Below are 57,671 nucleotides of genomic sequence, written 5' to 3'. Positions count from 1 at the left end.
TAGCGACGTAATGAAAAAAGGTATTGAAAAAGCTCCCCACCGCTCGCTTTTCAAAGCGCTGGGTTATCTCGATCAGGAATTGGAGTTGCCCCTGATTGGCGTGGTAAACTCATTCAATGAGATTGTGCCCGGGCATATGCATCTGAATGATCTCACGGAAGCGGTGAAAGCCGGCGTGCGCATGGCCGGGGGAACGCCCATTGAATTCCCGTCCATAGCTGTCTGCGACGGTATAGCTATGAACCACACCGGGATGAAATACTCTCTGGCCAGCAGGGAATTGATCGCGGACAGCATTGAAGTAATGGCTGAGGCTCACCCGTTTGACGGGCTGGTGCTGATCCCGAACTGCGATAAAATAATACCGGGCATGCTGATGGCCGCGGCCAGGCTGAATATTCCGGCCATCGTGGTCAGCGGCGGCCCGATGCTGGCCGGCCTGTATCAAGGGCAGAATATATCTCTGAGCAATCTTTTTGAAGCGGTAGGCAAGGTATACGCCGGCAGCATGACTGAGGACGAACTGCACGAAGTGGAAGAAGCGGCCTGTCCCGGCTGTGGTTCATGTTCCGGCATGTTCACGGCAAATTCAATGAACTGTTTGACTGAAGCCCTGGGCATGGCCCTGCCGGGCAACGGTACTGTTCTGGCCGTGTCCGCCGCCCGGCGCCGCCTGGCCAAAATGACCGGCAGGCAAATTGTGAAACTGGTCAAAGAAGGTATTCGCCCATCCGACATTATGACCAAAGATGCTTTCAACAACGGACTGGCGGTAGACATGGCCCTGGGATGTTCCACCAATACGGTGCTTCATCTCCCGGCCATCGCGTCCGAAGCGGGTGTGGAAATGAATCTCGATTATGTCAACATGGTCAGTGAGCGGACGCCGAACTTGTGCAAATTGAGTCCGATGGGTCCATTCTTTATTCAGGATCTGGACGAAGCGGGGGGAATTCCGGCGGTGATGGCCGAACTGTCCAAAAAAGGGCTGATTAACCTGGAGGCCCGGACGGTCTCCGGCACTGTGGGTGATAGAATCAGCGGCCGGGAGGTATCGCGCCGGGATGTCATCCGCAGTGTGGATGACCCGCACAGCCCCAGCGGCGGCATCGCCATCCTGCGCGGCAACCTCGCTCCCGACGGGGCGGTGGTGAAGAAGGCCGGGGTGGCGCCGGAAATGCTTAAACACAGCGGCCCGGCCCGCGTCTTTGATTCCGAGGACGAGGCTACCAAGGCTATTACAGCGCGAAAAATAAGCAAGGGCGACGTAATCGTCATTCGTTATGAAGGTCCCAGGGGCGGGCCGGGGATGCGGGAAATGCTTACCCCGACCGCTACTGTCGCCGGCTTGGGAATGGATAAAGACGTGGCTTTATTGACCGACGGCCGCTTTTCGGGAGCGACCCGGGGCGCTTCAATCGGCCATATCTCACCGGAAGCGGCCGAGGGCGGCCCGATGGCTATTCTCAAAGACGGAGATATAATTGAAATCGATATTCCGAATAACTCCCTGAACGTAGCACTGAGCGAAGTGGAAATCTCCGCCCGGCTGAAAGATTGGCAGCCGCCGGAACCAAGGGTTAAAAAGGGCTACCTGGCACGTTACGCCCGCCATGTAACCTCAGCCAGCACAGGGGCGATCATCAGGGAAGAATAATGGAGGTGTGCGGTGTGAATTATTCCGGGGCGGAAATCCTGATCAAAAGTTTAGAGGCTGAAAATGTGGACACAATTTTCGGCTACCCCGGAGGCCAGGTCTTACCGATCTATGACGCCTTGTACGATGCTGATATCCGGCACATCCTGTGCAGGCACGAACAGGGGGCGGCTCACGCCGCGGATGGTTACGCCCGCGCTACCGGCAGGCCGGGGGTTTGCCTGGCGACTTCGGGTCCCGGCGCGACCAATCTGGTTACGGGTATTGCCAACGCCCACATGGATTCAGTGCCTCTGGTGGCTATTACCGGCCAGGTTCCCTGGAGTTTGCTGGGAAGGGATTCCTTCCAGGAGGCGGACATAACCGGTATTACCCTGCCGATAACAAAGCACAGCTATCTGGTCAGGGACCCGTCCGAACTGGCTCGTATTGTCAAGGAGGCGTTTTATATAGCTACTACCGGCAGGCCTGGCCCGGTGCTGATCGATATTCCCAAGGACGTTTCCAGTACGTCGAGCGAATATATAGTGCCGGAAGAACTGCACCTGCCCGGCTATAAACCCGTGAGTGAAGCTGACCCGCGGCAGGTGTTGGAAGCGGCTAAAGCAATCGCTAAATCCGAGCGGCCGGTGATATATGCCGGTGGCGGTGTTGTTATTTCCGGAGCGCAGGATGAACTGGTCCGTTTCGCGGAACTGCTGATGGCGCCGGTAGCCACTACGCTGATGGGGTTGGGGGGCTTTCCGGGAAACCATCCGCTGTCTCTCGGCATGCTCGGCATGCACGGGACTAAATACGCTAATTTCGCTGTTTGTGAATGCGACCTCCTGATTGCCGTGGGGGCGCGGTTCGACGACCGGGTTACCGGTAAACTGGAGACCTTCGCTAATGAGGCTAAAGTGATTCATATTGACATAGATCCAGCAGAAATTGGGAAAAATGTGAGAGTGGACATTCCCGTCAACGGAGACGTTAAAATAGTATTAAAACAGCTGATGGATATACTCCAGCCAAGATTGGGAGAGGCCTGGCGGGAGAAAATCCAGACGTGGAAAAAAGAGTACCCGATTGATTTTTGTGACAACGGGGAACTGAAACCCCAGGCTGTCATTCAGGAAATTTACCGTCAAACCGGTGGCGATGCCCGTATTACCACCGAGGTGGGCCAGCATCAGATGTGGACGGCGCAGTATTATACTTTTTCCAAACCGCGTTCTTTTATCTCCTCCGGCGGTTTGGGCACAATGGGCTATGGAATGCCCGCGGCTATCGGCGTCCAGGCCGGTTGCCCGGATGACACGGTTTTTGATATTGCCGGAGACGGCAGTATTCAAATGAACATTCAGGAATTATGCACGGCAGTGAACTATGAGCTGCCAATTAATGTGGCAGTTATGGATAACGGCTTTTTAGGGATGGTCAGACAATGGCAGGAGCTTTTTTATAACCGCCGTTATTCCCATACGAAGTTGTTTAACCCTGATTTTGTTAAACTGGCTGAGGCTTATGGCGCGGAAGGGTTCAGGGTGACCAAACGGTCTGAGATAACACCTGTTTTGGAGCAGGCGATCCGTTCCAGTAAGCCGGTAATGATTGATTTCATGGTGGAGAGTGAAGAAAACGTCATGCCTATGGTTCCACCAGGTGAATCATTGAGCAAAATGCTTGGTTAGAGGGGGGTAAACGTGACACATACACTTGCGGTACTGGTGGAAAACACACCTGGGATCCTGGCGAGGGTAGCCGGCCTCTTCAGCCGGCGGGGTTTTAACATTGACAGCCTGGCCGTTGGCAGATCCGAGGACCCCGGTATTTCCAGGATGACCATCGTGGTTGAAGGTGATGACAGTATTTTAGAGCAAGTCACCAAGCAACTGCATAAACTTATTGATGTCATAAAGATTACTGACGTTACCAGGGACGATTTTGTCGACCGGGAACTGGTTATGATTAAGGTTAATACCGAAACGTCCACCCGGGCTGAAATAATGCAATTGGTGGATATTTTCCGCGCCAGGATCGTAGATGTGGGCCCTAAATCGCTAACCATCGAAGTGACGGGATACGAAAGTAAAATCAATGCTTTTGAAAACTCGTTGCGTCCTTTTGGGATCTTGGAAATGGTCCGCACGGGAAAAGTAGCCATGCTGCGGGGCTTCAAATCCATTACAATAAATGAACGCCAGAAAAGGGAGGATACAAATTAAATGGTAAAAGTGTATTATGATCAAGATGCGGATCTGAATTTGTTGAAAGGCAAGAAGATTGCCATTCTGGGGTATGGCAGCCAGGGTCACGCGCAGGCGCAGAACCTTAGGGAGAGCGGGATGGACGTTGTAATTGGTCTCCCCGTGTCAGAAATCGCCAGCCGCCAGCAGGCTGAAGCGGACGGTTTCACGATCCTGCTGCCGGGAGAGGCGGCCGCCCAGGCTGACTTTATCCAGGTGCTGGCGCCCGATGAAATTCAGGCCAGACTTTACCGGGAGGATATTGCACCTAATCTGTCCGCCGGCAATATATTGATGTTTTCCCACGGATTTAACATTCATTACGGCCAGATTGTTCCCCCGGCGGATATAGACGTCATTATGGTAGCCCCGAAAAGCCCGGGCCATATGGTGCGCCGCTTGTACCAGGACGGCAAAGGCGTGCCCGCGTTGGTAGCCGTCTTTCAGGACTACTCAGGCAAAGCTAAGGAAATAGGACTGGCTTATGCGAAAGGTATTGGCTGCACCCGGGCGGGCGTTTTTGAAACCAGCTTTAAGGAAGAAACTGAAACTGACCTCTTCGGTGAGCAGGCTGTGCTGTGCGGCGGCGTTACCGAGCTGATTAAAGCCGGTTTCGACACCCTGGTTGAGGCGGGCTACGCGCCTGAAATGGCTTATTTTGAATGCTGTCATGAATTGAAATTAATCGTTGACCTGATTAACGAGGGCGGGCTCGGATTCATGCGGTATTCAATCAGCAACACCGCCGAATACGGCGACTATATGACCGGGACGCGCATTATTAATGAAGACACCCGCCAGGAAATGAAGAAAGTTCTGGAAGAGATCCAAAACGGCGAGTTTGCCAAACGGTGGATTTTGGAAAACCAGGCCAACCGCCCGGTGTTTAACGCCATGGCGAAAAGGGAAAAAGAGCTTCTGATCGAAAAAATAGGGGCGGATCTCCGCGCAATGATGCCCTGGCTGAAAAAGTAGGGATGATTTGTCAGTACTCAGGAGTCAGAAGTCAGGAGTCAGAATAAAAGAACCAGCAAAAGACGCACTTATTCGTTGCTTAGAAAGGAAAGGGGACACACCTCCCTAACGGGCCTATCTTTGGGGCCGGAGGAATGTCCCCGATTAGGTGGGCCGATGACTACTGACTACTGACTACTGGTAGTAAGGGGGAATGTGCTTGGAGATTACTGTTGCAGAAGCCCTTGTCCGCTGTTTGGAACAAGAAAACGTAAATTTGATTTTCGGATACCCGGGTGGCGCTATCCTTCCCGTTTACGATGCCTTATATAATTCTACCATTAAACACGTGTTGACCCGCCACGAACAGGGCGCGGTCCACGCGGCCGACGGTTATGCCAGAGTGACCGGGAAGGTCGGCGTGTGCCTGGCGACGTCGGGACCCGGCGCGACCAACTTGGTGACCGGCATTGCCAACGCTTACATGGATTCTGTTCCGATGGTCGTGATTACCGGCCAGGTGCCTGTCAGTCAGATTGGCACCGACGCCTTTCAGGAAGTTGATATTACCGGCATCACCTTACCGGTTACCAAACACAACTTTTTAATAAAGGATCCGAAACAGCTGCCTCAGGTTGTCAGAAAGGCATTTCATATTGCGGCGACAGGCCGGCCTGGTCCGGTGTTGATCGATTTGCCCAAAGACGTGGCTCAGGCCAAGATAAAGTTTGCTTATCCTAAAAACATTCATCTGCCTGGCTACAAGCCCACCTACAAAGGGCATCCGGCCATGATAAACCAGGCCAGTAAAGTTATTATGGAATCCAAACGCCCGGTGATCTATGCCGGCGGGGGGGTCAGAATCTCTAACGCCGCCCCGGAATTGAAGGAATTGGCCGAGACTATTTCCGCGCCGGTGACGCATACATTAATGGGATTGGGCTGTTTCCCAGGCGACCATCCTCTTTTCCTGGGGATGTTGGGCATGCATGGTACCCGCTACGCCAACCAGGCTGTCACTGAGTGCGATTGTCTAATTACCGTGGGCGCCCGGTTTGACGACCGTGTTGTGGCTAATATTGAAGGTTTCGCTCCTGACGCCAAGATTATTCACATCGACATTGATCCGGCGGAAATTAGCAAAAATGTGCAAGCGAGCCTGCCAATCGTAGGAGATGTCAAGCAGGTTCTGGAAAAACTTCTGCAGTTGCTAAAGAAAAGGAAAAATGCTGAATGGACGGCGCGGGTGCAGGCATTGAAAAAGGAATACCCGCTTGATTACAGTATGGACGGAGCGTTAAAACCGCAGTTTGTCATTGAAAAACTGTGTGAATCAACAGGCGGCGACGCAGTTGTGGTTACCGATGTCGGGCAGCATCAGATGTGGACCGCCCAGTATTACAAATTTAAGGAGCCGCGCAGTTTTATCTCTTCCGGCGGTTTGGGCACGATGGGGTTTGGCCTGCCGGCGGCAATCGGGGCGCAAATGGGCGCTTCCGGCCAAAAAGTTATACTAATCACCGGTGACGGCAGTATTCAGATGACGCTGCAAGAGTTAGGCACTGCGATGGAGCAGGAACTGCCTTTGAAGATTTTTGTCATGAACAACAGGCAACTCGGTATGGTTCGCCAGCAACAGGAGTATTACTGCGAAAAGCGTTATATAGCGGTAGACTTCCGGTTTGACTTGGACTTTGCGGCGCTTGCCAGGGTTTACGGCATGGCGGGGTATACTGTTGAAACTGCGGAGCAACTGGTTGACATACTGCCTGAAGTGCTGGCTTCTCCCGGACCGGTTATGGTAAACTGTCTGATTGGTGGTAAAGAAAACGTACTACCCATGGTATTGGCGGGATCAAATATTAATGAAGCGATAGATTAACAGGATAATAATTTGGAGGAAATCATGAGCCAGCGTGTTTATCTTTTCGACACCACTTTGCGGGACGGAGAGCAGTCGCCCGGCGCAAGCCTGAATGTGGATGAGAAAATACAGATAGCCAGGCAACTTGCCAAACTTGGAGTAGATATTATTGAAGCAGGCTTTCCAATATCTTCGCCCGGCGACTTTGAGGCTGTCCGTACCATCGCCCGGGAGGTCAAGGGCGTGGCAGTGGCCGGGCTGGCCAGAACTCACTTTGAAGATATTGACCGGGCCTGGGAAGCGGTGCGTCACGCCGAGCAGGCGCGCATCCACACTTTTATTTCTACATCTGACATTCATCTGGAGCACCAGTTGCGGATGACCAGGGAGCAGGTGCTGGAAGCGGCGGTCGCGGCGGTTAAACGTGCCAAGTCTTACACGGCCGACGTTGAATTTTCCACGATGGACGCTTCACGATCTGATTTGGATTATTTATGCCAGGTTCTGGCGGCTGCCATCAAAGCGGGAGCCACTGTGGTGAACATACCGGATACGGTGGGTTACGCTGTTCCTGAGGAATGGGGAAAATTTATCGATACCATCTGCCATAAGGTTGAAGGCATCGAAAAAGTGATTGTCAGCGTGCACTGCCATAACGACCTCGGTCTGGCTGTGGCAAACTCGCTTGCCGCGGTGATGAACGGCGCACGCCAGGTGGAGGGTACCATTAATGGAATCGGAGAACGGGCAGGCAACGCCGCTCTTGAGGAATTAGTGATGACCCTTCGTACCCGCAAGGACCTGTTCAGCCTGTACACCGGTGTCCACACCGAGGAAATTTACCGCACCAGCAGGTTGGTGAGCAATCTGACCGGGATGAAAGTCCAGGCAAATAAGGCGGTAGTAGGCAAAAACGCTTTCGCTCACGAGTCGGGTATTCACCAGGACGGTGTTATTAAAGAGCGCACCACCTATGAAATTATGAGCCCGGCGATGGTTGGTATCAGTAAAAGCAATCTGGTGCTGGGAAAACTGTCCGGGCGCCACGCCTTCCGTCAGAGGCTGGAAGAGCTCGGTTACAACCTTTCCAGCGAGGAACTGAAGAACGCCTTTGCCCGTTTCAAAAAACTGGCCGACAAAAAGAGAGATATTACCGACGATGACCTGGAAGCCATTATAGAGGAAGAAATACGCAAAGCGCCGCATACCTACACGCTTAATTACCTGCATATTTCCAGCGGTACCACCGTGGTGCCCACCGCTACCGTAGTATTGCAACGGGACGGCCAGCGGTTGGAAGAGGCTGCTTGCGGCAACGGCCCGGTAGACGCGATTTGTAAAGCGGTGGATAAAATCACCGGTATGAGCTGCACAATGGTCAACTGGGGGATTAACGCCATCACCTCCGGCAAGGACGCGTTGGGAGATGTGACCTTAAAAATCACCATGGACGGGCAAAAGGTTTACGTCGGCCGTGGCATCAGCACCGATATTCTTGACGCCAGCGCCAAGGCTTACGTCAATGCGGTAAACAAACTGGTCTGGGATAACCGGCCGGTTGAAAAAATAGATATAGAGTAACTATTTTAGGGTCAGGAGTCAGAATTCAGGATTCAGGAGTCAGAATAAAAGATTGGTTAATAGTTCTTTAATATTCTGAATTCTGAATTCTGACTACTGACTACTGAATAAATGCAAGCGGGGTGAATCTATATGCCGATGACCATTACCGAAAAAATTCTGGCGGCGCATGCCGGCAAGGAGCAAGTAACACCCGGGGAACTAATCAACGCCCGCGTGGATTTTGTGCTGGCCAACGATATTACAGCGCCGGTGGCCATTAAAGAATTTGAAAAAATAGGGGTTAAAGACGTGTTTGACCGGGAGCGGATTACCCTGGTTCCCGACCACTTCACTCCGAATAAGGACATCAAGTCGGCGGAACAAGCCATGCTTTTAAAGCAATTTTCCCGGAAGCACGACTTAGTTAATTATTTCGAGGTGGGCCGCATGGGCATCGAGCACTGCCTCTTGCCGGAACAGGGCCTGGTGGGACCAGGCGATTTGATCATCGGGGCGGACTCGCACACCTGCACCTACGGAGCGCTGGGCGCTTTTTCCACCGGCGTGGGCAGTACCGACCTGGCTGCCGCCATGGCGCTCGGGGAAACCTGGCTTAAGGTGCCCGAGACCATCAAATTTGAATTTGCCGGAAAACTCAAACCCTGGGTCGGCGGCAAGGACCTGATCCTTCATGCCATCGGAGATATCGGGGTTGACGGGGCGCTTTACCAGGCTATGGAGTTCACCGGGGAGGCTATTGAAAACCTGTCCATGGACGGTCGTTTAACCATGTGCAATATGGCTATTGAAGCCGGGGGCAAAAACGGCATCATCGCGCCCGATGAGATTACCCGGGCCTATGTTGAAGGCCGCTGCAAGCGTCCGTACCAATTTTATCAGAGCGATCCGGACGCCAAGTACGAGAAAATTTATCATTACGACGCATCCTTAATCGAGCCGCAGGTGGCCTTCCCGCACCTGCCGGAGAACAGCCGGCCGGTGAGTGAAGCGGGCAACGTGGAAATCGATCAGGTGGTTATCGGTTCCTGCACCAACGGGCGAATGGAAGACCTGAGGGAAGCGGCCAGATTGCTGAAAGGTAAGAAAGTCCATAAAAACGTGCGGCTGATTATCTTCCCCGGCACCCAGGAGATTTACCTGCAGGCCATGAGGGAAGGGCTGTTTGAAATATTCGTGGAGGCGGGCGGCGCGGTAAGCACTCCTACCTGCGGGCCTTGCCTGGGCGGCCATATGGGTATCCTGGCCAAGGGAGAGCGCGCTATTGCGACTACCAACCGGAATTTTGTCGGCCGGATGGGTGACCCGGAAAGTGAAGTCTATCTAGCCAACCCGGCGGTGGCCGCCACGTCGGCGATATTGGGCCGTATTGCCGGACCCGGGGAGGTGGAGTAAATGGAATTACAGGGAAAAACCTGGAAGTTTGGTTCGGATGTCGACACCGATGCTATCATTCCAGCCAGATACTTGAACACTTCGGACCCAGCCGAACTGGCCAGACACTGTATGGAGGACGCCGACCCGGCGTTTCCCGATAAAGTAAAGCCCGGCGATATGATTATCGCAGGCAAGAACTTCGGCTGCGGGAGTTCGCGTGAGCATGCTCCCATCGCAATTAAAGCAGCCGGTGTGTCCTGTGTGATCGCAAAAACCTTTGCCCGGATTTTTTACCGCAACGCTTTTAATATCGGCCTGCCTATCTTTGAGGCGCCTGAAGCCGCCGAGGATATCAAAGAAGGCGATGAATTAACGGTTGACGCTAGTTCCGGTGTTATAATCAATAAGACCACGGGCAAGACTTACCAGGCCACGCCGGTGCCGCCTTTTATGCAGCAGATCATCGCGGCGGGTGGGTTGATTAATTATGTGTCGGAAAGGATGAAACAATAGTGTACAAAATAGGTGTGCTGCCTGGCGATGGAATTGGTCCCGAGATTACCGTCCAGGCTGTCAGGGTGCTCGAAGCGGTGGGCCGCCGCTATGGACGCGATTTTAAGTTTACCGAAGGGTTGATCGGTGGTGCCGCTTATGACGCGGTAGGTCATCCGCTGCCGCCCGAAACACTGGATTTATGCCACAACAGCGACGCTATTCTCTTGGGGGCTGTCGGCGGGTCCAAATGGGATGACTTGCCCTCGCACTTGCGTCCGGAGGTGGGGGCGCTTTTGCCTTTGCGCAAAGAGTTGGGCCTTTACGCCAACCTGCGCCCGACCAGGGTGTTTCCCGCCCTGATTAACGCTTCCACTTTAAAGCCGGAAGTTGTTTCCGGCCTGGATATCTTGGTGGTCAGAGAACTGACAGGCGGCCTGTATTTCGGCAAGAAATCGAAAGAGCCGCTGGCCGGCGGCGGTTACCGGGTGATTGACACACTGGAATATACTACCCCGGAAATTGAGCGGATCGCCCACTTGGCTTTCCAAATGGCCAGAAAGCGGCGTAATAAGGTAACCTCCGTCGACAAGGCCAATGTATTGGAAAGCTCCCGCTACTGGCGGGAAGTCGTGACAGCCATCGGAACAGAATATCCCGATGTGGAACTGGATCATTATTACGTTGACAACTGCGCCATGCAGCTGGTTAAGAATCCTAGACAGTTTGACGTCCTGGTTACCGAGAATATGTTCGGGGATATCCTGAGCGACCAGGCTTCGATGCTTTCCGGTTCTCTGGGGATGCTGGCCTCGGCGAGCATCGGTGGTGAAATTGGCCTTTACGAGCCAAGCCACGGCTCCGCGCCCAAATATACCGGCATGCAGCGCGCCAATCCCATTGCCACCATTTTGTCCGGCGCCATGCTCCTGCGCTTTTCATTAAACCTGGAGGAAGAGGCCGACTGCATCGAGCGCGCTATCACCAAAGTGCTGGACCTGGGTTACCGGACGGCAGACTTGATGGAAGAAGGCAAAGAACTGGTGAATACCATCCAGATGGGAGACCGTATCATTGAGCAGATTGAGTCCGGAGTTTAAATGAGGTGACGTAATGCATCCTGTGCAAATTTACGATACCACGCTCCGCGATGGAGCCCAATCGGGAGGGATTTCTTTTTCCTGTGAGGACAAAATTAAAATAGCCCAATACCTGGATAAAATGGGTTTTCACTATATAGAAGGAGGCTGGCCCGGCTCAAACCCCAAAGATCTTGATTTTTTTCACAGGATTCGTGGGTATACTATGAAACACGCCAAAATAGCCGCCTTCGGCTCAACCCGCAGGCCGTCGGTAGCGGTGGAAGATGACCCGAGTGTCAAGTCAATTCTTGACGCGCAAGTTCCGGTGGCGGCAATTGTCGGGAAGAGCTGGGACTTTCATGTGCGCCGGGCGTTGGGCACCACACTTGAGGAGAACCTGTCGATGATCCGTGAAACCGTGGCCTACCTGAAAAGCTGCGGCATGGAAGTAGTCTATGACGCCGAGCATTTTTTTGACGGATATAAAGCCAACGCCGCATACGCCCTGGATACTGTCAAAGCTGCCGAGGAAGGCGGGGCTTCGACAGTGGTGCTGTGCGACACGAACGGGGGCAGTTTGCCCGCGGAGATTGCGGAGCTGGTGCAGGTGGTCCGGAGCCGCTTGAGTGTTCCTATCGGCATTCACGCGCATAATGACGGTGAAATGGCGGTGGCCAATTCCCTGATGGCGGTGCAGGCCGGAGCGGTACAGGTGCAGGGGACGGTCAACGGTTACGGTGAAAGGTGCGGTAACGCCAACCTGTGTTCAATAATTCCCAACCTTACGCTAAAGTGCGGCGTTGAAACCATCCCGCGCAAGAAGCTGGCCCGCCTGACCGAGATGTCCCATTTTGTCAGTGAAGTGGCCAATGTCAGCCCCGATCCGCACAGGCCGTATGTCGGGGTGAGCGCTTTCGCCCACAAGGGCGGCGTGCATGTCAGCGCGCTTCTGAAAGATTACAAAACCTACGAGCATATTGAGCCCGAGTTGGTGGGCAATCAGCGCCGGGTGCTGGTTTCCGAGCTTTCCGGCATGTCCAATTTGCTGTATAAATACAAAGAGCTGAATCTCCAGGTGGACCAGCAAGATCCGGAAGGAAGGCGTATTTTAGAGGAAATAAAACAAATGGAAAACCAGGGCTTTCAGTTCGAGGGAGCGGAAGGATCATTTGTCATCCTCCTGCGCAAAGCTTTTAACGGGTATCATGAGCCGTTTTCCCTGGAGGCCTTGCGTCTGATTACTGAAATTAAGGAAAATAACCCGGCATATTCCGAAGCGATTATTAAAATGAAAATGGGCGACCGGGTGGTGCACACCGCCGCGGAAGGCAACGGCCCGGTGAATGCCCTGGACAATGCCCTGCGCAAGGCTCTCGAAGAAGTTTACCCGGAAATCAGGTCAATGCATCTTTCCGACTACAAGGTCCGTGTACTTGATGAAAAGGACGGAACCGGAGCAACGGTGCGGGTCCACATTGAAACCAGCAACGGCAAACGTTCCTGGGGCACGGTGGGTGTTTCCCAGAACATTATTGAAGCCAGCTGGCAGGCGCTGGTCGACAGTGTCGCTTACGGCCTGCTCGAAGACGATAACCATGACACTCCGGCTTAACAAGCCGGAGATGTGTTTTTCACGATAGTAAGGAAGGCGGTAATACCGGTGGAACAGTATTGGCTTCCAAGCCTTGATTATCTCAAGACAATACTCAAATTTAACTTGAGTAGTGTTATTGATATATTGATCGTGGCTTTTGTGGTATACAAGCTGATGCTTTTGATCAAGGGGACCAGGGCAGTCCAGTTAATCAAAGGACTGGCTGTCTTGCTGGTCGCCACCGCGCTTTCCAATATGCTGAACCTTTATACCATGAATTGGCTTTTGAGGCAGGCCATGACCGCGCTGGTGGTGGCCTTGCCGGTGGTGTTCCAGCCCGAACTGAGAAGAGCGCTGGAAAAGCTTGGCCGCGGAAAGTTCTTGAGTTATACTCAGCTGACCCCGCTCGCGCCGGTTGAAGTCGGGCAGGTCAAGGTGATTGCCGAAATTACCAGATCCGTGATGATCCTGTCGAAAAACAAAATCGGGGCGCTGATAGTCATTGAAAGAGAAACCGGCCTCGGAGAGCATATCGACAATGGCTTGAAAATCGACGGGATTGTATCGGCGGAATTTCTGGTAAATATTTTTATTCCGAAAACCCCCCTCCACGACGGAGCGGTGATCATCAGGGGCGACAGAGTTGCCGCCGCGGCCTGCTTTTTGCCCCTCAGCGAAAGCCCTTACCTTACCAGCGGTTTAGGCACCAGGCACCGGGCCGGGATTGGCATCAGCGAGCATTCCGACGCGGTCGCCGTGATAGTTTCTGAAGAAACCGGCACTATATCTATAGCGGTGGAAGGTGCGCTCAACAGGAATTTAGATGAATCAGGCCTGCAGGAAAAGCTCACGGAGTATTTAAACAACCGGCAGGGTAATTCATTATCGTCGCTCTGGCACAGGAGGTAGCGATGGTGCGCATAGACTGGCAACGTAATTCAATAAAATTCCTTTCTGTTTTTCTTGCTATTATTCTATGGATATATGTCAGCAATGAGCAAAACCCCACTACGGACAAGGAGATCAATGTGAACCTGGAAAATAGCGGTCTTGCTCAGAATTATTTAATTACCGGCGGGATGCCTGAAAGTGTTAGAGTGAAGGTGCACGGGAACAAGACCCAATTGGCCAATATAGCTCCGGGAGACTTTCGGGCCCTGGTCAGCATACCTGAAGGAGAAACCGGCGAAGTCACTGTACCTGTCCAGGTGAGCTCCCCACCGGGTCTCCGGGTGGTGCAAGTCTATCCGAATGAGGTCAACGTGACAATCGACTCATTAGTAGAAAAAGTGATCCCGGTTGCCGTCAACCTGCGCGGGAAACCCCCGCAAGGATATGTCGCTCAGACACCGCTGTGCCAGCCCAGTACGGTAATCGCCAGGGGGCCAAGCAAAGCTGTAACTGAGGTAAGTCAAGCCACCGCCGTAGTAGATGTCCAGTCCGCCACGCAGGATATAGAGCTGAGCCTCACGGTTACCACAGGCAATCTGAGCGTTTCTTTGAATCCTTCAATGGTGCGGGTGATAGTTCCAATCACCAGTTCAGCCATACCCAAGACTGTACCCGTGCAGCCCCAGTTGACCGGTACTCCGGCCACCGGCTTCGCAGTGGCGCGGGTTGTATCTGATCCGGCTGTTGTGCAGGTATTGGGACCGCCGGAGGCAACCGGAGCTGTAACTCAAATAAAAACGGAGCCCGTGGACATTCGCGGCATTGATAAAAACCTTGTCAAAGAAGTTGCTTTGATACCTGTATCCGGCGTTGCCAATATTTATCCCAACCGGGTGAAAGTACAGGTGGAAGTTAATAAGATAGAAGCGCAGCAGCAACCGCCGCCAAGCGATGGCGGAACCACGCCGCAAAAGCCATAAACTACCTTTGCAGGCGATTAACCGGGCATTTCCGGATAACATAGAATATATTAATCAAGGAGTCAGGAGTCAGAAGTCAGGAGTCAGGAGTCAGAATAAAAAAACAGTTTATCGTCCCAATATATTCTGAATTCTGACTACTGAATTCTGATTACCTGATAAATTATTAGATACATGGAAATTGACATTCCCGTGGCGCATAGTTATAATAGTTTGTGATTTTTTACTTGCGAGAGGAGACCATTTCATGGGGAAAATGTTTGGGACTGACGGGGTAAGAGGTGTGGCTAACCACAAACTTTCCCCGGAACTGGCTTTTAAGCTTGGCCGGGCAGGGGCGCATATTTTAGCCCGTGACGGCGCCGGCAACCGCATGGTGATTGGTAAGGATACCCGCATCTCCGGTGATATGCTGGAAGCCGCCCTGGTCGCGGGCATTTGCTCCGCCGGTGTTGATGTGATCAAACTGGGAGTAATGCCGACTCCCGCCATAGCCTATCTGACCCGTGATTTAAAGGCAGCGGGCGGAGTAGTTATCTCCGCTTCGCATAATCCGGTTGAAGACAACGGGATCAAGTTTTTCAGCGCCAGCGGCTATAAACTTCCGGATGAGACTGAGGAGGCCATTGAAGCCCTGGTCGAGGAGGAGTGTGCCGACGTTCCTTACCCTACGGGCGGCGATGTCGGCCGGTCGTATCAAATGGACGACGCTGTCGATCGTTACGTTAAATATGTTAAAGACAACTTCAGTACCAGGCTAAAAGGGTTAAGAATCGTGGTGGACTGTGCCAACGGAGCGGCTTTTCAGGTGGCTCCCCGGGTTTTCAGCGAATTAGGCGCGGCAGTCTTGCCTATTTTCAATAAGCCGGACGGGATCAACATAAATGACGGGTGCGGTTCGACTCACCCGGAAGCCTTGATGGGCGCCGTTGTGTCAACGGGAGCCGACCTCGGACTCGCGCATGACGGTGACGCCGACCGGGTGCTGGCGGTGGACGCCAAGGGCAGGCTGGTTGACGGTGACCAGATCATGGTTATGTGTGCCCGCCATTTGAAGGAAAAAGGCTTGCTGGCGGAGAATACTGTTGTCGTTACAGTCATGAGCAACCTCGGGCTGCACCTGGCGCTCCGGGAATCCGGAATCAGGGTGGTGGAGACCAATGTAGGCGACCGCTATGTCCTGGAAGAGCTGCTGCGCACCGGCGCGCGCTTTGGGGGAGAGCAGTCCGGCCATATCATATCTTTAGACCATAATACGACAGGCGACGGAATTCTCACCGCTTTGCAGCTCTTGACAGTGATGAAAGAGAGCGGCCGGCCGCTGGATGAACTGGCGTCCCAAATGGAGCGGTTTCCCCAGTTGCTCGAAAACGTGCGGGTTGAGGATAAGTCACTGGTGATGAACAGCGAAGTTCTGGCCGGGGCTGTCAAGGAACTTGAACAGGAACTTGGCGGGAAAGGACGTATCCTGGTCCGGCCTTCCGGCACTGAACCATTGGTGCGGGTGATGGCAGAGGGAAAGGATATGGAGCAGTTGAAAGATATTGTGGGCAGGTTGGCAAACTTGATCACGAAATTAAAATAACTGGTTAATGGGGTGATTATCAAAGAATCTAATGTATGATTTATGGATACAATTAAATCGCAAGCGCCAGAACCCTGCTCGAATTTTAAAAATTGTTTGAAATTCGAGTCTTGGATGATTAGATTACAGGTGACTTTTCAGGGTTGACGAGGAGGGGGTTAATCGAGATTTTCGGCGGGTTCCCCCCGGTCCGGCCGGACCGTCAAAGGCATTACAAAACCACCGGGCAACCGTTGGGACAAAAATGCCGGCGGCCGAAAGCGGCAAAACCGATCAAGGGAGAAGTATTGTCTTTAATAAACCGTAATTTAGTGCCGTGGCTTAAGTGCGCCCGGCTTTTTTATTTGAGAGAAAAATATCAGGAGGAATAAAAAATGTGTGGTATCGTCGGATATATCGGTTCGAAAGAGGCCGTTTCCGTTTTAGTCGGCGGTTTGGAAAAGTTAGAATACCGGGGCTATGATTCCGCCGGGGTGGCAATTCCCGGAGAAGACGGCATTGAAGTCATAAAAAAAGAGGGCAGGCTGACCGTTCTGAAGGATAGACTAAATGGACAAAGCTACAGCGCCAATGTAGGGATCGGACACACCCGCTGGGCGACACACGGGAAGCCTTCCGATGAAAACGCCCACCCCCATACCGACTGTACCGGAAAGTTCGCCGTCGTGCACAACGGTATTATTGAAAACTACCTGAACCTTAAGGATTGGCTGCAGTGGCAGGGGCATACCTTTGCCTCCCAAACTGACACCGAAGTGCTTCCCCACTTGATTGAGCATTTTTATGACGGCGACCTGGTGGAAGCAGTTTTGAAAGCGGTGTCAAAACTGGAGGGTTCTTACGCCATGGTAGTGGTTTCATCGCATGAACCAAATAAACTGGTGGCAGTGCGGCAGGACAGTCCCCTGGTTATAGGGTTGGGCGACGGGGAATATTTTCTGGCCTCCGACATACCCGCCTTCTTGAATTATACCCGCCACACATATGTTCTTAACGACGGAGAAGTGGCCGTACTGGAGACCGGGCAGATCAATATCATGGACAAAAACTGCAACCCAGTAAATAAAGATGTTTTTGAAGTGAATTGGGAAGCTAAGCAAGCCGAAAAGAGCGGCTACGACCACTTCATGCTAAAAGAAATTTTTGAGCAGCCCAAAGCAATCAGGGATACCATCCGCGGCCGCATCACGGCGGACAACTCAGAAGTGGTTCTGGAAGAGGTCAAAATGACCCCGGAAGAAATCAAGGGCTTGAAAAAAATCTTCATTTCCGCCTGCGGCACCGCCTACCATGCCGGTATAGTGGGCAAATACGTTATCGAAAAACTGGCGCGTATCCCCGTGGAGGTTGATATTGCCTCAGAATTTCGCTACCGCCACCCCATTATTGAGCCCGGCACACTGGTAATCATCATCAGCCAGTCCGGTGAAACCGCCGACACACTGGCCGCGCTGCGGGAGGCCAGACGGCAGGGAGCGCGGGTGGTCGCCGTAACCAACGTGGTAGGCAGTTCAGTATCCAGGGAAGCCGACGATGTTATCTATACCTGGGCCGGCCCCGAAATTGCCGTGGCGTCAACCAAGGCCTATACGACACAACTGCTGTCCATGTTCCTCCTGGCTGTGCGCCTGGCGACCGTGCGTGGCGAAATGAAGCCGGAAGAGGCTAAAGAGATAATAAATGAAATGAAGATGTTGGACACCAAAGCCCAGGCCATTCTGGACAACTCGGTGGAGATGCGGGAATATGCCAGGGAATTGGCGCGCAGCAAGTGCGTTTTCTTCTTGGGCAGGGGGCTGGACTACGCCGTGGCGATGGAAGGGTCCCTGAAGCTGAAGGAGATTTCATATATTCATGCCGAGGCCTATGCCGCCGGCGAACTGAAACACGGAACCCTGGCTCTGATTGAGGAGGATGTGCCGGTCGTGGCCTTAACCACCCAGGACGATCTTTTCGATAAGATGGTCAGCAACATCCAGGAAGTCAACGCCCGCGGCGCCGCTGTGCTGGCCCTCGCCACCGACGGTCGCACAGAAGTGGAGAAGGTGGCCGGCCGAACTTCTTACATCCCCAAGACCCACCCGGTCCTGGCCCCGGTTCTGGCCGTGATCCCCCTGCAGTTGCTGGCTTATCATACTGCGGTAGAGCGGGGATGCGACGTTGATAAGCCAAGGAACTTGGCAAAGAGTGTGACAGTGGAATAGAATATCAGAATATAGTTCAGATTTGATCAAATAAAACAAAGTTGTACACTAAAAAGTAATGTTGGAAACTAAAAAATAATGTTGTGCAACAAGAAAATAAAGTTGTAGACTTCTGTAGCGCTTTGGTTTATAATGGGAATAAATAAGAGAACAGGTGTTCCCAGATGGCAAAGCGTAATAGGGCTACTACAGCCGCTAAAATTGAAAAGATGATCAAGGAAGGACGCGGTCAAGGTTATGGCTGCGACTACCTTCCCTGGCGCACCATTCGTGATGTACCTTCTCAAGGATTATCCACTCGTGTTGCAGGTTGGAAAACCGGGAGAGTACATCATTTTTTATCTCAAGGAGAACTCGATTATTTTTATGTCCTGGACTGGTCGGATGTGGTAATGGATATTCGTGAACAATACCCGCTTCCCCTCGAAGCTACACAGGAGATCGCAGAAAGATTGGGAATTAAGCATCCTACAGATCCCAAGACTAAGGAAGCTTTTGTTATGACCTCGGACTTCCTGATTGACGTACAGGTGAACCATCGTGTGGAACTAAAGGTACGGGCATTAAGGTCAGCTAATGAGCTTAGTTCCAAGCGAAAGATTGAAAAGCTGGAAATAGAGCAGACATATTGGAAGGAGCGAGGAGTCGATTGGGGTATTGTCACGGAAAACGAAATCCCGGAAGCCCTAGTAAAGAATGTGAAGTGGGTTCATTCTGCAAAGGATTTGTCGAATTCTCCAGCGATCACTCCGAAAATTCTTGCCCAAATTGAGCCGGTACTTTTTAATCATGTCATGAAGCCCAAGATGCCTCTTGCACATGGGGCTCTTGAAGTGGATGCTATATTAGGATTGGAATCTGGAAGTAGTCTGTGGGTTGTTCGGCATTTCATTGCCAATCGGGTGTGGATGGTGGAAATGAATAAGCCTATTGATACCGGTAAGCCGATGGTTGTTATCCGCTCAAAACAACCTGTTAACCAAGTAGGTGAACATGTATGACAACAACAATAGCTATAAATACGATTATTGAGTGGTTGGATGGTGGCGAAGGGAGCAATCGACTTGAACGGGTGCTCTGGATTGATGCAAAGGGAAAGAAAGTCGTTGTCTTTGCCCTTTTAAATCCGAAGGCTCTCCCGGAATGGAAGGATGTTGTGGAAATTGAAAAAGCCTTTGCCGACGGGATAGCGATTAAGCGAATAAGTGACCCGTATACTGCCCTGGCTCTGCCTGATTCGAAGATTTTGCAGAAACACCGTGAACGGCGGGATCGTGCATGGGAAATAATTAAAGATCTTGTGGCGGATGAACCGGGTATTTATAAATCGGAAGGACGGGGGCGTCTATTACATCACATATCCGGACAATATGGTGTCCAAACGAAAACAGTTTATAAATATTTGCGTAAATACTGGGCCGGGGGTAAGACAAAAAATGCCTTATTACCTGCATATGATCGGTGCGGCGCTCCTGGTAAAGAGCGAAAAGCGACGGAAGGCAAGAAAAGGGGACGGCCTCCTAAGATCGCTAAATTGGATAATAAAAAAGCCGGCATTAATGTCGATGATGATGTTAGGAGAATATTTCGGATAGCCATTCAAATGTACTATAATAACAAAAATAAAGCCCCTTTAAAACGGGCCTATGATTTAATGATTGAAAAACACTTTAATAATGGATACCGTGAGGAAGGAAACATCAAGATTCCTATTCTGCCCGTTGTTTCGGAACTACCAACCTTTGGACAGTTTCGTTATTGGTATGCCAAAGAATTAGACTTGCGCCAATCGATTACTGCCAGGGAAGGTAAACGTGGGTTTGCTTTACGGCATCGGGCCGTTTTAGGGAATTCGACACGGATGGCAATAGGTCCGGGCTCTATCTATCAAATTGACGCTACAATAGCCGATGTATATCTGGTAAGCAGCTTTGATCGCTCACAGATTATTGGAAGACCCGTAATTTATGTGGTTATTGATGTTTTTAGCCGGATGATTGCAGGATTATATATTGGTCTGGAGGGACCCAGCTGGATTGGAGCAATGATGGCTTTGGCCAATGCAGCCACGGACAAGGTTACCTTTTGTGCAGAGTACGGTATTGAATTATCCGGCCAAGACTGGCCTTGCCATTACCTCCCGGAGACCATTCTGGCAGACCGAGGAGAAATGGAAGGGGTCAATGCTGATAATTTGGTAGATTCTCTGAACATTACTGTAGCCAATACACCCCCATACAGAGCCGACTGGAAGGGAATCGTCGAGCAGACATTTCGCCTGGCCAACCTGAAGGCAATTCATTGGCTTCCAGGGGCCATAAAGGAACGTTATCGCGAAAGGGGAGAGCGGGATCACCGTTTAGATGCAACGCTGGATTTACACCAATTTACAAAAATAGTGATACTAACAGCTATTAACCACAACATGCATCACCGTATCGAGTGGTATTTACGGGATGAATTTATGATTCAAGAACACGTTGAGCCGATTCCTATTGATCTGTGGAAGTGGGGGATTAAAAACAGGAGCGGTCACTTGAGGGAAAAGTCACCCGAAATAATCATGCTGAACCTTATGCCGAAATCAGAAGCCACGGTTACTTTTAAAGGAATTCGCTTTAAAGGAATGTATTACAGTTGCGAGCGTGCCATCCAGGAACAGTGGTTTGAAAGGGCCAGAGCTTATGGTAATTGGAAGGTACACGTATCCTATGATCCTCGAAATACCGATATAATTTACTTGCGTATAAAAGGTGGAAAAGAGATTGAAACCTGTCAATTGCTAAAAGCCGAAGAGCGATATAAGGGACACCGTCTGGAGGAAGTTTTAGATTTACTGGAGTTTGAACATATGCAAACTTCATTATATGCTAACAAGCATATGCAATCTAAGGCGGAATTAAATGCTCGCATAGAAGCCATAGTGGCAGAAGCCAAAGAGCAGACAGAATTTACGCGTTCCAGTGAAATAAGTGACCGGCAGCGGCTTAAAAATATCCGTCGGAACAGGTCTAATGAAAAAGAGCGCATTCGGAAAGAAGAGGTATGGGAGTTTGAGAAAGACAAAGTTTCAAGTACTAACAAAGCCAGTAAGCATAATGCTGTGAAACACCATGGGATAACTCCTTCTGAACATGTTGAAGAGAGTACAGGGTGTAAAAAAGTATCTCGGCAAAAGGCATTTCTTGACATATTGAAAGGCCAGCGCAAAGGGAAGTGATGAAAATATGATTACGGAACAGATTTATGGGCGAAATGTTTTTATTGGTAATCAAATATCTGCGAAATATCATTTGACTGAAGAGGCGATGTACAGGCATAATGCGTTTATTGAAGCCTTACCACCTGTTTTAATGCCGGAAGAAGCGGCAAATCGCATTCGCCGGAAGCCTGTCTATGACGAAGCGGGTCGCTATTGGAATGCCCAGAGGCGCTTACAGTCTGTACAAACGATAACCAATTATATCGAACCATTACCCATTCATTTGGACTTGGAACAACGGTTTTCCAGGATGATCCGGAACGGTTACATGGCCCGCAATCCAATTTCTGCTGAGTGGATAAAGCAAATGAGAGCGGGGTTTCGCGATCTTGATTGGGGCGCGGGCGAAGATGGCTATGTGCCGATTATCCGTTCTTCTGCGGCTGGGTTTTCTATTATCGGTACCAGTGGTGTCGGTAAAACCACTGCCCTGGATAGTGTTTTGTCCCTTTATCCCCAGGTGATCGTGCATACCGAGTATAACGGACATAGCTTTGACCGGACGCAACTGGTATGGCTGAAGCTGGACTGTCCTTTTGACGGTTCCCTGAAAGGCTTGTGCTTAAACTTTTTTCAGGCCATTGATATAATCCTTGGTACACGATACTATCAAAAATTCGGAAACAGCCGTCGTACTGTTGACGAGCTTTTGCCGAATATGGCCCATTTGGCTGCGGCTTTGGGGTTGGGTGTTCTGGTAATTGACGAAATCCAACGCCTTAATGAAGCAAAAAGCGGTGGGGCAGCAAAGATGCTGAATTTTTTTGTGCAGATGGTGAATACCATTGGTGTTCCTGTTGTACTGGTAGGTACATTTAAGGCGCTACACTTTATGACCAGGGAGTTTGCCCAAGCCCGGCGAAGTGCCGGTCAGGGAGATTTGATATGGGCCAACCTTGCCCGGGATGATGTTTGGGACTTTTTTATCGATGGTTTATGGGAGTACCAGTGGACAAACGTTTCTTCCTCTTTAACTCCGGCGTTAAGACAAGTGTTATATGAAGAATCTCAAGGGATCGTGGATATTGCTGTCAAGTTGTACATGCTAGCCCAATGGCATGTAATCGGACAGGAAGATGAACGAATTTATCCCGGCCTGATCCGGGATGTTGCCAGGGAAAGTCTTAAATTGGCCAAACCGATTCTTGATGCCCTTAAAGCGAGAGATATTCAGAAACTTAGCCAGATCAGCGATATTTATCCGCCGATTCGCAATCTGGACGAATATCTCCACCGCGCTACAGACCGCATTACAATCGAGGGAACATTGAATACTTTGCGTAATCAGCAAAAGGCGGAGAAAAATATTATGGATGATGACGCGGAATCGCTTATTATTCAAGTGGCACGGTGGCTGGTCGAGGCGGGAATCGAACCAAAGACAGCCAGGGAATGTACCGTTAAAGCGTTGAACCGGCACGGTTCAGGAATTAATCTGAAATTGGTGATGCAAGAGGCGTTTACACTTGCCGTAAAATATTTAGCGAGCCAGGAAGATGAAAGCTCGGAAAAAGAAGAATCTAAGCAAGAACCGAACCGCCGTAAGCGGAAAGATAAGGTAGTCTCTTTATCAGGCGACCTGCGAGAAATTGTGGAGAAAAGTAAAAAGAAAGGCATCCCTGCTTATCAAGCACTAAAGGATGCTGGCATGATCAAGCCAGCAAGTGAGTTCCTGGCCAGGTAGGGGGGAAGTGAAGTCATGTTACCGTTTTTCCCGACGCCTTATCCAGATGAAATCCTTTATAGCGTCTTCGCCAGGTATCACATGTGGAGCAGAAATATGAGCTTAAAGGATACGATGATGGACCTTTTCGGCTGCAAAACGGCCTGTGCGGTGATGGATCTGCCGAATCGTCTGGAGGCATTGTATAAACGTTTACCTCATGGCTCTCTGATTACGCCGGAACTTGTGATCAATCGGCACTCTTTGTTTCCATTATTTAGACCATTTTTGCCAAAAGAAAGGGCTAACAAGATAATTCAAGCGATGAAAGGTTCAAATGGGGGGCAGATCCATACGATGATTGGTATCATGGCCAGCAGCATTACTTCTCCAAGGTTTCTCCGTTATTGCCATGAGTGCATGCAGGCCGATGAGGAACAATACGGTGAACCATATTGGCACCGGATCCACCAGGTATTTGGCGTTCAGATCTGTCCTGATCATAAAATCTGGTTAACCGAAAGCGATGTCGCGGTTTCAGCCCAGCAAAACAAACATGTCTTTCAACCCTTAATCAAAAACTATAAACAAGAGCAATTAAAGTCGTTTAACCCAGAAAATGATTTCTCGCACTACCTGGCGGTTGCCGAGGCGGTTCATTGGCTACTCAATAATGAAGCCCCGATACTCGGTTTGGCAGAACTTCGAAATCGATATATCAACCACTTGCAAAAGATAGACCTGGCAACATATACAGGCAGGGTAAGACAGCGAGACCTGATTGAATCGTTTAAGAGTTTTTATGGGCCGGAATTTCTTGTACAAATGAATAGTGCAGTTGATTATGATCATCAGGACAATTGGTTAAGTAAGCTGGTCCGAGAACCCAGGATTACTACATATCCCATACGTCACATCCTTTTTATGAGGTTTCTTGGCGTAATGCCGGAGAAATTTTTGACCGGTAGGAAAGAGCGTTATCTTCCTTTCGGCCGTGGACCTTGGCCTTGCTTAAATGCGGCAGCAAACCACTACCGTCAGCCTGTCATTGAGCAATGTAGCTTAACCCGGGATTATGATACAGGATTACCTGTTGGCACCTTTTCATGTAGTTGCGGGTTTACTTATTTAAGATGCGGGCCCGATCAAAAGGAATCAGACCGATATAAAATTGGGCGTATAAAATCATTTGGCCCTACCTGGGAAAAAGAATTGATTCGTCTGGCGGTAGTAGAGAAAAAGGGACTACGAGAATCTGCACGGCAACTTAATGTAGACCCGAAAACTATAAAAAATCAATTGAAAAAAATACAAGACCAAAGTAATGACCAGTTAATAAATGATTTATCAATGAGGGATTTTCAAAGCGAATTGAATAAATATCGAGCCCGTTGGCTGGAGATTGCGGAGCATAATCCTGGCAAAACGAAGACGGAACTGCGCCGGTCGACAAAAGCAGAATATGCTTGGCTTTATCGGCATGACCGTGACTGGCTAAATGATCATTCACCTACCCCGATACGCCGGATGAAATATACTGACAGGCGCGTGAATTGGGTTAAACGCGACGAGGAATTGGCGGAACGGGTGTCCATGGCAGCGCAGGAGATTAAACAGGTGCCCGGTAGGCCGGTTCGTTTGACTATTAGTTCAATAGGTAAGCGGGTTGGGGAACTGGCGCTACTGCAAAAACACTTGGAGAAGTTGCCGAAAACCAAGAGTATTCTTCAAGAAGTGGTTGAAACGGCGGAGAATTTTCAAGTTAGACGAGTAGAATATGCGGTAGAAAAATTGCGTGAGCAGGGGGAATTGCTGCGAACGTGGAAAATCGTCCGCGAGGCGGGGCTTCGACCGGGGTATTCTGAAAAAATAGAACAGCAGATTCAGAAGGAAATAGAAAATTTATGAACTATCGTGAAAAGTGGGAGCCTACATTATAGTCTCTTTTTTGATAAACTCTTTTAATGATAAGCGGGTGTTATGAGGAAAAATTACCAGAACTCCCTCAGGCCATACCACTCTATCTCCAAATCGATCCTGTCGCACTGATCCAGACGGGTTACGAATATTCGGTATTGAAGTTATTGGTGAACTCCAGGATAGCTGGATTATCGGTGCTTCTGCGGATATAAATCTTGGCGAGCTGCGAACAAAAATCGAGCAGTATGCCAATGAGTAAGGACGTTCAAAAAATACTGCGGCAAAACTTTCGGAAATTGTACAAGGAAAACAATGGCTAATTAATTATATATTATGCCCAGAGCTTTTTCAAGAGTGGGCTAAGCACCCACTTCCTGTATGATGTCATCTACCAGCTTGCAGCGAGATTTTTGGCCGGGCAGTATGTGACGTCCTCTTTGAAAAGTCTTTTTTATTTGACTAAGGGTAAATGAAGTTATTTATGATATTTAAAAAATAACTTTATCTGTGAAGCATAGTAGTTTTACTTATAGTTTTGATGTCTGGAGGAATTTGTTTTTTTATGTTGAAAATAACAAAATAGTGTTTTATGAAAATTGGTTGAAAGGGGACCAATATGGCTGAAGAAAAAAAACTAATGCCTTGTTTGCTTGATCGGGAAATTAGCTCCGTAGAATTTGATGCTTTTGGTCACAGACATTTTGCAAAGGCACTAGAAGGTCTTATTGAAAACTCCAAGAATGAACCACCTTATAGCATTGGCTTGTTGGGAAAATGGGGTACCGGTAAGAGTTCAATTAAATCACTTTATTTATCCTCTTTAAAGGATGATTCAAAAAGAGTTGAGAAGATTCACACAATTACTTTTAATGCTTGGCGATGCGGTGGAGAAGATATCAAGCGTGCTTTATTAAGGAACGTTTTTCTTAATATCGGTGGAGATGAATTACAACTAAAGGATGCCCTATTTCATCAGATTGAAAAAACCTTAACTGAAAAAAGAAAATGGAAAGATATTCTCCGTGATGTTTTTGAAAAATGGATTTGGAGTTTGCCACAATTAATAATAATAACGTTTACATATTTAATTATCTTAATATCATTATATTTAATCCTAAGTAAACTTCAAATATCAAATGACTGGGTAAAAGGCTTTATATCAGTTATTTTATTTGCATGTGGGGTTCCTATAATTAAATTTACCTTTGATCTAAAGCATTTTTTAATTCCCCGATCTTCTAATATAACTAGAATAGAACCACCTAGCACAACTAATGAAGAATATGAAGATCTTTTAATTAAGCAGCTAATTAAATACAAAGCCGGCGGGACAATCCTAAAAGAAGGCAAGAAATGTGAGCGACTTGTAGTTTTTATAGATGACCTTGATCGACTCTCTGCGGAAGAAATGGTTAGTGGTTTAGATGCGGTTAGGGCTTTTATGGAAATCCCAAAAAATCAGATGCCGGATGGATTGGGAATTGTTTTTGTTATTTCCTGCGACGAAGAGAGGGTGGCAAACGCTTTAGCCAATCGCCGACAGCATGTCAATATATCAGGCCTTTTGAATACCGGATTTAGCCGCAGTGATGCACGTCGTTTCCTTGATCGTATTTTTCAGTATCGTCTTGAGATTCCTCAATTCCCCAAGCGAGATATGCGCGATTATGCGATGAAAAGAATTAGTGAATTACCTGAGATAGTTCAAGATTTTAAAGATAGGGGTGTGCCTCTCGAAAATATTATTGACAGAATGATTCACCCGGGTGTACAAAGTCCGCGAAATGCCTTGCAAATTGTAAATGCTTTTGTACAGTCCTGGTGGTTGGCACGACAACGTGAGCGCGATGGTGCAGGAACAGAACGCCCTGGTGGTCTACAGGAAGGTGCAGTAACCAATCATCCGTTTTCACTTGCAGCGCTTTGTGCTCTGCGTGTAGATTTCCCCGATTTTTACAGCGATCTCCAGCAAGAGCCTAATCTTATCAATAGATTTACGGATGTTTTTATACGCAGCTTACCTATTGAAGAACAGCCGGAATCAGCCAAACATCTTTTGTATAAATATTTTGATCACCAGAGTAATGAACTTAAAACTGATTATCGCCCTCTACGTCAGTATATTGCCAGCCTTCAAGGTCTTCGGTGGCCATCCACCCTACTACCACTTTTACTTCTTTCACAAGACCCCGTGACAAGAAAATATGGTGATGGAGCTCAGCGTATTAATGATGCCTTCGTCTCAGGTGACTACCAGGGGGTTCTCGTAGAATTAGGCCGAGATAAAGACTCCAGACCTCTAACAAGTGAAGACATGCGGTTGCTCCGTGAATTAGAGGAAGAACTACATCATGAAACAGATGTCAGGCAAAATCATGCCGCGGCAGTCATAGCGGTCTTGTCTAATCGTTTCCCCAAAGAACAAGCACATATGCTTTTAAGTCCGCTTGCGCGCCGGCTAACGATTTCACCTGAATTGAGATGGCGGCTCGGTATTGAAAAAATACAAGACATATTACCATTTATCACAGCTGAGGAACAAAAAGATATAGCTGGAAGGTTGATTGAAGATTTACTAAGAACTGAAGGGGATATTACTTTTCGCTTGGAAAGTGGACAGCCTCCTTCTTACGACGAAGCTGTCGAAATGGCACGCCAGGCCTGTCTTTTAGTTTTATGGGTGAGAAAGCGAAACGGCCTGGACGAACAATCTGACAGTGCATTTTTAAGTTGGCTCGAAATAAGACGTGTTGCAATTAGAAGTAAAGAATATATATTTCCTTTCAGCGAATTAGAAACATGGATGGATGAAAACCAAGAACATTTATTAAGTGCCCTCGGGGGCCGCTATACAAAATTACTCGCTGCCCAGATGGAAAGTGAACAGACTCAAGAACTTAAAACAGATGTTGTAATGGGAAGAAGTCGTAGCGTTTTTCAAAGCTTATGGGATGCAGGTGAGGAGAGCCGGATAGAGCTATGGGATTTGTTGACCAGGTATGTGGCGGTTAAGATGAAGGAAGCGGTTGCTCTTGCCTGGGAATTAATGAGACGATATCAAAAAGAGCCTGATTCTAATGCTCTCACCTCATTTATCATGAGTTTTGCTAATCGTCTTAATAAAGATATGGAGGATGATAAAAACTGGGGTCTTGATTGGGAAGACGGAGCATTGGCTCTGCTGAATATTGTTGAGGGGCGAATAAATGATATCGGTAATGAGGCCCAACAAGCTCTCGTAGCTCTTGCAATTAGCTGGAGCAATGTGGTTGAAACTTCAGCTTTCTCAACCTGTTTAGTAAGTACATTACAAAACATTAATAAAACGCTTACAGGAGAAATCATAGCTAACTGGTCCGGACGTATATTGTTGGATCTTCCTGAACCCTGCATTAATTGGCTCGGCAACAATTTTATTAGTGGTCTTAATGATGAACAGCGCAATCAGGTAACTTCATATCTACAGGAAATGTCTCAGCCAAATAGTGTAACAGAGGAAAGAGGACAACATTATCAACGTTTCATGAGCCAATTGCCGGAGGAAGCTATAAAGTATGGAACTATTCAATCTCACTTACAGAATATGTTTTCACAGACAGCACGTTTATTGAATAATACTGATTATCTACATATAGTTTTTCCTGTATTTCCACGGCTTATCAAATATGGCCCGCTACCTCAAGCAGGATCCATGTTACATGGATTATTTATAAATGCAAGAAATAATCCAGCATTATTTGGTTGGCTTCACGAACAAATGGCTAAATATTGGCCCATGCAACAGGCTGAATTGAGTCCATATAACCCACAGCAGCTTTTCAATGATGCTCAAACGTTTGCTGCTCAGTACCCAAACAATGAAGCTTCTTATGGAATTATATATTCAATGCGGGAAATGGTACAGAGAGGTATTGTTGGTGAGGAAAATATTGCACATGTAATTGAGACGGCCTGTATACTGTGGCCATATCACCAGTTTCATTCTCTCAATACCTTTCTGGCGTTCAGGCAAGCCCCCAGCCCGTCGCGAATATCGGAACTTATGGATCAGATCAATATACAAGAGAAAGAAGAAATCGACCAACTTAAAAAAGCTTGGTCCCATATAGTAGGTATATTGAACGATGAGCAAAGGGTTGCCACAACAAAATTTATTTTGGGTAAAACGCCTAAGGGGACGGAGCAGGAGCCTGATCTATGTCTGCAAATATGGCTTGATTTGCAAAAAATGCACAAAGCCGATTTACTTAAAAAATCTGTAACCGATATTGAGTTAAATGACGAACAACGAAAACGTATCTGGTTACTTATTAGTCGGACTTCTCAAGAACTGGGAAATGATTTCTTTATTTCAGTTTTGCCAGAAGTTTTTAAGCTTCAAGAAATTCCTGAGACCGCAAGGACAATTTTTGAAACCAAAGAGGATATAAATAAATTGTTTACTTCAAAAGAAGAACAGTACGATCTTGGGGTGACATTACTTAGATGTTTTATTACCGTTACATCGCAAGTAATTAAAAATAAATTTGCAGCCTGGATGAAAGATTTAAAGGTTGGCGCCGTATTTCGCAACTTAAGGAAATATGAGGAGCTTACCGAAGACGATCTTGCAATACTAATAAGTTTTTTCCCGGAATCAAAATTGTTAGATAAAATTCAAAGAAAAGTAGGGTAATGTATAAGGGGGAAAGTCTAAATTTTATATAATTTAATTAATGGCGAAGTATTTATAAAATGAACATGGCAAGTATTTAAATAGCTATTACACTAGAACTGACCGGTAAGTTCTCCGGTTATTTATTTTTTACGTGTGAGCTCCCGTTTACAGCTTGGTGCCCGCCCGATAAAAAAGATGGGAGGGAAAATGATATGGCAGTAAATAAGGAATGCCGCAAGAGCACGACCGCCCGACCCTTGGAGCGAGTTTTCAATCACAACCCCATAGGTCCTGGACCGGTGACCACAGAGGAAGGCTTGACCGGTCCAGGTCCTGTGGCTTCCTCATTACTTTTATTTGCCACAATTTTTACCAGCAATATTAATAATCAATTCAGGTAAATAATTGGAGGTTTATTTATGATTTTGTAGAATTTTCATGTGAGCTATTTTGACTGTTCTGCTTAAAAGAAACGGATAAAAATGGATATAATATTATTATGAATTGATATTATAGATTTTCACATAAGGATTAATATCTTTTTGGGGGAAAAAATTATGCTTGATTTGAAACTGCGGGCGGAATTTTTAAACGGGCATATGCGTGATACTGCCATTGTCTTTCGGAGGGACGATGGTACCGGCGCATTAGATTTACCTAGTGAGGATTTTTTTAGAATTACCTACCCAGTTGTAGATTTGCAAAAAGCACTATTTGCTATCAGTGAAGCGGGAACTGGCAAGCCTGTTGTTCTTATTGGCGACAGGGGGCGCGGTAAATCTCATATCATGGCAGCTCTCCACCATGCTGTCGTTTCGCGTGATGTGGTGGAGACGTGGGCACAAGATTGGGGACAGCGCCTGAGAAACGATAAGCTGATAAACTTACAATTATCCTCAGGTTTTTATCCAATAACCGAAGCAGTTCATAATAATGAATATGAATATCTATGGGACCTGCTTTTTGAGCGCCATCCTTCTGGGCAAAAAATGCAGGGGAAATTTGAGGCCTCGGGAGTGCCTGTTCCAGCCAGATCGTTAATGGAAGAGATGTTTTCTCTACAACCAACAGTTCTTATTGTTGATGAGTTTCAAACTTGGTTTGATGGACTTAACGATGAGCCAGGTGATACCGGTCGTAAACGTCGCACCTGGACATTTAATTTCATACAAAACCTTTCGGAATTATCAAAGGACCGCCCTGATATCTTTAGGTTTATAATTTCTGTTCGTAACAATCAAACTGATGCCTATAGGCAGGTCCACCGTGATAATCCCGCACTGGTTGATTTCAAAGGGGTTACAGCGAAAACTGATCGTAAACGGTTGGTTTTGCATAGGCTTTTTGAAAACCGGCGTAATATTCCAGATAATGAAATACGCCAAGCTACAGCAGTATATGCCGCTGAACGGTTTCGATTGCTCTATAGCCATTTACCGGCAGCAGAATATGACCGGATTCATAATGAAGTGGTGGAATCATGGCCCTTTGCACCTGAGTTAATAGATTTATTAGAAGATCAGATTTTACTTTCAGAAGCAGCCCAGGGCTCCAGAGATTTGATTAAGGTGCTAGTACAGATATTTAAGGCTACACCGGAAAGTAATTGCATAATTACACCGGCAGACTTTGCAGTAGATAATGTTGACTGCGGTGTCCAGTCTTTGCTGGACGCTATTTCGGATGAAAAGCAAGACCGGCTAAGAGAAATTGCTCAGCGAAATTTAGAGGCTGTCATTCAAGCAGGTGTACAGGCCCCGAACGCCAGAGGAATTATCAGCGCATTATGGATGCGGTCCATTTCTCCTGGCATAAAAGTTGGTGGAATTAGAGAAGAGTTGCATTTAGATATTACAAGGTCATCTGTAATCGACGACAATATTTTTAATGATGAACTGACTCAAATAAAAGAGAACTCCTTCAATATTCATGAGGAGGAAGGTGTTCAGCCTCGCCTTAGGTTTAAAGTCGAAGAAAACGCCAGGGCAAAATTATTGGCCTCGGCAAAAAATGATAAGTTATTCGAAGATGGTAGTGATAAAGAATACATGCGTAGTACATTACGTTATGCATTAACACCTGTAGCCGCTGAGTCTGTGGCAAGAGTAATTGTCCCGGGACCCTCTTGGTTAACCTCACCGTGGGAGGGTCTGGATGAAAATGACCAACCAGAGCGCTGGGACAGACCGGTTTTATTTGTAGTACCTGCAGTCACCGAAAATTTTAATTCCGACCTGGGCCTCTGGCTGAAAAAACATGTAACGAAACAGCGGAATGTAGTACGTTTTCTTTTGCCTAAAGTTGGCACTTCCTCAATATTTGATGACAAAGAAATAGTTATTCAGGCCAGGGCTGCGTTACTGGGTAAACAATGGGGGAATAATGATGCACATTACAATAAAGAAGGAAGTAAATTCCGTACCGATTTAATTAAAGCCCTCAGTTCACGTTATGATCGCTTTGCCGTTTTACAAAGTTGGGACTTTCAAAACCCCCAAAATTGCAAATTTACTTTTGAGCAGATAACAAAGAGTGGTACAGAAATTGTAAATGAAGTGGAAAAAGTCATAAGAGAAAATTTGTTTGCATTCGAAGACTTTGAAATTATGGTAGGAGAAGCTGCTTCCAATACCCAGACAGTCGGGGCGTTTCTTACTGAGTTAAAGGAACCACCGGTGAAGCCTGGTGTTGAGCCTGTACCTTATTTGGGAGAAATCTATATTTATGAGCAGATATTGCGGGTGGCTGCATCAGGGAAAATTTATCTTAATGTAGGCGGTAGCTGGCTGGGCAAGAAAGATGATCATGCAAATGATCAGGTAACTTTGCAGATGTTACGGACAAAGGCATCCAAACGTGGTAAGGAGCTATATGACATTATATTAGGTACAGCTGACGTAGTAGGTGCTGATACCGTGATTCCGCCGCCACAACCACCGACAACGACACCTCCGATTCCTACAGACCCAGTTGTCCCGCCTGTTAATGGACCAGGTGTTCCAGTTCCTGAGCCACCAGGCGATGGCCCGATATGTGGAGGAACCATTGGAATTCCCAGGAACGGTACACCCGGGACTACAATGGGGATAAAGCCTCCTACTGTTAAACGAAGTGAGGAAAAAACAACCCTAAATCTTTCCGGTGAATTTGAAAACTGGGGATTGGCTACAGCAGATAAATTATCCCTGGCAAAGCTGGAATTTAAAGGCCTTACAGTCAAAGAACTAAAAGCCTTGTTGCAAAAATTACCGCCGACCACCCGGGCAATTTTGGAAGTTACCATGCCGGAGGGAAAAGATTGATGGGTAATATAAACAAAGAGTTATTGAATAAACAACAAGACTTATTGATTAATTTATTAAATGATACTAATAGCCAGAATTGCTGGCTGGCTATAATCAATTATCTTTTAGAGATAGCCCCGGAAGTAAGTCCGACCATGCTGCATCAGGCTACAGTAAAACTGGATAGGTTACTGGCAGAGTCGGCCTGGAATCTATGGCATGATTTTATAGATTGTGTAACCAGTACAGCGGAGGCCTTAAAAGGCTGGTGGGAAGATAACTCTGTAGGTGGCAGGGCTATACTGATCCTTGACGCTTTGTCTTTGCGGGAATTGAAACCGTTAATTGAAAATGCCAGGGCTAATGGGTTGGATCCTGTTTCTGTAAAAATAACAGGAGCTGAATTACCAACGGAAACAGAACAATTTGCCAAAGCTTTAGGTATGCCATCCAGAGCGAGCCTTTTTAATAATGGTGCTACAGATTCTTTCCTTTTGGGAGGGAAGACCACCCGGACCGATGTATTGACATCTCCTTTTCAGGACTGTCTAGGAGACGTTCCTCCTTCGCCGGATATATTTATTTGGCACTGTTGGCTTGACGACTTAATCCACCTTTATAAAAGGGAACCCGAGGAAGTAGAGAATGCTGTGCAACAGGAACTTACCAGTCCAGGCTTTTGGCAGTTAGTCAATAAAATGCGAAAAGGCAGGAAACTGGTTATTGCTTCAGATCATGGCTATGCTAATTGCAAATTATTTTCCAACGAAGAAACTGAACAACAAGCTAAAGACATTTTAATTAAATATTTTGGCGCAAGCCGTTCATGTGTGGCTGATACTCCGTTCCCTGTCGGTTTTATGCCTGCATTGGCCACAACCATAAATAATCACCATATGGTGCTGGGACAAAGGCGCTGGAAGATACAGGGAGGTTACCCCCACCTGACACATGGAGGGTTAACAGTTTTTGAGGTATTGGTACCATTAATTGAATTTCCGGAGGAAATGTAATGGCAGCTAGACGAAAAAGCAAGTCAACAAATGGTGATTTACAACTAGTTGTTGATAATGAGCAGCTTAAAATTTTAGAGAGTCCCAGCTTAAACTTTAATGAAACAAAAAGCACTACCAAAAAAATTATTCAAAAAGATGCTCCACCCAATTTAGGAAAAGCAGTTCGTCTAAAGGTACCGGATTTTTCTGATCCAGACCGTCCCAAAACCTGCCTTGAGGTGGATTTCCCCATAGCGCCAATTAATGCCTTGTCAGCCCTGGAAGGTAACGCTGGTAAACCTATTTATCAAATGTCAAAATGGTGGGCACGGAGACGGTCTTCAGTTTTTAGATCAACCTTGATAGCAGCTGCCACCGAGGCCCCTGAAGATCCTGCCGAAGCTGCGAAAAAAGTGTGGGAGCATTACTATGCAAACCACCAGAAGGCCGGAAATTTTAAAAATCTTAAAGTTTTAGATAACTTTATGGGTGGTGGGACCACTCTGGTTGAAGGAGCCCGCCTGGGCATGCAAATGTACGGGGTTGATTTAAACCCTGTAGCATGGTTGGTAGTGAAAAACGAACTGTCTTGTTCAGACCCGGAAGAGGTTGCTAAACTTTTTGAACATATTGAGGCTGAAGTAAAGCCTCAAATACAGCCATTTTATACAACTACCTGCCCCCGTGGGCATAAGGGCAATTGGATTGATGTACGAACAAATGAAATAGCATCTGTGGATCCTATCGATTTGCCACCAGAAGAAAGACATAATTATCGCTGGGAAGGGCCGGAGGTTATCTATACATTTTGGGCCAAACATGGCCCTTGCCCTGCTACCGGCTGTGGCCACCGTACACCCGTTTTTCGCTCGCCTGTTGTAGCGGAAAAAAAGTTGTCCACCAGTTACATTGAATTAAAGTGTCCCTCCTGCGGTACGTCTTTTCATGCCGAATTGGGTGAAACCCGGATGGCGCCGGGAGCGCCCAGGGTTATACTGCCGGGTGAAGGTAAATTTACGGAGCTTTCTCAAGCGTATGCCCGGGGTTTAAAAGATTACAGTAAGGGCAACGCCGGTGAAAAACTGGCCGGAATATTACGGTTGTTGGAATCCGCCGGCGATGAACCAGGCTTGTGTTGTCCTTCTTGTGGAACTTTTTCAGGTGAAAAATTAATTACTGAACTGGAGCGCCAGCGGGGTAAAATAAAAGGTTATGTCAACAATGAGCCCGTTTATGACTTCAAGTCCGGTAATGTTGATAAAAAGGCGTTGGGGATAGGGCGTAAGCCCGTATACATGACATTGCTCATTCATCCGGAATGGCTTAAAGGGTCTCCCGGCACATTAAATGAGATGGATTTGGGCGGTTTTGCCAAAGCCACGGCGGAACAAACGGAAGCCTGGTTCCGTGAGCGGTTGAAAAATTTGGAACTGATTGAAGTGCGCGGCCGCATCAAACTGGACGAGGATGATTCGCATGCTTATTTTGATGAAGAGGAGTACGCAGGAGAAGACGGTGAGGGCAATGTCCATGAACAGGATTTAAATAGCGGTGAGATTGATGATGCTGATGTTGATACCGACCGGAAAAAATATGGATTGCCGAGATATTTAGAACTGCCTGACGGCACTGTTATGGATACGCGCCAGGGCACTGTGCCAGGTAAAAGCAAGTTTACCTGTCAAAATTCAGCCTGCGGGCGTGAGAACGATTTGCTCACTGCTGTGAAAATGAGCCTTTCACTTAACGATATGGCTGAAGCATTGAAAGCCGGCGGCTATGCCCCTGAATGGGTTGATCAGTTGCGGCAATCAGGTAGGCTTGCTTTGGTGCGACAGGCAATAATAGCAGGGGAAAAAGAGGACAAAGAGATAATTGAACTGGCCGCTGATTCGAATTTCAACCAAAATGCCCTCGAGATAGTAAAAGACACCCGCAGGACAGCACCGGTAGCAACATACGCACTGCAATGCCATTGTCCGGCATGTGAAGCGGAGGGCTATAATTACAACGGGCGTTACTTTAAGGCACCGGATGATTATGATCTAAGGCGAATAATTTTTGCTGAAAGAGAATGGGCTGAGCGTAAAAATGGTGATTTGTTTGATTATTGGCCAAAGGAGAGGCTTCCATATGCCTGGATGACGCATCATTTAAATGGTGGTATTCCCAATTGGGGTTATACACATTGGTGGACAATGTTTAATCCTAGACAGTTACTATTGCATTCTTTGGTTCTAAGGTTAAGCATATTAAAAATCAAAGATCACTCTTTAATAGATTTGCAGCAAGTCGTTGGGGGTTTAAGTCAGGCATTAAATTTTTTAAACTTATTTTGCACATATAATATTAAAAGAGATCACAATAACCAATTATTTGCAAATAATAATTTTTACCCAAAGCAAACAAATATTGAAGTAGCGCCTTTCGGTACTTTAGGTAATGGAAATTATTATTCAATTAAGAAAAATGTTATTAATGGACTAAATTGGCTACAAAATACTTGGGATGTTTACATAAGTAATGCATCAGATAATAAAAGCAGCAAACATCTATTTACAAATGAGATACTAAAAAGTATTGAAGATATATATTGTTTTTCTTCTACTGATTTAAATTTCTGCCAAGATAATATGATTGACATGGTAATAACTGATCCGCCTTTCTCGGACAATGTATTTTACGCTGACTTGGCAGATTTCTTCTACGTCTGGCTACGAATACCGATGTTGAAATGGTATGAGGACAAACCGGAAGCTGAATATTGGCGTTCCACGGCTACACCAAAAACTCTTGAAGCAATAAGGAACAGGGCTGAACACCCGGATGACCGGGAAGAGTGGGAAAAGAAGCCGACTATAAAAGCCGACCACCTACAATATATAAGGGATTATATGCAGGATAATGCGCTTAACATTGGTGACCCAAACCCTCTCTATCGCACGGAACCTGCGACGGAATTTTATGAGAATACTCTTACAGCCTGCTGGATGGAAGCAAACAGAGTTTTGAAGCCCGGTGGACTGTTGGCCTTTACCTTCCATCACAATGACGACAGGCAGTGGGAGGCTGTTTTGCGCAGTTTATTTGAGGCTGGATTTATTTTAGTAGCCACTTATCCTATCCGTAGTGACGAAACAAAAGGAGAGGGAGGTGCCTTTGGCTCGCGCAAAATCGAGTATGACATTCTCCATGTTTGCCGCAAGCGTTTGGAGGATCCAACACCTGTATCCTGGGCCAAAATGCGCCGCTGGGTTAAAGAAGAAGTTAAAAACCAGCAACGTATCCTTGAATTATATCGCAACCAGGATATTTCTGAAGCGGATATCAGGGTGGTTTTACGAGGGAAAGCCCTAGAATTTTACAGCCGTCATTACGGTCAGGTTTTTACCGGGAGCGGTGAGGTTCTCTCCATAAAAGATGCGTTATTAGGAATAAATCAATTGCTGGATGACACTGGCGGTGATCTTGTCAAGCGGCCTCCGGAATCTGCACTGCCTGTTACACGGCTATTTTTAAGCTTATTTCAGAATACTGAAACGTTACCCCGGGATGACGTGCACAAAATGTTAAGGGGGACAACGGTCACAATAGATGATTTGATAGAACTGGGTTGGGTTGTGGAGGTTAATAAAAAAGTATCGGTGGTACCGTTAGAGCAGAGATTTGCTTTTTTGACCCGGCCTGGAAAACGTAGGGATTCAATAAAACTAGATCTCGACATTGCCCATTTTGTTATCGGGGCAGCCTTTCCTAAAAGCGGTATAGATATTCAAAAGGAATTGAGTGAAGAAAAACTAAATTATAAACCTCCTGTTGAGGCTATTTTAGGTTGGTATGCAGAAATGTCTCCGCATTTACACATCAGGCAGGCGTCTGAACTTGGTAGGCGTTTATTGCAAGGCTGGAGAAAGAACAATCTAATTAAGCCTACTAAACCAAAATTCGTTCAATATGCCTTAGATTTACGCGAAGAAGGGGAGGTGTATGACGCTTGAGAGAGATAAGGGGTAATGGCTGGTTACGTTCGGGCAGCAGTTTAATATGGGATGCCCAATTATTGAGCCCCCTACTAGAAAATGGAGTGCAAATACCCTTGCATAAGGCCCTTAACTGGATCGGAGGAAAACTACCATCTACCATCCCATCTGGGGATGGTAAAACTATATTTGTTGTCGGGTTGCAAACCGTTTTAGAGACGCTGGATTCTGAGGCAGCTTTTACGTTTTTACGCAACCGAGTTCAACGATTGATTGTACGGGTGCAGGACTTTTATGGCAACAATGTAGGAATTGTTTTCGGCTGTAATTGCAATTGGCGGCAATGGCGAATCGATTCCAACGAACACGCCTATTTACGTTTGCGGGGGGGACATGAACTGAATGTAACCTTTGCTCTTTGGAACGGTGTGGCGAGGGAAGCGCAAATAATCATGGTCGAGGATAATAATGTGCATCGAAATGAAGTTGTAAAAGAAATCGGGGGAGGATTTTATGTCCGCCGTTATTCCTGATTTTAAGCCGGGTCAGTCAGTTTATCACCCGGATCTTGGTGAGGGTGTAATCACTGCGTTTAGCCCCGGTGGTTATGCGGCGGTTTTTTTTAAGTCTGTTGGCCTACGGCAAGTTCCTGTAGAAACGTTACGTCGTCAATTAACCTGGGAGCAAAGGGTAATATCGGGTTTGCGCCAAGTTAGCCCGAAAAATCTTGAGCTATTATGGCTGTCCTGGGAGGCTGAACAGCTACCCCTTATGGAGAGTGCCAGCACTCTTACTTCAGCTAAAGTTGATTTACTTCCCCATCAGGTAGTGCTAGTACATAGACTGGCTATGGCATCACCGCGAAGATACTTAATTGCCGATGAGGTAGGTCTCGGAAAAACTGTTGAAACAGCCTTGATCCTTCGCGAACTGGCTTCCCGCGGACAGATGAAAAGGGCTTTAATGATTGTGCCGGCGGGGCTAGTCAATAACTGGGCCAGGGAGTTAAATGAAACATTTAACCTTGATTTTGAAATATTTGGTTCCGAAGGTGATGTCACGGACCGAAAATCAAATGCTTTTGCCAAACATAATCGGTTAATTGCCTCGGTCGATACTTTGAAGCGGCCAGCAAGAGTTAAGCGTTTGCTGGAAGCTCCCCCCTGGGATTTGGTGGTATTTGATGAGGCGCACCATCTTTCAGCTTACAAAAATGGGCGGAGGGTTAAAAAAACCGAGAATTATAAATTATCAGAAGCAATCCGGGACCATTGCCGGGATTTATTATTGCTTTCGGCTACTCCACATCAGGGGGACCATTTCCGTTTTTGGATGCTAGTACGTTTATTGGACCCGACCCTATTCCAAAATGAGCAGGAAATGGTGGAAAGCCGTCACCGTTTAAATGCTGTGGTGATAAGGCGCACAAAGGCTGATGCCTGTAAAGCGGATGGCCGTCCCATTTTCGCCCGGAGGCTTGTTAATACACAAGCTTTTCATTTAAATAATGATGAATTAAAATTCTATAATGCTCTGCAGGATTACTTGCGGGATGGTTATAATTTGGCTGAAACTCAAGGCGGAAAGGGTAGAGCCCTTGGTTTTGTCATGACCATTTTTCAAAAAATCGCGGCATCCAGTTTTGCCGCAGTCAAAAAAACACTGCGCCGGCGACTATTAATGTTAACAATTCATGAAGCAATTCACTGTGATCAGAATATGGATGTAGATGGCCGGGATAACGCCCTTTCTGAAGCCCGCGCGCTGATTCATGATATGTTTGATGTGCCTTTTGATCCCATTGGGAGGGCCGAAGCAGAACGTATTTTGGCTGATTATCGTTTAAGAGTATTGCGAAAAATTGAGGAGTCTGAAACATTCATCCTTAATTATGATTTGCAAGGGACGAGTGATATCGCTGCCGGAACTGCTGAAGAAGCGGCTGCAGATTTTGTATCTTTAGCCCTGCCGGAAGAGCGCAGGCGTATTTTTAGTCTGCTGGAACGTTTCCCGGGTGGTATTGAAACAAAAATAATTGAGTTGCTCAGAGCGTTAGGTGAAATATGGCAGGCCAATCAAAGTGAGAAAGTGGTTATCTTTACCACCTATTTGGGAAGTGTAGACAGTATAAAGGGAGCAATCGAGAGTACCTTTCCCGGCCAGGGTGTGGAAGTGCTTAAGGGTGGGGACCACGGTTCCAAGACAGCGGCGGAGAAAAGGTTCAAACGGCCGGATGGCCCCAGGGTGTTAATTTGCACTGCTGCAGGCCGCGAGGGTATAAACCTTCAATTCTCTCGGATTCTTTTTAATCATGACTTACCATGGAATCCAATGGATTTGGAGCAAAGGATTGGCCGTATTCACCGTTATGGTCAGAAGTCTACTGCCCAGGTCTATAATTTTGTTGCTGCAGACACAATTGAAGGCAAAATATATTTAATGTTAGAGGAAAAATTAAAAGAGATCGCCAGGACATTGGGTAAAGTTGACGAGAACGGGCAAGTATCAGAAGATTTGCGTAGTCAGATATTGGGACAGTTGTTTGAGCGGCTGTCTTACGACCGCCTGTATCAGGATGCGGTCCGCGATCCAGCATTGCGCCGTACCCGTCAGGAAATTGAGGTGGCTATGGAGAACGCCGCCAGGGCAAGGAATGTTGTTTTTGAGCTTTTTCAAGACTTGGAAGGTTTTAATATTTCTGATTATCAAGCCCATGATGACAAAGGGGCTGGCATGCTCAGATTAATACATTTTGCCACCATAGCTTTACAATATAAAAATGGGAAGTTAATAGAAGTAGAAAAAGGTAAAACGTATATTGCTGATATTGGTAATGGGCAATCCGTTCGTTTTACTACCCAAAGAGATATTGCCATTGAAGATGAAAATCTATCGCTTTTAGGGCTGGAGCATCCGTTAATACAGCAATTGTTAGAGGCATACACAAACCTTCCACCAGAAGACAGAGCTTTGCGTGGTAAAATCCCATCGCTAAATAATACTGGAGTTTTAACTGTATGGCATATTGAGGTTTTAGGGGCTAAGGGGCAAATACAGCGTTTGATAATACCTTTAGGAGTTAATAGGGAAGGGGAAAGAACCAGAAGTATAGAACAAGCGTGGACGATGTTACAACAATTGCAACCTAGCCTTGGGGATGGCTTTACTGCTGATTGGTTAGAACACATAATATCCGAAGTTATACCGCCAATGTTGCAGAGGGAATTGCAATATAAAGGTGCATTGCCAGAAGGTGCAATGTTTTCGGCCAAATTGCTGGGGTTAGTAGAGCTGGTTTAAATACAATTGGAAACGTCAAACATAATTTATAGTGTACAACTATATATTTCAATAAAGTATAAAACGCTAGAATTATAGTGTACAACTATTTTTTTGTGTTAATTGCTTTTTAGTTGAGTAATCATTGTGTGATGGAGTCTGTTAGTGTACAACATTATTTTACACAAACAGATTTTTGTGGATTTAAAATAGTAAAAGTAGTTTTAAAATAAAAGATGTATATTTAAAATAATAAATGTATTTACCTTTGGCACTTTCTGTTATACAATGGTAGTATAGACAGGGGGTGCCATATTTTATGGCCAAACGTCAACGCGGTAAAAAGGAAAATTGAAAGGTGGCTGAAGGAAGGACGTGGTCAGGGCATTGGCGTAGATTATAAGCCGTGGCTTTCTGTTCAAGATGTACCTTCAACCGGCAGATCGCACCGGGAAATTGGTATAAAAACTCCAAGACAGTATACCTTTTTCTCCGATCTTGAAAACCGCTATTTCCACATACTTGAGTATTCAGCAAACGTAATAGACATAAGGGAGCAGTACCCGCTCCTTCCCATTTGTCAAATTATGTTGCAATTTATGTAAAACTTTTTTCTTGAAATAGAAGGCATATCATAGTAATATGACGAACTACTATAGTTAATCATCTAAATGTATAAGATTAAATAAAACCGGGTTAATGGCTTAAATGAGATTGTTTATGAAACCATCTGCCGGTAGTTACTTTGGTTAGCCAGTAATGGAACAAATTACGTGGCTATTTACATTATCGGAGTTATAAAGCTGGACAATTTGCAAAATTATCGGATTAGTTTAAATAATGTCAATAATGTGACTATAATATCGCCCTGGCCACTACAATGGTGAGAATAATTAACTCAGGGAGTGAAAATTCTTGTTTAATAGCCTTGTAGAAAGTATCGGTATACTGGGGCGCGCAGTTTTAGACTCTTCCCCGGAGGGAATTCTTCTTGCTGATCGCGAAGGCAATATTGTCTATGCCAATAATTCATACACTTTAATTTGTAGAAATGACGGACAGAAAAGAATTGGTCAAAATATATTAAAAACGAACCCGTATGGAGCATTAACAGAGGTTATATTGACTGGTCAACCGGTTTTTGGCAAAAAACATTTGCCACCGGGAGCTCAAACTGAAGTCCTTTCCAACGCCTTTCCGATCCACATTGACAACCAGTTTGTTGGGGCAATTGTATTCTTTCGTGGAGTCCCGGAAGCGATGAACATGTTAGATAAATTAGCTAAAGCCCGGGAAGACATTCGGATCTCTTCAGATAGGTCCAATCAAATTGGACAGGCAATATATGATTTTAATACAATAGCTGGTCAAACTCAATGTTTTAAAGAAGCCGTAACTATAGCTAAGCGAGTTTCACGGACAGACTCCACCGTACTTTTACGAGGGGAAAGCGGTACGGGAAAGCAGTTGTTCGCTGAAGCCATTCATAATAACAGCACACGTCGGTATCAGCCGTTTGTTAATGTGAATTGCGCGGCCGTTCCGGATAGTCTCTTGGAAAGTGAATTTTTCGGCTATGAAAAAGGTTCATTTACTGGAGCAGGTCATCAAAAAATTGGGACTTTCGAATTAGCTAATCAAGGGACTATTTTTCTGGATGAGATTGGAGATATGGATTTGCGGCTGCAGGCCAAACTGCTGCAGGTGCTCCAGAGCGGAAAGTTCCGTCGCTTGGGGGGCACTAAAGAAATAAAAGTAAATACGCGTGTGATCGCCGCGACCAACCGGAACTTAGAGGAATTAATTACAAAGGATTTGTTTCGAATAGATTTATATTACCGGTTGAATGTAGTGAGTATAGAGATTCCACCGCTGCGTGAACGAATTGACGATATTCCCTTGGTAGCGCGGAACTTGCTGCCTAAAATTAGCTGCCGGGTTGGTAGGGTAATAAAAGGTTTGGAAAATGAAGCTTTAGGCAAGTTGGCAAACCACTGCTGGCCGGGAAATATTCGTGAATTGGAAAATGTTCTGGAAAAAGCCGGCACTCTATGTGACGGGGAATGGATCAAGGCGGATGATATTTGCCTGTCGCCACTGCCTTCTCAAAAACCTGAATCCATTGTCTCGTTAGAGGAACTGGAAAGGTCGATGATAAGCCGTGCACTCGCAAAGTACGGCCCTTCCTTGGCCGGCAAAAAAGAAGCTGCCCAAGCGTTAGGTATCTCTTTAACAACATTATATAATAAATTGCGAAAGTTTAAATGTGATTAACCCAAATAAGGACAGCAAGGATATTAATATAGTATGAAATACAGGGTTGGTTCTCTAAAGGTGACCAACCCTTTTAAGTTTTACAAGCTAAGGATAGAGATCGTAACAAAAAGCTGAATTTGTTGGGAATAGACTTGGCATATAAATTGCAATTAATATTAAGCAGCTTTTAATTTATGAGTCCTTTAGGGAGGGAATAAATTGGCGGAACAAGTTTTATATACTGCGGGTCTTGGGAAATACAGGGTTGACTTGATGGTTTCAATTACCGGAGACGGTTTAGTCGCACATCTTTATGGTGGCGATAAGCCGCATGTAGGAGCAGTTGCAATAAGCCTGACCAGGCCCAGCATATCCGACAATACTAAAGTTAGCTGCAACACAAGCGTTATACCTTTGTTAGGTCATAAAGATGACGAAGTAGCCAAACCTATTGCGGAAAAAATAGCATTAGCTTTTGGTAAACCTGTGGTAGTAGTTGCAGGTATACACGTGGACAATGCCGGACCGGAAGAAATCAAAAAGATTATGGAAAATTGCAACTATGTGGCGCAAATATTTATTTTGGAAAGATTATTAAGGCCTATTTAAAACTGAATAAAATTATCATTAAAAATAATTATTAATTTTAGCAATTAAATATATTGTGAAATGTAAGAAAATTATAAAAATTGTAATTAAAATTTCAAATATTTGAATACTTTGAACGGTATGAAATACGGGGTTGGTTCTCTCAAAGGGAACCAACCCTTTTAAATTTTGCAAGTCTAATGATAGAAGAACGTCATAAAACGGTGATTTTATTGGGAATAGGACTTGGTATATAAATTGCTTTTAATATAATCAGCTTTTACTTTTAAGGCAACCGCGGAGCCGAAGAAAGTCTAATAGCAAAAATATGTCATGGAGGGAGAGAATCACCAGTGAAAGATTTGAGGCATTTTATCAACGTTCTTGAGAAAAATGGAGAATTGGTGCGAATCAAAAAGGAAGTGGATTGGGATATTGAATTAGGAGCGATCAGCCGCCGGGTGTACGACCAGTACGGCCCGTGCCTTTGGTTCGAGAATGTGAAAGATTACCCGGGATACTCCGTCGTTAACGGCGAGTGCGGCACCTGGCGGCGGGTAGCTCTCGCGATGGGATTGGATGCGGACACGCCGTTACGTGAGATTTACAAGATATATGAAGAGCGGATTCAAGGGCGTGTTCAGCCCAATATCGTTGATCGCAAAGACGCACCCTGCAAGGAAAATGTTTTCGTCGGGGCAGACGCGGACATCTACAAGCTCCCGGCGCCGCTCATTCACGAGGGAGACGGCGGGCGCTACATCGCCACCTGGGACATAATCATAAATAAAGACCCGGAAGTCAACTGGACGAACTGGGGCATGTACCGCTTCATGATCCACAACAAGAATTTTCTTGCCGGCTGGCCCCAGACTACCAGCCAGTTTGCCATGATCCTGAACGAGAGATACGTGCCTAAGGGCCAGGATATGCCGGTAGCTATAGTCATTGGCTCGCATCCCCTCGATCATATGGTAGCCACCGCGCCGTTAAAGCCTGGCGTGAATGAGGTCGAGGTGGCCGGATCCTTGCGGGGAGAACCGGTTGACCTGGTGAAGTGCGAGACATGCGACATTATGGTGCCGGCCAATGCGGAAATCGTTATTGAAGGAGAAGTCCCCGTGGACGCTATCGTTCCGGACGGGCCCTTTGGCGAATACCCGGGCTATCGGAGCGGCACCATGGCGGAAGGCGTGGGATTCAGGATTAAGGCGATCACGCACCGGAACAACCCCATTTTATCAATGACTGCCCTGGGCGCCCCGGTTGACGACAGCTCAATCGCCGCTTCTCTGACCGCGGCCGTAGGGATGAAGATTGGTCTGAAGAGACGGGGCATTGACGTAACAGATGTGTACGTGCCGCCGGAAGGAGTCACCCACCTGGCTATCGTCGGGGTGAAAACAGGCGGAATCGAAACTACCAAGAAAGTCCTCGACTTCTTTATCGCGCGGCGGGTAATGGTTCTGAAATGCATCGTGGTGGACAAGGATGTCGATGTCTTCGATATGAAGCAGTGGATGCACGCTTTTGCCACCAAGTGCCACCCGGGACGGAGCATCCTCGTGGAACACTTCGTAGGCAAGTCCAATGCCCTCACCCCCTGCTACGATGCTGACGAACGGCGTATCCTCAAGGGAGCGTTCGCGGCCTTCGACGCTACCTGGCCGTTGGAGTGGCCGAAAGAAAATATTCCTCCGAGAGCCACTTTTGAAGATATTTACTCGCAGGAAACGAAGGAAAAAGTGCTGGCGAAATGGCATGAATACGGACTTTAAGAACCGGCTTTTGGTTTAATTGATTAATAAATTTTTAGGAGGCGAAGATTAGATGTCCAAGGAATACCTGACATATGTTCGTAAATACGCGGATCTTTATGATGGTGAGCGAGACATATTCATTAAGGACCTGACACCGGGCCCGAGAAAATACGATACCAAGCAGGTAAGGGCGGTGATTGCCCGCTCAGCCAAGGATTTGCCGGGAGCGGACACACTCTGGGTGCGTTCGGAAATGGGTGTGCTTGATCCGCAGCCATGGGCGATTAAAATTGTGAAAGAACTGCCTGACTATGTTAAAGGCCGTCCTTATACCGATGTCTTTAGCTGCATGAACCGGTAAGCGACCTATGTCCGGAGAAAGGTGGGAGGTTAGTTAATGTTTTATGACGCGGCAACTGAAACAGCTCCGCTTGAAAAGATACGGGAGATTCAATGGCAAAAACTGCAAGACATGCTGAAAAAGGTATACCAGAGCAACCGGTTTTACCAGAATAGTTTTAAAAAACACGGGGTGGCGCTTGAAGACATCCGGAATCTTGACGACATCGTAAAGCTGCCCTTTTCGACTAAAAAAGATTTTCAGAAGGATCAGGAAGAGAACCCCGTTTTCGGGACCAACTTAACGGAACCGTTCGAGAACTATGTCCAGTTCCACCAGACTACCGGCACCACCGGCAAGCCGTTGAAATGGCTTGATACAAAAGAATGCTGGCTCTGGCGGGCGCGGTGCATGGCCCATTCCCTGGCGGCGGCGGGTATTAGCAGCAAAGACGTTTTGCTGTTGCCCTTTAACTTTGGCCCTTACACCGCTTTCTGGGGTGTTTACGAAGCGGCGCAGCACCTGGACGTATTGACAATTCCCACCGGGGGGTGGACCACCGAGCAACGTTTGAGCTGCATCGGTGAAAACAACGCCACTTTGATTATCGGCACGCCGACTTATATGCTGCGCTTGGCCGAGGCGGCCCAGGATCTGGGAATAGACCTGGCCGGCTCGTCCATCCGGGTGCTTATCCTGGCCGGGGAGCCGGGTGCGATGATACCCGCCGTGCGGGAGAAACTTGAAAGAGCCTGGGGAGCGAAAGTGTTTGAGTACCCGGGACTGACCGAGACCGGCACCTACGCTTTTATGTGCGACCAGGACAACCAGGCCTTGCACATCATCGAGAGCGAGTTTATCGTGGAAGTATTGGATTCGAAAACCGGGAAAAGTGTGGCGGACGGTGAAATCGGCGAACTGGTGCTCACGAACCTGGGGCGCACGTGCAGTCCGGCCATCCGTTACCGGACCAATGACCGGGTGCGGTTGGAAAGATCGTCTTGCGCCTGCGGCCGGACCTTCGGCAAGTTAATCGGAGGGGTGCTGGGGAGGCAGGATGAAATGCTGATCGTCCGGGGGGTAAACGTTTTCCCGAGCACCATGGCAAATATCGTGGAAGAGTATCTGGAGCTCGGCAATGAATACCTGATTACAGCTTTCCGCCGGGGTGACATGGACGAGTTGAAAATACAAATTGAAACAACCCCCGAGTCAAAAGATGTAAGCGAGATCATTACCACCGAAATGAAAAAACGTCTCAACCTGCGGGTCGAAATCCAGACGGTGCCTAGAGGAACGCTCGCGCGTTCGGATTATAAAGGCAAACGGTTTATCGACGAGCGGAGCAAGCGGGCGTAACGGCCAAGGAGAGTCAATTAAATTTGTATTACAATATAAATACAGAAGGGGACAATGATAATACAGTCCTCAGAATACTCCCTTAGGGGGCGATTATAACCGCCCCCAAAATTTCTTCCTATTGGGAACGTTTAATAGTCGGATAGATCTAGATCTATAAAAAGATTAGGAGGGTTTAGCGTGACTAAAGGTTTACTTGAACGTGGCCCTGGGATCATGGCAACCTTAAAAGCCCTGCCGCATAGCTTCAATGTCAATAATGTCACAGCGGCCATAATTGCAACAGTATTCAGCTTGAGCGGGCCGATCATATTATTAATTAACATTGCCAACGAAGCCCATTTAACTGACCAGCAAACCGTTACATGGCTTATGTCGATTTATTTTATCAGCGGCGCGTTAATGGTTTTTTTGTCTCTTTACTACCAGCAGCCCATAGCCATTGCCTTTTCATTGCCGGGCATCATCGTAGTAGGCAGTCTCATGAAAGTTTTTTCATTGGAACAAATGGTCGGGGGATATATTTTCGGAGGGTTGATCTTACTCTTTCTTGGTGTTACCGGCTTGATTAAAACGGTGGTTAAGTATTTACCCTTGCCGATCATCATGGGGATGATTGCGGGAGCCTTGTTCAGTTACGCGATGGGAATTGTTACATCGGTTCAAAAGGATTATATAGGAGCCGGATTAACACTGTTAGCGTTTTTTATCAGCCGTCTTTTTACAAAAAAGATCCCGCCCCAGGCGATCGCGCTGGTTGTTGGCGTAATAGCGAGCATGTACTTGATGAAGTCGAAAATGGCGGTGGGGGATCTGTTTTACGCGCCTGTTTTGGTTAAACCCGACTTTGGTTTTGCCGCGATATTATCTATCGGTGTGCCGTTGGTATTGCTGGGCCTGGCCGACTTTTTAAAAGGTTATGGCATTTTAAGAGCCAATGGATTTGACGCGCCTGTCAATACAATGATTACATCTACCGGTATTTGCTCAACAATAGGCGCCTTTTTACTGGCGCACAGCATTACGGTCGCCGGTCCGGTGACCGCCATAACTTCCTGTGATGACGCCGGTCCCAAAGATTGCAGGTGGGTCGCGGGATTGATAAAAGGGGTTATCCAAGTTTTCATCGCCTTTATTGGCGGGTTGCTGGTACCTTTTTTAAGGTCTTTGCCTGCAACCGTTGCCAACGTTCTGGCGGGCCTGGCTATGATAAGCTTGTTTATCACTGCGTTTGAAGTGGCTTTTAGCGGCAAGAATAAATTCCAAATGGGTGCCTTTTTCGCATTTATCGTCGCTTACTCCAATTTTACAATATACAATATCAGTTCCCCGGTATGGTCCTTACTAGTTGGCATAATAGTTTCATTGATTTTCGAAAGGGAAAATGTTAAGTCTTTTTTACGTCCCAATGCTGAAACCGGCGGAGCTGTTAACGCTCACAGCTAAGTTTGCGGAACGCACGATTTTTACGGGTTTTACTGAACAGTTCATAAGTCGCTCAATGATATGGTCAGGAGGGTACAAAAAATGGATGTTCAGAAAATTGTTGTCGCCATCACTGGAGCTACCGGAGCAATTTACGGCGTTCGGTTGCTTGAAGCTTTGCAGGAATGCCCTGGAGTGGAAACTCACCTTATCTTGAGCGGTTGGGCCGAGAAAACAATTGTGCTGGAAACAAGTTACACTGTTGAGGCGGTACGCAAAATGGCTCATTTCTGCCACGACCTCCGTAATGTGGGAGCGCCGGTTGCCAGCGGTTCATTCCAGACCAGCGGTATGGCCGTCATCCCCTGCAGTATGAAAACACTGGGGTCAATAGCGCATGGCCTGTCTGAAAACCTCATTATCCGCGCCGCCGACGTGATGCTGAAAGAACGAAAGAAACTGATCCTGGTCCCGCGGGAGACTCCTTTGAGCGCGATCCATCTTGAGAACATGCTTGCAGTAAACAGGGCCGGCGCGTATCTGGTCCCGCCCATGCCGGCTTTCTACAATCACCCGGCTACCATCGACGATTTGGTCAACCATCTGGTGGGGCGGGTGATGGATCAATTTGGCTTGCCGCATAACCTGACGCGCCGGTGGGGTGAGGTAGGTTTGGTCGGACAGCGAGCAGTGAAGTCAAACGAAGTAAGTCAAGCGGCTCAATACTGAGAGGAGTATAATTGTGAAAAGCTTCAAGACTAAACTGTTGATAATTATTATCGCCATCCTGACGGTGGGCCTGGGTAGTTTGTCTTTTTCGAACTATGTTAAGACGAAGCAACTTTTAACTGACAATATTGAGCAGTCGCTTGCGTCCCTGGTTATAGCCTCAAGCAACGAGGTTGCCCTGTGGCTGGATGTCCGGAAAGCTGAAGCGGAATTACTCGCTAATTCGCTGTCGCTGATCAATAACAACAACCGCGAGATGATTGTCGCTTATTTGGCCGCCGAGGTTCAGCGCAATGGAAAATACGAAACGCTTTATGTTGCCGATAGGACAGGCAGTTATTTTAATTCATTGGGAATGTCGGCTAATATGGGTGACCGGGATTATTTTAAAAAAGTAATGGCTACGGGCGAAACGGTGATTTCCGATCCGGTGGTTTCTAAAACTACCGGAAATTGGATTATTACCGCGGCCTCGCCAATTAAAAGAAACAACGAAATTATTGGTGTCGCAGGCGGAGCTGTCTTATTGGATGACCTGTTGCGAAGGATCTCTTTGATCAAGGTGGGTAAAACCGGCTACGCTTATATGATTCAAGGTGACGGTTTGTTTATAGCCCACCCGCAGCAAGATTTGGTAATGAAATACAATCCGTTAAAAGACAGCGGCACTTCGCCAGATTTGGTGGACGCAACCCAAAAAATGACTAAAGGCGAGAATGGTAAAGCGCGTTATGCTTTTGAGGGTGTGGACAAATATATCGCTTACGCGCCGGTGCCGGGCGTCAAATGGTCTCTGGCGCTTACGGCGCCGGTATCAGAGATTTTGTCCCAGATTTCCTCCCTGCCGGTTACTTATTTAATAATTACTTTGCTGATTATGGTGATTGCCGGTGGCGTTGTTAGTGTGGTTCTTACCAGGATGATCGCTCCTCTCAAAAAAGTAGTCGCCAGGTCTGCCAAGATTGCCGCAGGTGATCTTAGCGGTGAAGAAATCGAAGTTAAATCGCAGGATGAATTTGATCAACTGGCCGGAGCGTTTAACACTATGCAGGCAAACTTAAAGTCGGTTGTCAATCATCTTCAGGAAAAATCCAAGACCGTCGCCGCTTCGTCCAACGAACTGTCAGCCAACGCCGAAAATGTGGCGGCAGGGGCTAACGAAACGGCTACTACAATTAGCCAGGTAGCCAGTACAGTAGAACAGATATCTGCGAACGCCCACCGGATTGCCGGCGTTTCCGTGCAGACCACTGAATTCGCCGGGGAGGGCAGCGACGCTGTCCAGCGCATTACCGTGCAGATGAACTCGATCCAGCAGACCACGGCCACCGGCATGGAAGTTATAAACCAACTAAACGAATCGGCCATAAAAATTTCCAAGATCGTCGAATTGATTACGCAATTTGCCGACCAGACTAATTTGCTGGCGCTAAATGCCGCGATCGAGGCGGCCAGGGCCGGCGAGCAAGGCCTGGGGTTTGCGGTGGTGGCCGAAGAAGTGAGAAAATTGGCCGAGCAGTCTGCCGGCGCCGCGAGAGAAATCAATCTACTGATCAATACTATCCAGCAAGGATCGCAAAAATCTGTCCAAAGCATGAATGAAAGCGTCGTTAATGTGCAAGCCGGTACGGCAGTGGTTCAGGACATGGGTGAAATATTCAATAAAATCCAGTCATCGGTACAGTGTCTGGCAAGCGAGATCCAATCGGTTGTTAAAGCAACCGAAGAAATAACTATGGCGGTGCAGAACGTGGCCGCGGCAGCCGAGGAAGAGACAGCCACCATGGAAGAAGTTTCTTCCACCACCCAGCACCTTGCCGTGCTGGCAGAAGAACTGGAAGCGCTTGCCAATCATTTTAAAGTAGGGTAATGCAAAAAAGATACGCTGTTTTGTGGAAGAATATTATTTGTAATTTTTCCAATTTTAATACTACTCCCACTTTTACCGGTGGGAGTTCTACCTTAATTTAGAACAATACTTATGGTAAGAATGATTAACTCAGGGAGTGAGAAATCTTGTTTAAGAGCCTTGTAAAAAGCATCGGTCAGCTTGGTCATGCAGTTCTGGACTCTTCTCCGGAGGGAATTCTTCTTGCTGATGATGAAGGCAATATAATGTACGCGAATAAATCATATTCGTTAATTTGCAGGAGTGACGGACAGAAACGGGTTGGCAAAAACATATTGAAAACGAACCCGCACGGGGCCTTAACAGAAGTTTTATTGACTGGTCAACCGGTTTTTGGCAAAAAACACATACCGCTGGGAGCGCATACTGAAGTCTTTTCCAATGCTTTTCCAATCCATATAGGCGACCAGTTTGTCGGGGCGATTGTATTCTTCCGTGAGGCCGCGGAGGCGATAAACGTGCTGGGTGAATTGGCTAAAGCCAGAAAGGACATCCGTTTTTCATCCAATATCTCTGAGCAGATTGAACAGGCAAGATATGATTTTACAAGATATGATTTTAGTAACATAGCGGGTAAAACTCAATGCTTTAAAAAATCCTTAGCTTTAGCCCGGCGTGTTTCGCGGACAGACTCAACCGTGCTTTTACGGGGAGAAAGCGGCACGGGAAAGCAGTTGTTTGCTGAAGCCATTCATAATACCAGCACGCGCCGGTACCAGCCGTTTATCAATGTCAATTGCGCGGCCATTCCGGATAATCTCTTGGAAAGCGAGTTTTTCGGCTATGAAAAGGGCTCTTTTACCGGAGCGGGTCAGCAAAAAATTGGGACTTTCGAATTAGCTAACCAGGGGACCATTTTCCTGGATGAGATCGGAGACATGGACTTGCGCCTGCAGGCCAAATTGCTGCAGGTGCTCCAGAGCGGAACGTTCCGCCGCCTGGGAGGCACTAAAGAAATTAAAGTTAATACCCGTGTAATTGCCGCGACCAACCGGAACTTGGAAGAATTAATCGCAAAGGATTTGTTTCGAATAGATCTTTATTACCGGTTGAATGTAGTGAGTATAGAAATCCCGCCGCTGCGCGAACGAATTGACGATATTCCCCTGATCGCGCGGAACTTGCTGCCTAAAATAAATTGCCGGGTGGGCAGGGTGATAAAAGGTCTGGAAGACGAAGCTTTAGTCAAGTTGGCAAACCACCACTGGCCGGGCAACATTCGTGAATTGGAAAATGTCCTGGAAAAAGCAAGCACTCTTTGCGACGGGGAATGGATCATGGCGGAGGATATTTGCCTGTCTCCGCTGCCTTCTCAAATGCCCGAATCCATTGTCTCGTTGGAGGAACTGGAGAAGTCGATGATCAGCCGCGCGCTTCAGAAATTCGGCCCTTCATTGGCCGGCAAAAAGGAAGCTGCCCGGGCGTTGGGCATCTCTTTAACAACCTTATATAATAAATTGCGGAAAATTCAAGACGATTAACACATTAGAACGGATCTTTCGATCATTCCAGGGATTAAACAGGAAGGGGTGCAGTCTATGCCCTTATATCGTTTTGCCGGACGAATGCCGGTGGTGAGCGAAAGGAGTTACGTAAGTGAAGCAGCTGTGCTTATTGGTGATATTAGAATTGGTGATGATTGCTATATAGGTCCTGGTGCAATACTCAGGGGCGATCATGGTACTATTGAAGTAGGTCTGGGCACAGCTGTGGAAGAGGGTGTAATTGTTCATGCATTTTCAGGCAGTGTATGCCGTATTGGAAAAAGTGTCACTGTTGGACACGGCGCCGTAGTCCATGCGGAAAATATCGAGGATTACGCGGTTATTGGGATGGGAGCGATATTGAGTCTTCATGTCAAAATCGGCTTTTGGACTATTGTTGCTGAAGGATGTGTGGTTAAGAATCGCCAAATCGTTCCCGGCGGGGTTGTGGTGGCAGGTAACCCGGCTAAAATAGTACGGGATGTAGAGGACAAGGACCGGAAATTTTGGTTATGGGGCAAGCAGCTCTATGTTGATCTTGCTCATCAATACCTGCGTGAAGGAATGGAACTAGTGGAAAAAGACTGTGGCATGCCTAAATCATGAGACGGGGTGGTATTTTGTCAGCACCGGCTAAAGGTCTCCAAGAATTGCTGGATGTGTCTGCCGGCAGGCGGGAGGCCGATTGTTATCTTAAGGGCGGTTCACTGGTGAACGTGCTCTCCGGTGAAATTTATCCGGCCAATATCGCAATATGGCGGGACAAAATCGCATATGTGGGCAGTAGTGAAAAAATGGTGGGCGCAAACACAGCGATTATCGACGCGGAAGGATTCTACCTCTGCCCCGCCCTGATTGAACCGCACTCTCACCCGTGGGGGATATACAATCCAGTCAGCCTGGCGGAAGCCGCTCTATGCCGCGGGATCACCACAGTCGTTTGCGATAACCTTTTTTTCTTTGCTCATCTGGGAGCAAAAGGTTTTTTAAAAATAGTCGACGCGCTGGATAACCTGCCGGTCAGGCTATATTGGGCGGCAAGGGCGACACACCAGTCACCGGACATAAATGAAGAAAATATTTTTTCAATTGACAATCTGCAAGAGCTTTTTTCCGACCCGCGCGTCATAAAAATAGGCGAAATAACCCGCTGGCCGCTGATAGTTGAGGGAGAGAATTCCCTATTGGAAAAGATCTGCCTGGCCAAAGTCAGGCGGAAAGGTTTTGAGGGGCATACGGCAGGCTGTTCCTACGATCATTTAAATGTAATTGCCGCGGCCGGCGCGGAATCGTGCCATGAAGCGATTACGGCCGAAGATGTGGCTCAGAGGTTGAGATTAGGCTTCTGGACCATGCTGCGGCATGGTTCCCTCAGGCCGGACCTGCCGGAATTGCTCCGGGCAATTACAGAAAAGCGTTTGCCGACGAACCGGATGCTGCTTACCACCGATGGATCGCGTCCCAGTTCCATCGCCAGGGAGGGACTTATCGACGGAATGCTGCGCATGGCTGTGGCAGCCGGGATAGATCCGGTCACGGCGCTGCAAATGGCTACAATCAACCCGGCCATGTACCTGGGGATGGAAAGAGATTTGGGCTCTATCACTCCCGGCCGGCAGGCGGATATCCTGCTGCTGCCCGATCTGGAAAAATTTGTCCCGCATATGGTTTTTGCAAAAGGCAAGATAGTTGCTGCCGACGGAAAATTGTCTGTAATGCCCGTTGCCCCGGACTGGGGGAAGATGGGTTTTCAGACTGTGTTGCCTGATCCGGATTTATTGAGCAACCCTTCTTTGTTTGGGGCGCCGTCGGATCGCGAGCAGGTTTTTCCGGTTATTGACGCGGTTTCCGCTGTCATTACGAGGCGGCAAGACCGTTTGCTCAAGCCGCGTGACGGTTTGTTGGAACGCGAAGATGACTTGCTGTACTGCACCTTGATCGACCGTCACGGAAAATGGGTGACAAACGGTTTTATCAGCGGCATTGGTCAATTGGAGGCGATTGCTTCTACTTACAATACTTCCTTTAACCTGCTGGTGCTGGGAAGAGATCGTTCGTCCATGGCCCTGGCCGCCGCTGAGGCGGCCAAAATGAGCGGGGGCATTGTTGTGGTTGAAAATGGGCAAGTATCATTCCGCATGCCTCTTACAATCGGTGGAATGGCGAGTGACCGTTCTTTTTCCACGGTTGTCGCTGAAATGAAAGAGCTGGAAAATAAAACAAGAGAGTACGGCTATCATTATAACGACTTTTCCTATACGTTGTTGTTTTTAGTTTGCGATTTTCTGCCTGGATTGAGAATTACCGCCTCAGGAGTTATTGATGTGAAAAAACGGCAAGTAATCGTCCCTGCCCAGGAATTACAATAATAATAGTTAATACAGATTTTTTTGACCTGTCTGTTTAAAAAACAAATTAATAACTCATTTTAGTAAAGAGGTGTAAAGCCATGGAACTATTAGAGGTAATAAATACAGACGTACTGGTTATCGGCGGCGGCGGTGCGGGTTTATGCGCCGCCATTTCATCTAGAAAAGAAGGCGCTGAAGTTTTGCTGATTAGTAAAAGCCGTCCGGGACGCGCAAACAACACCGCTATTTCGGATGGTTCTTTTTCCGCGTCTACCGGTGAACGTGATACACCTGAACAACATCTGACAGATACACTTGTAGCAGGCAGGTGGATTAACCGGCCCGAAATGGTCGGCACCATGACTTTGGGCGCGCAAGCACAGGTGAAGAATTTATTGAGTTACGGTGTGCCGCTGCAAAAAAAGGATAACGGCAAATTACGAATCGTTTCATTACCCGGTCACTCTGTAGCCAGAAATGTAGTCACCGAAAAAAGTTTTGGAACGGATTTTACGTTTCCACTGTTTAACTTCGCAAAAGATTTGGGTGTTAATTTTATAGCCGGCGTATTTGTCGTTCACCTTTGCCGCAATGAACATAGTGACATCGCGGGCGCGTTGGTTATAGATCCGGCCCGCCAAGGACTTATATTAATTCAGTCAAAGGCCACGGTACTTGCCACTGGCGGGGCCGGACAGATCTATTCCCAAACAAACAATGCACCCGGCACAACAGGCGATGGTTATGCGTTGGCATTTCGTTCAGGCGTTCCTTTAATAGACATGGAGTTTGTTCAGTACTATCCTACTTTTATGCTTGAACCTTCCCTTGCCAAGACGATGGTTATATACGAAATTTTAGTCTACCGGGGAGGCGCAAGGTTACTCAACAACCGGGGGGAAAATATTGCCCTGCGGCATGGCTTAAAAGATCCTTCGGCAATGACCAGGGACGCCTTGGCCCTGGCTATTGCAAAAGAGATCAAAGAAGGCAGGGGGATTAATGGCGGTGTCTGGATGGATCTTTCGACCATCCCGGAGGATAAAATCGAGCGTTTTCAAAAATTTATTCCCAGGGGTTTAAAAAGAAGAAAGCTTTTCCTTGTCGCCCCGGTTGCCCATTTTTTTATGGGAGGCATACTGGTTAATGAGCGGGGAGAGACGGGAATCGAGGGGTTGTATTCAGCAGGAGAAGTAAATGGTGGCGTGCACGGGGCCAACCGGTTAGGTGGCAACGCCTTGACCGAAGCCTGGGTTTATGGTGATATCACCGGCCGGCTCGCTGCTCAATATGCCTTATGCAAGAAAAAATTTTTCAGCATTGAAAACCTTCAATCAAAAATTAAAGATCTAAAATCTCATACGGAGGGGAAAAGAGAGCTTTCAGTGGAAGAAGTGTGCAGCAAGTTAAAATGTCTGATGTGGAAAAAGGCCGGAATAATCCGGACTCACGAAGAACTCTCCGGACTGGTTAGTGATATTGAAAAACTAAAAGAAAAGCTTTCTGAAACTAGGGCAAGTGATTACAAGGAATTAATTAACAAACTGGAAACCGGAAATATGCTTTTAGTTGGAAAAGCGGTAGCGTTGTCGGCTCTCTTAAGAAAAGAAAGCCGGGGTGCTCATTACCGTGAGGACTTTCCTGATGAAGGTGGAGAGCAATGGGTCAAAAATACTTGTATTAAAGGCAATGAAGGATCAGAAATGTGCGCTACGATAAATCCGAAAAAGTAAATCTATGGTCGTAGAGCGGTTGGGGCGATATGTCCCACTAAAAAGCGGCAGGTCATTGTACCTGCCAATGTTATTTAAATTCTCAACTTTCGCAGACCGAAAGCTGTAATCGATCCTTGAAAAACGAGGGCAGAGAGGAAATAAACTGACTTATAAACTCCTCCAGTTTCTGCCCAGACAAAGACAGATGCTCTCTCAAAGCTTCTTT

The 57,671-nt window shown here is 47.3% G+C and carries 38 protein-coding genes (1 of these 38 running past the window's edge); all 38 read left to right on the top strand.

Annotation, left to right across the window (positions count from 1 at the left end; all coding sequences use genetic code 11):
• Nucleotides 1–1,657, top strand: partial view of a dihydroxy-acid dehydratase gene (ilvD, locus tag L7E55_RS09270; protein ID WP_277443871.1) — the 3' portion only. Its footprint begins 5 nt before the window's first position; 1,657 of the gene's 1,662 nt are visible here — the last part of the coding sequence; its start codon lies off the left edge, out of view; it ends in the stop codon at nucleotides 1,655–1,657.
• Between the two features lie 14 nt (nucleotides 1,658–1,671).
• A complete protein-coding gene (ilvB, locus tag L7E55_RS09265) occupies nucleotides 1,672–3,330 on the top strand; it encodes a biosynthetic-type acetolactate synthase large subunit (RefSeq protein WP_277443869.1) in 1,659 nt (552 codons plus the stop codon).
• A 12-nt stretch (nucleotides 3,331–3,342) separates the two neighbouring features.
• Nucleotides 3,343–3,864 (top strand): acetolactate synthase small subunit, encoded by a 522-nt coding sequence (ilvN, locus tag L7E55_RS09260; protein ID WP_277443868.1) that lies wholly within the window; start codon nucleotides 3,343–3,345, stop codon nucleotides 3,862–3,864.
• On the top strand, nucleotides 3,865–4,860 hold the full coding sequence (ilvC, locus tag L7E55_RS09255) for a ketol-acid reductoisomerase (RefSeq protein ID WP_277443867.1): 996 nt from the start codon (nucleotides 3,865–3,867) through the stop codon (nucleotides 4,858–4,860).
• Nucleotides 4,861–5,059: 199 nt separating this feature from the next.
• The gene (gene ilvB, locus L7E55_RS09250) at nucleotides 5,060–6,721 is read left to right on the top strand and encodes a biosynthetic-type acetolactate synthase large subunit (RefSeq protein ID WP_277443866.1); all 1,662 of its coding nucleotides are present in this window, start codon (nucleotides 5,060–5,062) and stop codon (nucleotides 6,719–6,721) included.
• Between the two features lie 24 nt (nucleotides 6,722–6,745).
• Nucleotides 6,746–8,284, top strand: coding sequence for a 2-isopropylmalate synthase (locus tag L7E55_RS09245; RefSeq protein ID WP_277443865.1), 1,539 nt, complete (start codon nucleotides 6,746–6,748; stop codon nucleotides 8,282–8,284).
• Between the two features lie 132 nt (nucleotides 8,285–8,416).
• Nucleotides 8,417–9,679: a 3-isopropylmalate dehydratase large subunit gene (leuC, locus tag L7E55_RS09240; RefSeq protein WP_277443864.1), complete on the top strand. Its 1,263-nt coding sequence runs from the start codon at nucleotides 8,417–8,419 to the stop codon at nucleotides 9,677–9,679.
• Nucleotides 9,680–10,174 carry a 3-isopropylmalate dehydratase small subunit gene (gene leuD / locus L7E55_RS09235; protein WP_277443863.1) on the top strand — a complete coding sequence of 165 codons (495 nt, stop codon included), beginning with the start codon at nucleotides 9,680–9,682 and terminating at the stop codon, nucleotides 10,172–10,174.
• On the top strand, nucleotides 10,174–11,253 hold the full coding sequence (gene leuB, locus L7E55_RS09230) for a 3-isopropylmalate dehydrogenase (RefSeq protein ID WP_277443862.1): 1,080 nt from the start codon (nucleotides 10,174–10,176) through the stop codon (nucleotides 11,251–11,253). The genes leuD and leuB overlap by 1 nt, the downstream gene beginning before the upstream one ends.
• A gap of 13 nt (nucleotides 11,254–11,266) precedes the next feature.
• Nucleotides 11,267–12,847: a citramalate synthase gene (gene cimA, locus L7E55_RS09225; protein ID WP_277443861.1), complete on the top strand. Its 1,581-nt coding sequence runs from the start codon at nucleotides 11,267–11,269 to the stop codon at nucleotides 12,845–12,847.
• Between the two features lie 48 nt (nucleotides 12,848–12,895).
• A complete protein-coding gene (cdaA, locus tag L7E55_RS09220) occupies nucleotides 12,896–13,738 on the top strand; it encodes a diadenylate cyclase CdaA (RefSeq protein ID WP_277443860.1) in 843 nt (280 codons plus the stop codon).
• Between the two features lie 2 nt (nucleotides 13,739–13,740).
• A complete protein-coding gene (locus tag L7E55_RS09215) occupies nucleotides 13,741–14,700 on the top strand; it encodes a CdaR family protein (protein ID WP_277443859.1) in 960 nt (319 codons plus the stop codon).
• Between the two features lie 247 nt (nucleotides 14,701–14,947).
• Nucleotides 14,948–16,285 carry a phosphoglucosamine mutase gene (gene glmM / locus L7E55_RS09210; RefSeq protein ID WP_277443858.1) on the top strand — a complete coding sequence of 446 codons (1,338 nt, stop codon included), beginning with the start codon at nucleotides 14,948–14,950 and terminating at the stop codon, nucleotides 16,283–16,285.
• Nucleotides 16,286–16,428: 143 nt separating this feature from the next.
• Nucleotides 16,429–16,656 (top strand): hypothetical protein, encoded by a 228-nt coding sequence (locus tag L7E55_RS09205; protein WP_277443857.1) that lies wholly within the window; start codon nucleotides 16,429–16,431, stop codon nucleotides 16,654–16,656.
• A 3-nt stretch (nucleotides 16,657–16,659) separates the two neighbouring features.
• The gene (glmS, locus tag L7E55_RS09200) at nucleotides 16,660–18,489 is read left to right on the top strand and encodes a glutamine--fructose-6-phosphate transaminase (isomerizing) (RefSeq protein ID WP_277443856.1); all 1,830 of its coding nucleotides are present in this window, start codon (nucleotides 16,660–16,662) and stop codon (nucleotides 18,487–18,489) included.
• A 164-nt stretch (nucleotides 18,490–18,653) separates the two neighbouring features.
• Nucleotides 18,654–19,490, top strand: coding sequence for a TnsA endonuclease N-terminal domain-containing protein (locus L7E55_RS09195; protein WP_277443855.1), 837 nt, complete (start codon nucleotides 18,654–18,656; stop codon nucleotides 19,488–19,490).
• On the top strand, nucleotides 19,487–21,709 hold the full coding sequence (locus L7E55_RS09190) for a Mu transposase C-terminal domain-containing protein (RefSeq protein ID WP_277443854.1): 2,223 nt from the start codon (nucleotides 19,487–19,489) through the stop codon (nucleotides 21,707–21,709). Before L7E55_RS09195 ends, L7E55_RS09190 begins: the two co-directional genes overlap by 4 nt.
• Before the next feature lie 7 nt (nucleotides 21,710–21,716).
• The gene (locus L7E55_RS09185; protein WP_277443853.1) at nucleotides 21,717–23,435 is read left to right on the top strand and encodes an ATP-binding protein; all 1,719 of its coding nucleotides are present in this window, start codon (nucleotides 21,717–21,719) and stop codon (nucleotides 23,433–23,435) included.
• 15 nt (nucleotides 23,436–23,450) lie between these two features.
• Entirely contained in the window at nucleotides 23,451–25,322 is a 1,872-nt protein-coding gene (locus L7E55_RS09180; protein ID WP_277443852.1) for a TnsD family transposase, read from the top strand.
• A 628-nt stretch (nucleotides 25,323–25,950) separates the two neighbouring features.
• Complete coding sequence (locus L7E55_RS09175; RefSeq protein WP_277443851.1) at nucleotides 25,951–30,009, top strand: KAP family P-loop NTPase fold protein; 4,059 nt, start codon at nucleotides 25,951–25,953, stop codon at nucleotides 30,007–30,009.
• Between the two features lie 194 nt (nucleotides 30,010–30,203).
• A complete protein-coding gene (locus L7E55_RS09170; protein ID WP_277443850.1) occupies nucleotides 30,204–30,392 on the top strand; it encodes a hypothetical protein in 189 nt (62 codons plus the stop codon).
• 156 nt (nucleotides 30,393–30,548) lie between these two features.
• Complete coding sequence (locus L7E55_RS09165) at nucleotides 30,549–33,293, top strand: hypothetical protein (protein WP_277443849.1); 2,745 nt, start codon at nucleotides 30,549–30,551, stop codon at nucleotides 33,291–33,293.
• Complete coding sequence (locus tag L7E55_RS09160; RefSeq protein WP_277443848.1) at nucleotides 33,293–34,288, top strand: PglZ domain-containing protein; 996 nt, start codon at nucleotides 33,293–33,295, stop codon at nucleotides 34,286–34,288. Before L7E55_RS09165 ends, L7E55_RS09160 begins: the two co-directional genes overlap by 1 nt.
• Nucleotides 34,288–38,268, top strand: coding sequence for a hypothetical protein (locus L7E55_RS09155; protein ID WP_277443847.1), 3,981 nt, complete (start codon nucleotides 34,288–34,290; stop codon nucleotides 38,266–38,268). The genes L7E55_RS09160 and L7E55_RS09155 overlap by 1 nt, the downstream gene beginning before the upstream one ends.
• Nucleotides 38,269–38,366: 98 nt before the next feature.
• Nucleotides 38,367–38,783, top strand: a complete 417-nt coding sequence (locus L7E55_RS09150; RefSeq protein ID WP_277443846.1) for a hypothetical protein — start codon at nucleotides 38,367–38,369, stop codon at nucleotides 38,781–38,783.
• Nucleotides 38,764–41,550 carry a DEAD/DEAH box helicase gene (locus tag L7E55_RS09145; RefSeq protein ID WP_277443845.1) on the top strand — a complete coding sequence of 929 codons (2,787 nt, stop codon included), beginning with the start codon at nucleotides 38,764–38,766 and terminating at the stop codon, nucleotides 41,548–41,550. Before L7E55_RS09150 ends, L7E55_RS09145 begins: the two co-directional genes overlap by 20 nt.
• A gap of 894 nt (nucleotides 41,551–42,444) precedes the next feature.
• Nucleotides 42,445–43,803: a sigma-54 interaction domain-containing protein gene (locus L7E55_RS09140; RefSeq protein ID WP_277443844.1), complete on the top strand. Its 1,359-nt coding sequence runs from the start codon at nucleotides 42,445–42,447 to the stop codon at nucleotides 43,801–43,803.
• A gap of 201 nt (nucleotides 43,804–44,004) precedes the next feature.
• Complete coding sequence (gene lpdD / locus L7E55_RS09135) at nucleotides 44,005–44,394, top strand: prenylated flavin chaperone LpdD (protein WP_277443843.1); 390 nt, start codon at nucleotides 44,005–44,007, stop codon at nucleotides 44,392–44,394.
• Nucleotides 44,395–44,726: 332 nt separating this feature from the next.
• Nucleotides 44,727–46,151 carry a UbiD family decarboxylase gene (locus L7E55_RS09130; RefSeq protein ID WP_277443842.1) on the top strand — a complete coding sequence of 475 codons (1,425 nt, stop codon included), beginning with the start codon at nucleotides 44,727–44,729 and terminating at the stop codon, nucleotides 46,149–46,151.
• A 52-nt stretch (nucleotides 46,152–46,203) separates the two neighbouring features.
• On the top strand, nucleotides 46,204–46,494 hold the full coding sequence (locus L7E55_RS09125; protein WP_277443841.1) for a hypothetical protein: 291 nt from the start codon (nucleotides 46,204–46,206) through the stop codon (nucleotides 46,492–46,494).
• A 36-nt stretch (nucleotides 46,495–46,530) separates the two neighbouring features.
• Nucleotides 46,531–47,832, top strand: coding sequence for a phenylacetate--CoA ligase family protein (locus tag L7E55_RS09120; protein WP_277443840.1), 1,302 nt, complete (start codon nucleotides 46,531–46,533; stop codon nucleotides 47,830–47,832).
• A gap of 180 nt (nucleotides 47,833–48,012) precedes the next feature.
• A complete protein-coding gene (locus tag L7E55_RS09115) occupies nucleotides 48,013–49,278 on the top strand; it encodes a benzoate/H(+) symporter BenE family transporter (protein ID WP_277443839.1) in 1,266 nt (421 codons plus the stop codon).
• Between the two features lie 81 nt (nucleotides 49,279–49,359).
• Nucleotides 49,360–49,986: a UbiX family flavin prenyltransferase gene (locus L7E55_RS09110; protein WP_277443838.1), complete on the top strand. Its 627-nt coding sequence runs from the start codon at nucleotides 49,360–49,362 to the stop codon at nucleotides 49,984–49,986.
• Nucleotides 49,987–49,999: 13 nt separating this feature from the next.
• Nucleotides 50,000–51,856 (top strand): methyl-accepting chemotaxis protein, encoded by a 1,857-nt coding sequence (locus tag L7E55_RS09105; RefSeq protein WP_277443837.1) that lies wholly within the window; start codon nucleotides 50,000–50,002, stop codon nucleotides 51,854–51,856.
• Nucleotides 51,857–52,002: 146 nt separating this feature from the next.
• Complete coding sequence (locus L7E55_RS09100; protein ID WP_277443836.1) at nucleotides 52,003–53,376, top strand: sigma-54 interaction domain-containing protein; 1,374 nt, start codon at nucleotides 52,003–52,005, stop codon at nucleotides 53,374–53,376.
• Nucleotides 53,377–53,433: 57 nt separating this feature from the next.
• Nucleotides 53,434–53,985, top strand: a complete 552-nt coding sequence (locus tag L7E55_RS09095; RefSeq protein ID WP_277443835.1) for a gamma carbonic anhydrase family protein — start codon at nucleotides 53,434–53,436, stop codon at nucleotides 53,983–53,985.
• 14 nt (nucleotides 53,986–53,999) lie between these two features.
• Nucleotides 54,000–55,748, top strand: a complete 1,749-nt coding sequence (locus tag L7E55_RS09090) for an adenine deaminase C-terminal domain-containing protein (RefSeq protein ID WP_277443834.1) — start codon at nucleotides 54,000–54,002, stop codon at nucleotides 55,746–55,748.
• 80 nt (nucleotides 55,749–55,828) lie between these two features.
• Nucleotides 55,829–57,463: an FAD-binding protein gene (locus L7E55_RS09085; protein ID WP_277443833.1), complete on the top strand. Its 1,635-nt coding sequence runs from the start codon at nucleotides 55,829–55,831 to the stop codon at nucleotides 57,461–57,463.
• Nucleotides 57,464–57,671 lie beyond the last annotated feature (208 nt).

It is taken from the genome of Pelotomaculum isophthalicicum JI, from assembly GCF_029478095.1.
Taxonomy (GTDB): domain Bacteria; phylum Bacillota; class Desulfotomaculia; order Desulfotomaculales; family Pelotomaculaceae; genus Pelotomaculum_D; species Pelotomaculum_D isophthalicicum.
The sequence above is the reverse complement of the archived record's forward strand: the minus strand, read 5'-3'. Positions and strand labels throughout refer to the sequence as shown.

Coding starts and splice junctions, on each gene's coding strand:
- L7E55_RS09120 (WP_277443840.1), top strand. CDS start 46,531: ATGTTTTATGACGCGGCAACTGAAACAGCTCCGCTTGAAAAGATACGG.
- L7E55_RS09175 (WP_277443851.1), top strand. CDS start 25,951: ATGGCTGAAGAAAAAAAACTAATGCCTTGTTTGCTTGATCGGGAAATT.
- L7E55_RS09190 (WP_277443854.1), top strand. CDS start 19,487: ATGACAACAACAATAGCTATAAATACGATTATTGAGTGGTTGGATGGT.
- L7E55_RS09095 (WP_277443835.1), top strand. CDS start 53,434: ATGCCCTTATATCGTTTTGCCGGACGAATGCCGGTGGTGAGCGAAAGG.
- L7E55_RS09245 (WP_277443865.1), top strand. CDS start 6,746: ATGAGCCAGCGTGTTTATCTTTTCGACACCACTTTGCGGGACGGAGAG.
- L7E55_RS09125 (WP_277443841.1), top strand. CDS start 46,204: ATGTCCAAGGAATACCTGACATATGTTCGTAAATACGCGGATCTTTAT.
- L7E55_RS09145 (WP_277443845.1), top strand. CDS start 38,764: ATGTCCGCCGTTATTCCTGATTTTAAGCCGGGTCAGTCAGTTTATCAC.
- leuC (WP_277443864.1), top strand. CDS start 8,417: ATGCCGATGACCATTACCGAAAAAATTCTGGCGGCGCATGCCGGCAAG.
- glmS (WP_277443856.1), top strand. CDS start 16,660: ATGTGTGGTATCGTCGGATATATCGGTTCGAAAGAGGCCGTTTCCGTT.
- L7E55_RS09180 (WP_277443852.1), top strand. CDS start 23,451: ATGTTACCGTTTTTCCCGACGCCTTATCCAGATGAAATCCTTTATAGC.
- L7E55_RS09165 (WP_277443849.1), top strand. CDS start 30,549: ATGCTTGATTTGAAACTGCGGGCGGAATTTTTAAACGGGCATATGCGT.
- glmM (WP_277443858.1), top strand. CDS start 14,948: ATGGGGAAAATGTTTGGGACTGACGGGGTAAGAGGTGTGGCTAACCAC.
- L7E55_RS09110 (WP_277443838.1), top strand. CDS start 49,360: ATGGATGTTCAGAAAATTGTTGTCGCCATCACTGGAGCTACCGGAGCA.
- L7E55_RS09215 (WP_277443859.1), top strand. CDS start 13,741: ATGGTGCGCATAGACTGGCAACGTAATTCAATAAAATTCCTTTCTGTT.
- leuD (WP_277443863.1), top strand. CDS start 9,680: ATGGAATTACAGGGAAAAACCTGGAAGTTTGGTTCGGATGTCGACACC.
- cimA (WP_277443861.1), top strand. CDS start 11,267: ATGCATCCTGTGCAAATTTACGATACCACGCTCCGCGATGGAGCCCAA.
- L7E55_RS09195 (WP_277443855.1), top strand. CDS start 18,654: ATGGCAAAGCGTAATAGGGCTACTACAGCCGCTAAAATTGAAAAGATG.
- L7E55_RS09160 (WP_277443848.1), top strand. CDS start 33,293: ATGGGTAATATAAACAAAGAGTTATTGAATAAACAACAAGACTTATTG.
- L7E55_RS09155 (WP_277443847.1), top strand. CDS start 34,288: ATGGCAGCTAGACGAAAAAGCAAGTCAACAAATGGTGATTTACAACTA.
- L7E55_RS09085 (WP_277443833.1), top strand. CDS start 55,829: ATGGAACTATTAGAGGTAATAAATACAGACGTACTGGTTATCGGCGGC.
- ilvC (WP_277443867.1), top strand. CDS start 3,865: ATGGTAAAAGTGTATTATGATCAAGATGCGGATCTGAATTTGTTGAAA.
- L7E55_RS09185 (WP_277443853.1), top strand. CDS start 21,717: ATGATTACGGAACAGATTTATGGGCGAAATGTTTTTATTGGTAATCAA.
- L7E55_RS09170 (WP_277443850.1), top strand. CDS start 30,204: ATGGCAGTAAATAAGGAATGCCGCAAGAGCACGACCGCCCGACCCTTG.